Source organism: Lysinibacillus sp. NPDC096212 (assembly GCF_044763105.1).
GTDB lineage: Bacteria > Bacillota > Bacilli > Bacillales_A > Planococcaceae > Lysinibacillus.
In genome coordinates this window covers 1-57,671 of record NZ_JBIWFQ010000032.1, presented here as the reverse complement: position 1 = coordinate 57,671, position 57,671 = coordinate 1, and the positions used below count along the sequence as shown (strand labels likewise).

Genomic DNA, 57,671 nt, shown 5'->3' with positions numbered 1-57,671 from the left:
CAATTGTATAGTGATTTATTCAATATGAATAATGATGATTTTATTAAAAATAAATCCTTGAATTATTTTAAAGAAGCATTACCTATATTTCATAAAGAAGCATTAAAAGAATTAGTTGAAGTTACTAATAAAGCAATTTTAAAGATAAATAACGAATGTTAATATGTTAGAAGTTATTGAATTATCCAATCAAGATGGAGTTGTTATTGAGATATAAAGGTTTTGAGTGTAGATTAGAGTAAATTTAGACGGGCAGCTAAATAAGAATTTTTATCGACATCAACTCACACAAGGTGGATTCACTTTTTATATTCAAAATAGTGCTTTATAAAAAACGATAGTTTATTTTACGTATTTTGTATAATGAACTATCGTCTTCTATAATGATAAATTGTTGTATTTATTATGGAATATTTCTTGTTGGGTTAAGAATATATATTACTTTGTTATTTTTGATTATTTAAGATAGAGTTTTTCAAAGATATGACTAGTCTGCTCTGAATCACGCTCTCGCATTTCTTTTAACACGTGGGCATAAGTAGAAGTAGTAATATCGATATTAGCGTGTCCTAAGCGTTCGGAGACATACAGAACAGAAACGCCCTTATAAAGCAATATACTTGAATGTGTGTGCCTTAGACCGTGTACAGTGATTAGAGGACTAATATTTAATCGTTTTAAAATAGAACGTAACGTGTCATTTAAACGATCATTTGTTACAACGGATATATCCGAAGAAGGGTCATAGAAGACAAGCTTATTTACATTTTCTAAATCATTCTCGACAAGCTTTAAGTGTTGCTTTAAAGTACGCATCGTTAATTTGTCAACGCTAATGACACGCTCTGATTGTTCAGTTTTCAAAGGACCAAAGCCGCCGCCTTCTTTATATTTCCATTGGCGATGTACTTTAATTTGATTATTTTTAAAGTCCAAATCTTCAATACATAACCCCACAAGTTCACCATATCGAACCCCTGTAGTTAAAGCCAAAATTAACATAGGGTTTTCTATACAACAACACAGCAAGCATCTGCTGCAAGTCCCAATTGTAAATTACCAGATGATAGATTTTATAATACATCATACATAAGTATGCCGATGAGTCAAAGGCATATTTTTGCTGATACTAGTAAAGTAGAAATTATTTCAGGTGCTAATATAGTTTCCTTAACTGGTAACTCGCTTAAGCCATTGAAGCGTGGAACAGCTGTCGTTCATAAACATTACACAAATGGTATGTATATATCTTTTGAAGTTGTTGTTTATTAACTGTGACACAACACTGTAATCTGTTTTTGCTACAGAAAATGCAAACAATCTTCTTTATAGAGCTACATAAGTTCTAAAAAAATCGTATTTTGAACAAAATGCCCAGGTACTCAATTAATTTTGAGTCCTGGGTTTTTGTGTTTCCGTTAAAATGTCTTAAATCGATCGTTTATAAGCATTTATTGTCGAAGTATATTGGAATAATTTAGGGTTTACTAGACCCTCTCGCAAATCAATCATCCCTAATTGTCCCATTCTATTCAATAAAGGAACTAACCAACTACCACTTGGGGCACCTTGTAACACTTTAATTTGATCAGATGATAACTTTGAAACTTTACTAGCATCAATAGGTTCTTTTGCATTTTCTATTGTTTCTTGAAAAGCTTTCAAATCAGTTTTATACATATTCTCGCCAACTTGTTCAGTAAAACCTTTATATCCGTAAGCTCCTTGAAGGATAGTTAACCTTATACTCAAATCTTCCATAGAAACCATTTTAAAAATACACCTCTCTTCCATGGATTCTTGAATTATAAATGTGGAATATTTATAGTTCTTTCAATGGTGTTCCAAGGGTAATTTTGTGAAGTAGAATTAAACTTATATAATGCAGAAGTTCCACTTGAGATTTTTAAGTCTGAATTAAAAGTTACTGTATGATAAAACGCATCTATAATTCTGTCATTATTTGTATCTATATTAGCTACATTAATTTTATAATCACGATTTTGATAAGTAATACGCTCATCATCTAACCATTGATTGTCATTTCCATAACCAACTTCCATAACTGCTACAGAAACAGTGCCTGAAACTGCATGAGAAGTTTGCTGCAAGCCAATATTCTCAGTACGTTCATTGATTGTTCCAACTTGAGATACTACTTTGTCAATATAAAGAGCTGTTAATGGTGCTGCTGGACCTCTTAGAACTGGACTATTTTTTAATTCTTCTTTAACTTTAGCAGCCTCATCTGAAGTTACCTGTGTAATAGTCCAATCAGGGTGTTCTGTTTTTAGCTTTTCAATTAATGGATCTGCTTCAATCGTATCTTTTTCTATTTCTGAAGCTTCAGCTGTATTTAGTCCCAACAACCCACTTGTTAAAATTCCAACAGCTAGTAAATATTTTTTCATATGTACATCTCCTTTTTGATTTTTTTGTGTTACAAGGATATTATCGGTTCAAATGTAAATATGTTAATAAATTTCCTTAATTTGTATTAATTAATAAATTTAACATTTCACTGTTCTATTAAATGGTAGTATTTAAGTTGGAAAACATGAAACTATATTTGATGAAACACAGGTTGTAGAATTACTTTTAAATCATGTGAAATATAAATCAAATGATTTCTATATCGAAAGAAAAAAGCCACTCATTTGAGTGACTAATTTTTCAAAGCTGGATGCTCAAAGTAATTATTAACTACATTCGGAACATTATCAGTTAAGAAATTATCCCATTTAATTTTATTTAAAGTAGTTTTGTCGATGTCGAATGACATTACTAATACATCTTTTTCATTTCCGTAAGTATCAACAAGTGGGTAATACCAATGCACGATAATTTTTTCGAAATTATTCATTTTACTAAGTGGCTCAAGAATTTTTTTCGAATCCATCCACATGCCTTTTTTAGTCATATTTACTGAAAAGTTTTCGTTGGCATTTAATTCAATAATAAATCCTTTGCCGTTATCTTCATTAGTAACAGCATAGCTCTTGACAGTATCCTTCTTTTGATTATTCTTTTTACCAAGTTTATCTGTTATGATTTTTTTTGCTTTATCGGCAAGATCGTCATTGTTATTAGCATTTTTCTTTTCTTCTTTTGATTTAGCTTTATCTTCTTTTTTAGCTTGTTCAGCCTCTTTCTCTTTCTCTTTCGCTGATTCTTCCTGAGCACTATCAGTATCTTCAGCTTTATCTACGCCACAAGCAGAAAGTAATAATACAGACATGGCTCCTATGTAGAATAATTTTTTCATTTGTAATTCTTCCCTCTATATTACCATTCTAGGTAATTTTGAGTAAAAAGTACATATAAAAAACAGACAACCTTATTTAGTTATCTGTTTTAAATCTTCGTACCGTCTTCCATTACAAAATGCGCCTCAAACTTCATATCCAACAATTCAGCGATCTTTCGTAGTTCTTCTTCATTAAAATTATTTCGTTTTAACTTCTTCGATAAGTTGGGTTGAGATACTTCAAGCTTTTCAGCAAGTTGCGTCAATGTCATGCCTCTTTTAATAAGTGCAATACGAATTTTTTCACCCATTTCATTCATTGCTTTCCCTCCTATCAGTTATACTCATGCCTCTATTATATATGAATCAATCCATATTTGAAATAAATATATCCAAAAAGTTATGAAAAATACTCGCTATTATAACCTTTTGGATATATATTTAATTCAATAAGGAAAAAATATAACTAATTAATTATGAAAGGGATGGGCGTCCGTGAACAATTATTTCAAACTCGAGCAAGAACGTTCTAACTATTTATTAGAGCAAACACTCGTATTATCTACCGTAAAAGGTTACTTGAAAGGAACTATCAAGTACGGCGAATCCAGTGAAGTTGTCGAGTTTGCAACTAAACTATTGGGTATCGTAAACGAAGGATTAGCAGCTGTAGAAGAAAAGTTTAAATAATTGGTACAAGGACCAAGAGAGTGAGGTGAAAACGGTGGCATTTGAATATCTAGCACAATACACAACATTCGACACAATAGCAGATATGGATAAGAGTGTGGAGGACCACATGACTGTACATTACTATGACCTAACAGAATCAGAACGAGCTATCGTTTTCAAGTTAGCTTCTCATTCATTAGAGTATCCAGGAGTTTGTCACTTAAAAGCGAATACCATCGCTGCATCAATGGAGATCAACACAAAGACAGTTTACCGAGCTATTTCAAAATTTATTAGGATTGTGTTTTAATATAGTGTTTTTTTGTTATTTATAGTATTATTTTAAGTATTTGGTTGGAGAAGAATGGTGGTTTTATCCTACTTAAATTGTAACTTGGTAGAAAAAAGAAGTGAATTTTACGCAGAACATGCTGCAACTATAAAAATTGAAACGATAAACGGATATATAAGTGACTTTACAAAGTTTTTATTTTTGGTAATTGGAGTAGTTATCGTAATAGGTAAATTGAAGTTTTTTTTAAAACGATTAAGTTGGGAGTATTTTAAAAGTTTGAAAAAAACCTAGTAATGGGTTACTTACAAAGCTATAAAAAAGGGAGTTGGATAAATACTACATATCATACAAAAAAACATAAAGTATTTAAGAAAGGGCTCAGCCCTAAATTTAAATGAATGTACTATATTATTACAAAACGAAGAGTTTCTAAATCAAAATAAAGAAATGATATATAATTTAAAATCAACTAGAAGAGAAATGGAATCTATAAAAGACGAGATTAGAAGATTATAACTAATATTCTCGAGGGAAATGAGCATTATTTCAGAAGATTTAGGGTGGATTTTTGATCATGGAGTTTACCCAATAGGAGTTTCTTTCAGCGCAAACTAGATAGTTCTCCTTCTATTTAACTGAAATATTCACCTTATTAAAAGTGGCCCTTTACCGTAATTCTTTAATAGAATGTTGTTTTATCGTGTTAAATAGGAGAGATAAAATGATGAACATTAATAAATATTGGATTTTTGCTGGTAGTGTTATATTTGTGATTACTTGTATAGGAATTGCATTTGTATTTTCCAGTGATTCAAAAGAAAATATAAAAGAAGAAGCACCAACTAAGGAGAAAACCACAATAGAAAAAGAAGCAATTGTGGAACCAACTGTAGAAGAAATAAAAACTTTACTAGCTGTGATTACAAAATCTATTTTTGAAATATCTGGGGAAATGGATGCAAAGTATGATGTCGCTAGGATTGGTATGAACGAAGAAATTTATAAGGAGATGACCCCAACTCTACGTCAATATGTTACAAAACAGTTTGTTGAAGGTAAATTAAAAACGACTATATACGGACTATGTTACGGATGTGAAAATACATTCCTACCGGGCGCACCACTATATACTAAAATTGAAGTAAAAACAAAAGGGATCAATCATATACAGGTAATAGCAGATATTGATGATGTTATATCCGACTTCGTACGAGAAGACATTAGCGAATTAATGTACGAAGATGGTGCATGGAAGTTACATGATTATATACGTGGAAATAAGATAGTAGAAAAATCAGTAGAAGAAAAGACAGTCCCAGAAGAAGTACAAGCTATTGAAACCACTAATCCATACAAGCAAAAATTAATTAATGTTGAGAACCTAGTAGCAACATATACAAAGGGTAATTCAGGAGTCACATCGGATATTTTAGAAGAGTTAAATCAAAAATATATTGCGTGGGATAATTTGTTAAATGAGCTTTATGGGGATATTAAAATGAGCATCCCGACTGAAGAATTTAATGAACTCCGCTTGGTTCAACGGAAATGGATTAAAGAGAGAGATTTAGCAGTAGAAGAGGCAGGTCTAGAAAATGAAGGTGGGGCGATGGAAAGTATAGATAAAGCAAGTAAGCTTGTAGAATACACGAGAGCTCGTTCCTATGAGTTTGTGAAGCTTTATTTGTCAAAAAATGAAGAGCGAACATCTACCAAGCAAGCACCAATAGTTACAACCAACTTTGATAAGTACGTAGGAGAATGGAAGAGTAATAGTAATGTTGTAGAAAATGGTGGTATGTCTTTAAATTTTAGTATAAAAGATAATCAGTATATTGTTAATGTTTTTGAATACACTCAGAAAAGCCGTCAAATTGATGACTATTCCGTAACTGTATCATTGAACAATCAGGGATATGCAGAATTTTCATTTCATGACGGTTATGCAGATGCCCCTGGTAGCGGAACGATACAATTAAAAGATAATAAAATTATGCTAACGCGTACTGTTAACGGTGATGGTCTTACATCGTTTGATGGAACACGAGAATATACCTTAACGCGCTAATTAAATTTCATATTATCAAATTAAATAATCTACTCTATAAAAAAATAGTGAAAAGATTTGTTCTCTTATTTTAGTGCGCCAGCATGGAGTAATCTAAAGGCTTTCCCATAAATTATGGGGAAGCTCTTTTATAGATTGTTTAGAAAACTCGAGTGAAAACATTATAAAGCATCCAGAGTGGAACCTAAAGCAATCTCGAGGAAAGGATTGCTGCCATGAACGTAGCTGTACAACATTTAGAAGATTTGACTGTGGGAACCTCTCAAATACATTGGGCATAAGCTGATAATATATGTCGAATTGAAAGGGTGCTTGCTCATGTTTCCTTATCCTCAACTTCCCTATCCCGATTATAGGTCTATGCCCAACAGTTTTTATTACCCACCTTATTCTGATGGATGGTCTCCTTGGAGCAATAGTGCCATTGAATTTGATGAAAGACACCATTTACCCTCACAGCAACGGCTTACTTTCGTGCTTGTGCATGGTGCTTGGGCTGATGCTCACTTCTGGGATGGAGTAGCTGCAGAGTTGCGCAGTCGAGGGCATGACGTCTATACACCTGAATACGCAGGTCATGGCGAAGATCCGAATAAAAATGTCACGCATGCGATGATCACGCAGTCCGTCGTTGATTTTATAACAAAATGGAATCTACGTAACTTTGTTCTCGTCGGGCACAGTTTCGGAGGATCAGTCATTCAAAAGGTTGCGGAACAGGTTCCGGATCGCATAAAGCGACTTGTCTTCTGGGACGCGTTCGTACTGAAAGACGGAGAATCAGTTGCTGACGAATTCTCGCCCCAAATGATACAAGGTTTTGAACAGCTCAGAGCCAGTTCGAAGGACGATACGATTTTTATGCCGTTTTCCCTGTTTCGGGATTCGTTCGTTAATACGGCCACTTTAGAGGAAGCTAAACGGATGTATGAAAGCGTTACGCCAGAACCGGCTAAGCCGCTTTTTGAGAAACTGGATCTTAAAACGTTCTACTCGCTACCTACGCCCAAAAGCTATGTCTATTTCTACCAAGACAACGCATTACCACGAGGAGAGAATTACGGCTGGCATCCGAATATGTCCAGTCGGCTCGGGCAGTTCCGCCTGATTGTAGGCGACGGTGACCACTTTACGGACACGCGTACAAGGCCGGCAATGGTGGCGCAGAAGTTTTATGAAGCAGGTCGCGACTGACTACTGTATGCAGGATTAAGTTAATGATTAGCTTTAATAAATCATAAGAAGACCTCTTCGTGAGGATCAAAAAGAGCCAAGTTAGAATCAACTGAAAAGTGCTTTAAATCCTTTGTTTCAAGGATTTGAGGCACTTTTTTTCATCTTGTTCATTCTTAATGTGATTAGATCAACTTCCGAAAAAATGTATTTTATAGCACTTAACCTCTATTGGGTTAATAAATTTTGAAGTTCTCACTACCATCCGTGATGTTTTTTTGTAAATTAGAATAATTTATATAAAAAAGGGAAAGAAATATGTGTAAAAATGTTGGAGTTGATCGTTATGGAATTTGATAAAGAGTTAGAAATTTACTGCTACAGCTGTCGTAAAAAAACTGTATTTACACGTAAAGATATGCATAAAAAAAGTGGAGTAGATAGTCACTGTAGTGAGTGTTCAGGTATTTGGTTTGAATGGCAAAATCGAGCTGTAGAGAGAGAAATGGAAAAGTGGATTGAATATAACCAAAGGCTCATAAATTAACTGAATGTCTATTTTTAACATCCACTAGTTAAAAGAATTTATTACATTAATGATTGAGCTGTTTCATAAATTTAATCCCTTTAGTTTCAAAATTGGTTGAATTAAGCATTATTGAAAAGTTACCTGGAACAAAACTAGCAAGTTAACCACTTCTGGAGCAACAGGATTGATTGAGTATAAATGCGCTTATTAGTATGTACAAAAATGCTCGTTTAACCATGTACATTTTTGATTCCCACCTGCAGCCATACTAAGTTCTGTTATTGCGTTATCGGTATGGCAGGGAGATAAAATGAGTTACTTTTATTTTTCCTACAACGAATGGAAACAGGAAGGGAATGAGGCGCTTTACCTTTTTTAAGAATACGTTTGACAAGGATAGAAAATGGAAAGACAAGCGGCTCATCGAACGTCTCCGGGAAGCTTTGCTCTGCGCGTCAGCGGCAAAGCCCCAGCTGGAACTTTTAGTATAATTAATAGTATCTTCTAATTTAACTCTTGAGCTCGTTTTCCCATAAATGCTTCGGCGAGCGGATAAAATGAAGTTACGTCATCAGAATATAATTCAATACCTTGAAGGAGTTCTTCAGTAGCTAGATTAATTTCTCTATCAGCTGACATTACTTGCTCTTTTGTAGGAAGCGGTGAATATTTCTGTTTTGATTCAACCGAAGTGATGAAACTTGTGCAAATTCCGTACGCTAATAATTCTCTTAAACGATTTGCATTAAGATGCTCATAATGCTCTGCGGATAACATCATCTGATGCAAATGATGAATAGTATGTTGATAATCCTTAATGTCTTTAAGAATATTGGCAATAGACAGGTGTGACTCTATTTGATTTGGATCGATAGCAATAGATTTTTCAAAAGCTGCTATTGCAAGTTCAGGTCTCGCACCAGTAATGTATAAATTACCTAGTTTATTCCATAATAAAGCGTTGCTTGGTGAAGAGGAAATTAAATGTAAGAGATGTTCTTCTCCATCTGTAGCATATTTTGGTGAAGTGCCATCAAAAAGTTGCATTTCACCAAATTGAACAGAGTTATTTTCGTTATCGGGTGCCAATAGAGCTGCAATGCTAAACATATATAGCTCTGACGACTCTTCCCACTGTCCAGCAGTATTGCAATGCTTACAACGGAAATACCCAGTGTACTGTTGTTCTGGTTTCTGTATATTTTGGTTATTTGTAGGAACTTTGATGAACATGGTTCCAATATTATATTTGCCTGATTTGTTACAGCTTTTGCAAGTCATCATGATTTCATTTTTTTCATGCTGAGTCATTACTTTTTTAAAATTATCGACGACTGACTTTACATATGTCCCGCCTAAATACTTGAACGTAGGGGATGATGGGATTTCAGTGATTTCTTGATTTGTTAATGCTTGAATTAATATTGGGTTAATTTGTTTTCCAGCCATGTAATTACTCCTTTTATTAAAAGACCTATAACCTTTTTATTATAACTCAACTTTCGTAGTAAAAAAATCCTTATTAACACTTCATATTATTAGCTATTTTGATATTCAAAAATCTATTTGACTTTTTGACATAACAATAAAACATTCATGAGTTTTCGGACTCCCAACCCAATGATGAAAAGTTTTTTTACAGAAAAAGGGGATACAATCTAATCAACAAGTTATTATTCATTAGGTGAGCATCTCAAATGTTGAATAGATTTAAAGCTCATTATTTTATCAACCCAAAACAAAATATCTAAGAAACGAAAGAAGCGAAAACCTATAAAAAGAGTTATAATATAATAGGAAGAAACTCAAAAAAGAGAGATGGATTTTAACATGAATGAACAACTAGAAGATTGGATTACACGTTTTCAAAAGGAGAAAGATATAGAGGCCCTCGCAAACTTAAAAGACTATTGCTACTATATGATTGAACCTTTAATTGAGGAATTTACGGAGAAATACGGTGAAGATGCTGGGGAATTATTACGGTTAAAATGGGATAAGCGTTTTTATTTTATTTTTACAAAGTATCAATTAAATGTTGGGCTGCCTTTGGATTCTTTTGTTACAAATACGTACCGTTTTTATTTTATGCAGGTTTTAAAAAAGGCTGGTTATTGAATTACATATAGGGGAGTGTTTCAAATTTGAACATGGCTCCATTAAAAAATCCTTGTCTCGTGTTAAACGAGACAAGGATTTTTGTGTTTTATCATGCTCTTAGGCGAGAGATTAACTGCCTGCAAAAGCCTGATGGGTAAGTAGGGGGATGAAGAAACCCGCCCACTGATGAAAGTTTCACTTTATTGATACATCATATCTTCTGCAAGGTGGGTAAATACCTCACCGATAATGGAGTCTTCGTCATAAACGGAAGAACCTGTATTTTCCTCAGGTTGCGCAAATGGAATTTGAGCGATGATACTTGTCTGAAGCTCATCTGCTAATTTTTCTGCGCCACCTTGACCGAATAGATAGTTCTTTTCACCATTTGAATTTTCAAAGTAAGCCATGTTTTCAACAACACCAAGAATCGTGTGGTTCGTATGTTGAGCCATCAGACCCGCACGAGAAGCAACATGAGAAGCTGCAAGGTGTGGTGTTGTTACAATAATTTCTTGTGCTTGTGGAATCATTGCTGCCATATCAATGGCTACATCTCCTGTACCAGGTGGTAAATCTATAAGGAGATAATCTAATTCATCCCAATGTGTATTAACAAGGAAATTACGAATCCATTTGTTGAGCATTGGGCCACGCCACATGACAGGTTGGTTTTCGTTTGTGAAAAAGCCCATCGACATGATTTTTACACCATGACTTATTACTGGAATAGCTGTTTGGTCTATCATTGTTGGCTTTTGTTGAATCTTCATCATGGCAGGAATACTGAATCCATATATGTCGGCATCTAAAATACCTACACGTTTTCCAAGACGGGCAAGAGCTACTGCTAAGTTAATCGTCACGGTAGATTTACCGACGCCACCTTTACCACTAGTAACTGCTATAAATTTGACACCAGAATCGGGTAGAAGCATTTTAGGCATACCTTTATCCGTAACTTTTTCTGATTTTAAAGAAGCTGTTAAACTACGACGTTCGTCATCTGTCATAGAACCAAATGTAATGGAGACATTTGATGCGCCGATTGCTTTCAACGCTTCTTCAACATCTTGTTGGATTTTGGCTTTCAGAGGACATCCTTGAATAGTCAAGATAATATCAAGTGAGATATCCGTACCGTTGACTTGAATATTGCGTACCATATTCAAGTCAACGATGCTTTTATGAAGCTCTGGGTCATCGATTTTTTGCAAAGTTTTTAAAATGTGTTCGTTCGTTAGCATATTAGAAACCACCTTCCTATTTTAGGCCTTTGCCAAGCCCTTTTAAGAAGTGAACGCCAAAGTTTACAGCACGATTGACATCAGGATCGTTTAACATTTTGAATAACTTAAAGGCGCTAACTTTTTCATCCGTTTCAACGGCTTTGTTCGCTTCATCTAAGCCGGTATTTAAGCCTTCAATAAGCTTTGTTGTTGTTTCTGGATTCAATTCGGTTAATGCTCCTGCAACACCCATTAAGTTGTTGATGATATTCGTCACAGGCTTACGCGTTAATTGACCAAGAGCGATATGTGCAACATCCTCTTTTGCTTCAAGTAGTTTCGTAGCTGCCTCTAGCGCTCCAATATCATTTAATTCTGCCATGATCGTAAAGACCTGATTCACCATTTCTTCATTCTCAGAAAGAAGTTGCTTTAAATTCTCTAACTTTTCTTCTTTTAGTTGCTCTTCTGTTACTTGCGTTTTTTGAATTGTCGTAATTGGTGCAGCCATGAAATCACTCCCTTTCGTTAGTTGTTAAGTGAACGTAACCAGGACGATTCCATTTACGTTGTACCTCAACACCATTTTGTGGATGACGTTTTTTATAACGCGGGTTTGTTCTAGGAAGTGGAGATTTTCCTTTTTGTTTCAATACTTCTACGCGTACTTTTGTTTGTTTGTACGCCGGTGTCGATGTATTGATGTCTCCAGCTGGCCCCGTTAAGAAATTAATCGCTGAATCTTTGCTAACAGAGTTCATAGGTAAGAAAAGTTCATTTCCTTGTACACGATCTGTTACTAGGGCATTTAATTTTAATGCGCCCTGAGGAGACACTAAACGAAGAAGAGCTCCATCTTCAATGCCGCGTTCTTTTGCTAGTTCTGGTGATACTTCAACAAAAATTTCAGGTACTTTGGATTGAATACCTTTTGATTTATTTGTCATATTACCTTCATGGAAGTGTTCAAGCATACGACCGTTGTTAATATGGCAATCATATTGCGCTTCATATTCAACCGGTCTGATCCAATCATTTAAAGCAAAGCGAGCTTTTTTGTCAGGGAAGTTAAAGCCATCCTCATATAGTAAAGGTGTGTCTTTACCATCATTGCTACCCCAACAGAAGCTACCCCAATTTTCTAATACATCATAGTTCGCTTGCGAGAAGAATGGAGCAAGACTAGCCATTTCAGCAAAGATTTCACTTGGGTGACTGTAATTCCAGTCAGCACCTAGGCGACGTGCTACTAATTGAAGGATTTCCCAATCGGCTTTTGATTCACCAAGTGTTGGTAATACTTGATATAGTCGTTGTACACGACGCTCTGTATTCGTGAAAGTACCTTCTTTTTCAAGAGAAGGTGCTGCTGGTAAAATAACATCCGCATATTGTGCTGTACGTGAAAGGAAGCAATCTTGTACAACAAAGAAGTCTAATTGTGAAAGTACTTTATCTACATGGTTAGCATCGCAATCTACAAGTGCCATATCTTCCCCAACTAAATACATTGCTTTCATTTTACCTTCCATGATCGCATCTAACATTGCCATATTCGTACGACCTGGTTCAGGTTTGATTTTCACACCATATGCTTCTTCAAATTTCTTACGTGCTTCGTCGTCTATTACTTTTTGATTACCTGGTAATAGATTTGGTAGTGTACCCATATCACAAGCACCTTGAACATTGTTGTGACCACGAAGAGGGTAGGCACCTGCACCTGGACGACGATAGTTACCAGTAGCTAGAAGTAGGTTAGAAATTGCAGCTGATGTATATGAGCCACCTGTATTTTGTGTAACACCCATACCCCAAAGTACACATGTACCGTCAGCATCACGAATCATTTCAGCAACATTTATCAAAGTTTCTTTTGAAATGCCCGTTTCTTTTTCTGCATATTCTAGTGTGTATGTTTCAAGTACATCTTTAAAATCATCAAAGAAGTGCACGTTCTCTTTAATGAAGGCTTCATCATGCCAACCTTGATCGATCATGTATTTTGTAACAGCCATTAACCATACTTGGTCTGTACCTTGCTTTGGACGCATGAAAATATCAGAACGCTCAGCCATTTCATGTTTACGAATGTCGGAAACAATTAATTTTTGACCGTGTAACTTATGGGCACGTTTTACACGAGTAGCTAAAACAGGGTGACCTTCTGCAGGGTTTGCCCCAACAATAATAACAAGGCCAGCTTTTGCGATATCTTTGATCGTTCCAGCGTCGCCACCTATACCAACTGTGCGTAGTAGGCCATCTGTAGCTGGAGATTGACAATAGCGTGAGCAGTTATCAACATCGTTTGTTTCGAATAATTGACGTGCCATTTTTTGAATTAAGTAGTTTTCTTCGTTTGTAATTTTTGAAGAAGAAATAAAGCCGACAGAACCAGAACCGTGTTCTTTTTGAATGCCACCTAGTTTAGTAGCAATTAAGTCAAGAGCTTCATCCCATGAAGATTCAACAAATGCATCATTTTTACGAATTAATGGTTTTGTAATTCGTTCTTCAGAGTTGATGAAGTCCCAGCCGAATTTTCCTTTTACACAAGTAGAAATAGCATTTACAGGACCTTCAGAAGGTTGTACTTTTAAAATTTTGCGATCTTTTGTCCAAACTTCAAACGAACAACCTACACCACAGAAAGTACAAACTGTTTTTGTTTTCTTCGTACGTTTACTACGCATAGCAGCCTCGACTTCAGAAACAGCAAAGATACCGCTATAGCCAGGCTCGACTTCCTTAATTAAACTAATCATCGGATCTAATGTTTCTTGTTTAAGCCCAGTCATAAAGCCAGCTTCACCAAGCATTGATTTTTCCATTAATGCGTTACATGGACAAACGGTAACACATTGCCCACAGCCTACACATGAAGAATCGTTAATGGCAACGCCTTCATCCCAAACTACTTTTGGTCTTTCAGCTTCCCAGTCAAGAGATAATGTTTCATTAACTTGTAGGTTTTGGCAAACCTCTACACATTGTCCACATGCGATACATTGGTTTGGATCATATCGATAAAACGGGTGCGACATGTCTACTTCGTGTGGTTCGACTTTTGGTTGATACGGATATTTTTGATGTTCGATTTCCATTAATTCTGCTGTGTTGTGTAATGTACAATTTCCGTTGTTATTATCACAAACAGTACAGTACAGTAAATGATTTTCTAGTAGACGATCCATCGCCTCTGTTTGTGCAGCTTTCGCTTTATCAGAAGTAAGTTGGATATCCATGCCGTTTACTGCTTTTGTTGAACAAGAGCGAACTAATTGTCCATTCACTTCGACGATACATGTATCACAAGTTTCGATAGGATCAACAGATGGTACATGACAAATTTGTGGATGGGCGATGCCATTTTGATTAATGGTATCAAGTATTGTAGCTCCCTCAGCTACATCATACGGTTGGCCATTAATTTTAATTGTAGTCAAAGTATTTTCCTCCTTTTGCTCTTTGAGACTTATTTGACAACAGGTTAATACTTAGGATAAATCGGGAATAGAGTTACGAGTTTTATTTTGATTGTCTTGTTACTTTTAAAAAATTGTCTTGTTATAATGTCATTTCCCAATTTGTCCAATTTCTACACCAACATAGATGAAGAAACATTAATTATTAGTTGTCGATGTTGATATTGCTCAAAAATAAAAAAATCCACCATGAAAAGGCATGTACTAACATGCTATTTATTCATGGTGGATAAAATTCTTAACAGGCCTTGCTAAAAATTCAATCAACTTTTATTTTTTATTCAATATAACTATAGAATATAAATATTAAAACCACCATGCCTATAGTTCAAACTTAGTTGTATGAAACCATGACATAGGAATCAAAATACTTTCATTCCATATGTAATACCCATTATTATAGCCTTTTCAGTCAAAATGGACAATAATTATAATAAAATTTATTAACTGATAATAATTATCATTGGATATTTTCTCTTTAATTTTTATTTAAGTTGCTATATTATTAACAAACTGTATGGGTAACCCCCATGAACATAGGAAAAAAAGATTAATTACGTTGGGAGAATCGTTAAAATGTCAAAAAAAGTGCATGAGTTCAACGACATTATTCGAAAACTACGCAAAGATATATTTGGAAAAGGACCAGAGCGTATTCATACTGTTTTCGTAGAGAACATGGCTGTCTCAACTTTATATGGTAATATCACACCGACAGAAAAATTTATTGCGAGTACGCCTGAAGGGTTAAAAATGGTTCATGCTGCACGTACAAGAATGATTCAAGATTTGTATACTAAATCACCTCCAGAAGGCATGGAAGAATTGATGGGTACTAAGTTACTCCATTTATTTTCAGATATCAAAATTGAAGAAGATTTTGCTATTTCTGTCTTTGTTTTTGAAGATAATATTAGTGAATAGAGGGGATGCCATATGGAACGCGCAGTAACTAGAGAAATAATACGTGTTGAAGGTAATCAAATCAAAGAAATAGAAGATACCGTTGTCACAGAATATGCAGTCACAGTAAAGATTAATGAGCAAGAATTCGTGACGATGGTTTGCACACCAGAGTATGTAGAAGATATGGTTATTGGATACTTGGCTTCTGAACGAATTATTCGCGATTACGAAGATATTGAAGCGATTTGGCACCAAGAAAAAGAAGGTTTTGTGCATGTTAAAACAAAGCGTGTGAATCCTTACTTTCAACAAATTCAAAATAAACGTTACATTACTTCTTGTTGTGGCATGAGCCGCCAAGGTTTTGTTTTTGCTAATGATGCATTAGTAGCTAAAAAAATGGAAGGCATTCATGTGCGTATTACAACAGATGATTGTTTTCGTTTAATGCGCGATATGCAAGATTTGGCCGAAACATTCAAGCAAACTGGTGGTGTTCATAATGCAGCGTTATGTGATGCGAATGGTGTTTTATTAAGTAGAATGGATATTGGACGCCATAATGCCTTAGATAAAATCTATGGTTATTGCCTAAAAAACAAAATTAGCATTCAGGACAAAATTATCGTATTTAGCGGAAGGATTTCATCTGAAATTTTACTTAAAGTATCGAAAATTGGCTGTGAAATTGTGCTGTCCAAATCGGCTCCAACAGAATTAGCATTGCAATTGGCAGAGCAACTTGGTATTACGACGGTAGGCTTTATTCGTCAAAATGCACTTAATATTTATACACACAAAGAACGTATTCACTTACCTAGAAATTGATCAAAATGAAAGGAAGAGATTAAAATTACTAGTCTACAAGACCAACTATACAGACCATTAAGAGATTTAAGGATATCCGTGACAGATCGTTGTAATTTTCGTTGTCAATATTGCATGCCTGCAGAAGTATTTGGTCCAGATTATGCTTTTTTACCGTCCGATAAAATATTGAGTTTTGAAGAAATCGAGCGATTAGTAAAGATTTTCGTTTCATTAGGTGTGAAAAAAGTACGCATTACTGGTGGTGAGCCTTTACTACGTCGTGATCTGCCGACATTAATTGAACGTATACATCGCATAGATGGCGTAGAAGATATTGCCTTAACGACCAATGGCACATTGTTGAAAAAATATGCCAATGAATTGGCGAGAGCAGGTTTATCACGAGTAGCTGTTAGCCTAGATTCTCTAAATGAAGAACGTTTTTTCGAGATGAATGGCCATCGAGGAAAAGTGAAAACGGTATTAGAAGGTATAGAAAAAGCGGCAGAAGCGGGTTTACAAGTGAAGATCAATATGGTCGTTCAAAAAGGAAAAAATGAGCAAGATATCATTTCAATGGCAGAGTATTTTAAAGAGAAACAGCATATTCTGCGCTTTATTGAATATATGGATGTCGGTAATTCGAATGGTTGGCGACTGGATGAGGTTGTGTCGAAGAAAGAAATCACTGACCAGGTCAACCAATTTTCCCCTTTGCATCTTGTTGACCCTAATTATAAAGGGGAAGTGGCTACGCGTTATCAATATGAGGATGCTCAGGGTGAAATTGGCGTGATATCATCTGTAACAGATTCTTTCTGCTCCACTTGTTCGCGTGCTCGTATTTCGGCAGAAGGCACATTATATACGTGTTTATTTGCAACAGAGGGAACGAATCTCCGAGATTTGTTAAGGTCTGGGGAAGATGATGAAACCATCACCCAATGCATTTCGAATGTTTGGGAAAATAGAGAAGATCGCTATTCCGATGAACGAAATGAACAGACAATGGAAAAAAGGAAAAACTCAAAAATTGAAATGTCACATATCGGTGGGTAGACGAAATAGAGTGGTATTAGTTGCTGGTGACTTTTGTTAAAAGACAGAAAAAAATCGGCAAAATAATGCCGGATTTTTTCTGTTTATTTATGCACAAAGTCGCCACTTTTTCCGCCTGTTTTTTGAACAAGGTATGTTTCTTTAATGACCATAGATTTGTCGACGGCTTTACACATATCATAAAAAGTCAGTGCAGCAATGGATACAGCGGTTAGTGCTTCCATTTCGACGCCTGTTTTACCATTACATTTTACAGTAGCTTGAATGTGTAGTTCGTAACCATCCTCTGCTTTTGTATATTCAAATTGAAGATCTGTTCCTTGTAACATAATCGGATGGCACATTGGGATAATATCAGCCGTTTTTTTAGCGCCCATAATCCCAGCAATTTGTGCCACTTGCGTAGGGTCGCCTTTTTTAATGCCTCCCTGTTGGATAGCTTGATAGACTTCATCGGATAACGTGATTGTACTACGAGCGATCGCTGTACGGTTTGTGATTGTTTTATCTGAAATGTCGACCATTTTGGGGCGACCTTCTTCATTCCAGTGTGTAAAATTACTCATTATTATTAGACTTCCTTTCAAATGTTTGTAGCCAATCTTGTTGAGAATTGATATTGATAAATGTTGAGCTTTCTTCTTCAAATGGGACATAACATACTTGAAGTTGCTCTAACAAGACTTTCATACTTCGCTTGTTTTGTTGGACTAATTGCTGTGCTATTGGCAAAGCACTGCGTCGATATAAAGCAGCAAGAGGTTGTAATCTTGAAGCTTGTTTAGGAACAATCGCATCATAACGATCATCGATAAATGTGAGCATAGTTTGGACAAATTCTGCATTAATAAAAGGCATATCACTTGCTATTACGAAAAACCACTCTACTTCCGGAAAATTTGTCATTATATTATGCAAGGCAAACAGAGGTCCTTGATGAGGCTGTTCTTCAATGATCCAATGGACATTTTCTTCTACAAACGTTGATTGCAAGCTAGCATTTGTAGCAATAATTAAAGGCTGTAGTTGATTTTTTTGTAAGGCTATGAGACTGTGCTTATATAAAGGTAGACCAGCAAAAAATTCGAACATTTTCGGTTGACCATACCGTGAAGATTGGCCGCCAGCTAAGACAACACCAGCCGTTTTCATATGCGATTCAACTCACCGACAAAATGTTGCACAGTAGGAAGAATCAGTTTTGTCATGGCAAGTGTCACGGCATTAGTGGAACCTGGTAGTACATAAATAGCTGTTTTATCGCGACTACCCGCTGTTGCACGACTAAACATGGCTTTTGGGCCTATTTCTTCATAGCTGAGTGTTCGGAATAATTCACCAAATCCCATCATTTCTTTTTCGAAAAGAGGGAGAATCGTGTCATAAGTTTGGTCTCTCGGTGTAAATCCTGTTCCTCCTGTTACGATAATGGTATTAATGGTTTGATCATCGCACCATTTTTGTACATGGTTTGAGATTTCAAGAGGTTCATCTTTTGACATTTGGTAGTCTATTAATTCAAATGAAGCTTCTTGAAGTAATGATTGAATACGCTGACCACCACGATCATCCGCCTTCGTGCGTGTGTCGCTTACTGTTAAAATGGCAGCTCGTATAGGAAGTTCACTATGTGTGGGATGCAAGGTAAAAGACCTCCTTTTAAAGAGTTGATTTTTGTTTTTGCTGAAAAACATTGCTTTTATTATAAAGCTATATATTAAAAGGTCAAACTAAAATTCATAGAAAGAAAGGCAAAAATGTTTATGCATAATAGATATTCTAGACAACAATTATTCAGCCCAATCGGAGAAAACGGGCAGCTACTACTAAAAGAAAAGCATGTCCTGATGATAGGAGTTGGTGCTTTAGGCAGTGCTAGCGCAGAGGCTCTTGTAAGGGCAGGCGTCGGAAAATTGACGATTATTGATCGTGATTATGTAGAGTGGAGTAATTTACAAAGACAACAACTATATACCGAACGAGATGCGCAAGAAAAAGTTCCTAAAGTAATCGCTGCAAAAAAACGACTACAAAGCATTAACGCAGAGGTAGAAATTAACGAATATATTTTTGATGCGTGTACAGAGCAAATAATCCCACTGCTTGCAGATGTAGATATTATGCTGGATGCAACGGACAACTTCGATATTCGCTTTATGATGAACGATCTTGCACAAAAATATCAAATCCCTTGGGTTTATGGTTCTTGTGTTGGTAGTTATGGCGCTACTTATACGATTGTGCCAGGTAAAACACCTTGCTTACATTGTTTGCTAGCAGCGATGCCTAATACAGGGATGACATGCGATACAGTAGGAATTATAAGTCCGACTGTTCAAATCGTCGCAGCTTATCAAGTAGCTGAGGTATTAAAGTTTTTAGTAGGCGATGAAGAAGCATTACGAAAAAGTTATTTAACTTTTGATGTTTGGCAAAACCAACACTATGAAATAAACGTAGAAAAAATTCGCAATCATGACTGTCCATCCTGTGGCAAAAATCCGACCTATCCGTATTTATCATATGAAAATCAAACAAAGTTAAATGTACTATGTGGTCGCGATGCTATTCAAATACGTCCAGCAAAACCGATTCACTATAATTTTGATCAGCTCGCTATCAAACTTAGTCCCTATGGTGATATTCAGCAAAATCCCTATTTATTATCTTGCCAAGCAGAAGATTATCGTCTAGTGATTTTCCAAGATGGACGAGTTGTCATTCACGGTGTACAAGATATACAAAAAGCTAAAACCATTTATTATCGTTTATTCGGATAAAGGAGTGTTCTAAAATGTTAGAAAAAAGAAAACCAATTGCTGTTGGAGAAGCTGTTCAACGTGTCATGGAGTTTGCATTCCAAGAAAAAATAGAGGTCGTTTCACTACAGCAAGCACATGGACGTTTTTTAGCAGAAGATGTAGCTGCAGACCAAGATGTACCAGCCTTTAATCGTTCACCTTATGATGGCTATGCTATTCGCTCGGTTGATAGTCAAGAGGCAAGTTCGGACAATCCAGTAACCTTTAAAGTAGTAGGGGAAATTGGCGCGGGCTATGTATATGAGAGAGAAGTAGGTAATCAAGAAGCGGTGCGCATTATGACAGGAGCTCCTATCCCTAACGGATGTGATGCAGTCGTTATGCTAGAATTAACGCACACATTTGAAGAAGACAATCAATCTTATATGTCGATTAAACGCTCTTATGAAACAGGAACAAATATTTCCTATAAGGGAGAGGACGTTCAAAAAGGCGCAATTCTTATGGAAAAAGGACAATACATCAATCCAGGTGTTGTCGCATTACTTGCTACTTTTGGTTATGATCAAGTACCTGTTTTTCGAAAACCAATCGTTGGCGTAATTGCAACAGGAAGTGAATTACTAGAACCGAGTGATGCTTTGCAGCCAGGGAAAATTCGTAATAGCAATGCATATATGATAATGGCTCAAATTGAACGTGCTGGGGCAACCGTCAAATATTTTGGTAAGTTTAGCGATGATCTAAATTTATGTATACAAGCTGTTGAAAAAGCTCTTCAGGAAGTAGACATTTTGATTACAACAGGAGGAGTATCAGTAGGTGATTATGATTACTTACCTGCTATTTATGAAGCCATTGACGCACAAGTACTTTTTAATAAAGTAGCAATGCGACCAGGCAGTGTAACAACTGTTGCGGCTCGAAATGGTCAATTATTATTTGGACTTTCAGGTAATCCATCAGCTTGTTATGTTGGTTTTGAATTATTTACACGACCTATTATTCGTTCAGCTTTTGGTAATAAGCAACCACATTTACGTAGAGAGCAGGCTGTTTTAAATGCGGACTTTAAAAAACCGAATCCGTTTACCCGTTTTGTGCGTGCGAATGCGTCTTACGAAAACGGTCATTTAGTTGCAGTTCCTTCAGGGTTCGATAAATCTAGTGCCGTTTCTTCCTTAGCAGAAGCCAATTCTTTTATTGTATTACCAGGTGGATCACGTGGATACGAAAAAGGAATGCAAGTTGTTGTTTTATTATTAGAAGATTTGCAGGGAAGTGAGTGGCCATGGGGCAACATCGAAAAATCTTACAAATCGTAGGCTATCAAAATAGTGGGAAGACAACGTTAATGGAACAACTCATTACTCAAGCCACTACAGAAGGCTTTCGTGTAGGAACAATCAAGCATCATGGACATGGTGGTATCCCTATGATAGAAAGTTCAAAAGATAGTGTTCGTCATGAGAAGGCTGGCGCAAGTGTGACAGCAGTTGAGGGAGAAGGTACTTTGCGCATGAGCATTCACCAAAGTAACTTTCAGCTTGCTGATATACTAGCTATTTATGAAACATTTAATATGGATCTTATTTTCATTGAAGGCTATAAAAATGAAGACTATCCGAAGGTTGTTCTTTTGCGACAGGAGGAAGATGAATCCTTGCTAGAAAAGGTAGGCAATATCGTCTGTGTTCTTTATTGGCCGACATATCCACTTAGGAAACCGTTAGATTACCCAACTTATTCAATTCAAGAAAAAGCGCAATATATGGAAGTTCTTATGCAGGAAATGAGGAGAAAATCATGACTACATCGTTGTTTGAAATCATGGATAAACCAATTGATGTTGAAGAAGTTAGACAAAAAGTAACAGATCGAAATGCTGGTGCAATCACTGTTTTCATCGGAACAGTACGTGAAATGACGAAAGGCAAGAAAACACTACATTTGGAATATCAGGCCTATCCATCTATGGCTATTAAAATGTTCGAACAAATATCTAAAGAAATACAAGAGCGATGGCCAGAAGCGAAAGTAGCCATTACACATCGTGTTGGTCATTTGGGAATTTCGGATATTGCCGTTGTCATTGCGGTTTCATCACCACATCGTAAAATAGCCTATGAAGCCAATGAATTTGCGATTGACCGTATTAAACAAATTGTGCCTATTTGGAAAAAAGAGTATTGGGAAGATGGCACTGAATGGATTGGTGATCAATTAGAAAATGTCCCTTATCCAAAAGGAAATCCATCAATCAGTGAGGAGGAATCTTGTGATTAACATATTACTATTTGCTCACTTACAAGAAATAATCGGTGAGTCAAAATTATGTGTAGACCTGTCAGACCGAACAATTGGACAAATTAAAGAATGGATGGAAATACAATATCCACAAGTTAATTTACAACATGTTATGACGGCAGTAAATGAGGAATTTGCAACAGATGTAACAGTTGTAATAGAAGGGGATACAATCGCCTTTATTCCACCCATTAGTGGAGGATAAAAAGAAAAGATGTAGTTGGTACAGTTTACTTTGCACCGACTACATCTTTTACTATATTTACCCTGTAAAAGTAGGGGGAAGACCGTTTCACCTTATGCCTTAATGAGATGAACGCTCAGAAGCATAAGAAAGGAAATACCTATCATACAAATCACCCATGACCAAGCGAGCGACATGTTACCTGAACCAATCGCCATATAAATAGCAAGTGGCGTAGTTTGCGTTTTGCCTGGAAGGTTACCGGCAAACATTAAGGTTGCACCAAATTCACCTAAAGCTCGTGTGAAACTTAAAATTCCACCTGAGACAATTGATTTTAATGCAAGAGGGATAGAAATAAAGAAAAAGACTTGCCATTCGTTAGCACCATCAACACGTGCAGCGTTCTCAATGTCCACATCAACAGATTCAAAGCCAGTTTTAGCTGATTGATACATTAAAGGAAATGCAACAACAGTAGAGGCAATGACTGCGGCCCACCAAGTGAACATAACGGGTTGGTTAAAAAGCCATGTAATCAAGTTACCTAGTACACTGTTTTTGCCAAAAATAATAATGAGAAGAAATCCTATTACAGTAGGAGGTAATACTAATGGTAAAAGTAACACTGTTTCTAGAAATAATTTTCCTTTGAAATTGCGTTTTGCCATCCATTTACCAAAAAGAATACCTGCTACTATCACAATTATTCCTGACACAAGCGCTATCTCAATAGAAAGCTTAAGAGGTGACCAGAAATCAGTACTCATCTATTAATGAGTTCCTTGAAAGCCGTATTTTTTAAATACTTTCATCGCTTGATCACTTTGTAAATAGTGATAAAAATCTTCCGCTTCTTTCGCATGCTTACTATCTTTGATAACACCTACAGGATAAATAATAGGCGTATGTGTATCTTCTTTGGCTGTAGCAACGACATTGACTTTTTCTGACACAAGGGCATCTGTTTTATAAACCAAACCTGCATCAACATTTTCAGTTTCTGTATAAGTAAGAACTTGTCGTACGTCTTTTGTATAGACTACTTTCGATTCTACATTTTCCCAAAGGTTCATGTTTCTCAGTGTTTCTATACCGTACTTGCCAGCAGGGACCGTTTCAGGTGTACCAATGGCAATCTTATCAACTTTCGATAAGTCTTCAAATGATTGAATCTGTTTTTCATTTTTCTTAGGAACGATTAATACTAATTCGTTCGCTAAAAGATCCGTTCCTTGTTTTTTGTCGATTAAACCTTTTTGTACTAACTCATCAAACTTATCTTCTGCTGCTGAAAAGAAAAGATCAACAGGAGCACCTTCTACAATTTGTTGTTGTAAAGCACCAGAGCCACCAAAGTTAAATGTGATTTTAATATTATCGTGTTCATTTTGATAGGCTTTTTGAAGTTCTTCTAATGAATCTTGTAAACTAGCTGCTGCGGAAATTGTTAATTCAACAGACTCGTTTGTTTTGTTGTTGCTCCCTTGGCTACCACAACCTGCTAAAATACCAATCAGTAGTACCAATGAAGCTATTAAACTATAATACTTTTTCACTTTGATTATACTCCTTTTATAACTCGTTATAACAAGACATAACTAATTATAATTAGTTATGTCTAAAAAAGAAATACCAAATCGCTAGAAACTTTCAAGATGTAAAAAATATGGTTCATCACCAAAAGTTGTAGATGAGTTTTGTTAAACGTATACTATGTAAATAAGTTGATTGGAGTGGAGGCTGGGCGACTCCTTGGGGATTAGCAATAGAGGAACGAAGGCTAAAACCATCACGTCCTGTGATAACGCCTTCGTGACCAACATCGTGTTGGCCCAAGCGGCTCATCGGACGCCCCCAGGAAGCTTTGCTCTGTGCGACAGCAACAAAGCGCCCAGTCGGAACGGAAATCAACCACACGTTATGGTGATGGTCTAAAAATATTATAATTACGTTACTATAGAATCAATAGAAGCAGAAGGGGAGATTTTTTACATGTCACATGAACATTCCTATACGATTGAAGAGGTGGCTCAATTATTAAAGGTATCAAAATTAACGATCTACGATTTAGTGAAAAAGGGTGATTTACCCATTTTTCGTGTAGGTCGACAAATGCGTGTGGATAAAACCGATTTACAATTATATATACAAAAGAACAAGACAGGAGCAACTCCTGCTGCATCTACTGCCTCGACTTCTCCTTCGACAAAAAATAAAAAGATTATTATTAGCGGCCAAGATTTAGCCTTAGACTTATTAGGGAAATATATAGAGAAAAAACAATCTAATAAAGTGTTGCGCTCGCATGAAGGTAGCTTTAATGGTGTTATGGCGTTGTATAACGGAGATTGTGATATTGCGAGTTTACATTTGTACGATGGTGATACAGAGGAATATAATACACCTTATTTGAAAAAGATTTTTGTAAGTCACTCTTATATTCTTCTCAATCTAATTTCACGCCGTGCAGGTTTTTATGTTCAAAAAGGAAACCCATTGCAAATTCAATCAATGGATGATTTTAAGACTAAATCACTAAAATTGATGAATCGTGAAAAAGGCTCAGGTGCTCGTACTTTCCTAGATGAACAGTTACGTATTCATCACATATCTCCATCCTCAATTGAAGGGTATAACGAAGAAGAAATGAGCCATATAGATGTAGCTTCTGCTGTCGCAAAAGGGCATGCAGACATTGGAATAGGTATTGAAAAAATATCAAAACTCATAGAGGTTGACTTTATACCACTTATTAGAGAACGTTATGATATTGTCCTATTAAAAACACCCGAAAACCAACTGCTAGTTGAATCGGTAAAAGAGATTTTAAATTCACCAGATTTCCAATCAGAAGTAGTCGCACTAGGAGATTATGACGTCACTCAAATGGGACAAGTTATATATGAAACACTTTAAACTTCTTTTAGCACTATAAATAAGGGTGGCATTTCAGAAGATACGATAAATGCAACGTGAAGTGGTTGATTGGAGTGAAGTCTGAGCGACTCCTTGGGGATTAGCAATAGAGGTACGAAGGCTAAAACCATCACGTCCTGTGATAAACCTTCGTGACCAACCTCGTGCTGTTACTGAACGCTACGCTTTCTCACAGACAGAACACGTTGCTGCCGCTACGCTTTCGCACAAAAAACATCCGCCGCTAAAGGATTACATTGATCTAAAAAGGATTAAATATACCTCATAGTTGAACTTATTTTTGTAACAAAGCGGGCAAATAAGAAACTAAATTTTAGAAAATCTTCTTTTACACTAGACAAATGTGATTTTTTCTTATATATTAAGTATAATAAAATCGTTTTCAAGAGAACAATAAATTCACATATTACAAAGAGTAATCGTGTTTTGTTTGATGCTTTTTGTAATATGTGGATTTTTTCTTTTGAATTAAAATGATTTTACTTAAATATTATTAATGGAGGTCATGCAAAATGGCACAAGGTACAGTAAAATGGTTTAACTCAGAAAAAGGTTTTGGATTCATCGAAGTAGAAGGTGGAAATGACGTTTTCGCTCACTTCTCAGCTATCCAAGGTGACGGTTTCAAAACACTTGAAGAAGGTCAAAAAGTTGAGTTCTCAGTAGAAGAAGGCCAACGTGGACCTCAAGCTACAAACATCGTAAAACTTTAATTTTAATGATGTAACCATAGAAAAGGCATCCTTTCATTAGGATGCCTTTTTTTTATGCGAAAAAAGAAGTGTTGTAAAGAAAAAACGGATTGGTTAATAAGTGTAAAATTAGAACTTAATACAATTTAAATCGTATACAGAGTAAGAAGCATAAACTTTGAAGAGTAGGGGGATTTATATGAGTAGGAAAAATTTGATAATTATGATAATAGCATTTATTGTGGAAGTTTTAATTACGTATTTTATTGCTTCATTTTTCTCCGTAAGATTTATCGAGGTAATGTTTTTCACTGGTATAGTTTTTGCTGGGGGTACTTTTTACTTTTCAAGTAGTGGGGGAGCTATGTCTAGATTATTTGCATCTCAAGTTAGTGGGCAAACAGGCATAATTCAGAAAAGAGAACAGTTCACTTATCAAATAGGTCCGATATTTATTACTTCACTAATATTCTTTTTAATTGGGTTAGTATTCTTTCTCCTACTTGTTTGGGGAATAATTCCACCTAATCAAGCTTAAATAATGGGAAATCAACAAATTCTATTTACCCCAAATACCTATATAAAATTGCTGTAGACAAAGTTACATATAACTTTGTCTACAGACTCGAACATAAAAATCAATCGCTGAGCATTGCTTTTAATGTTCGTTTTTGCCATCCTAGCTTGAAGTATGCGTATTGTAATACAAAATGCACACAGAAGGTAGTAGGGTAAGCGATCCAAACGCCATTTAGTTCGAATGACGTGTAGTGCGATAAAATAAACGCCAATGGTACCTCGACTACCCAAATTGCGATGACTAGGAAAATTGTAGGCCACAAGACAACACCTGTAGCTCGCATTGTAGCTGAAACGGTTTGTGTATGGCCAAAAATTAAATAACTCCAAAACGCGATATATAAATAATCCTTGGCGATAAGTACCGTATCCTGTTTATCAATAAAGAAAGATAAAATAGGCTCCGCAAATAAATACATTATTAAAATAATCGCGCCACCTAAAATATAGTTAACGAGCACACCAAATTGACGAATTTTTTTAATCATATCCGTAGAGTTTGCCCCTAAAGCCTGCGCCACAAATACAGATGTCGCAATAGCAATACTCATCGCGGGCACCTGTGCATAGCTAGCGACCTGATTGACAACACCGTAAGCGGCAGTAGCATCGGAGCCGTAAACATTAACGAAGCCTATTACAGCAATTTCTGCTACAGAGATCGCAACCATACTAATGCTTGCTGGAATGGCTAATTTTAATAATGAAGCTAAAATATCCTTCTTTAATTTAAAATGCTGTAAAATCGATTTGTCTAAGCGTAAAATATGCTTTGTTTTATGCAAGTAGGCAAATAACAATATCATCGTCACCAAATTCGATAAAACAGAAGCATAAGCAGCACCGTTTAAGCCAAACTTAGGCAGACCAAGCCAGCCGAAAACTAATGGTGGTAGGAATGCGATATTTAAAATAACACTTATGACTAAAAATAAAAAGGGTGTTTTAGAATCACCTACACCACGCATAAAAGTTGTGTACACCATATACCAGAACATAATCGGTAGTGTGAAAAATAAGATTTGAGCATAGCTAATACTCATATCTAAAATATTTGCAGGTGTTTGCATAAAGCGTAAAATCCACTCAATGAAAAAGCCACCAAAAATCGCGACGACAATCGATAAAATCGTTGTAAAGGCTAAAGTTACCCCTACAACCTCCTTCATCTTCTCATGATTGCCAGCCCCATAAGTTTGCCCTACTAAAATCGAGCTACCTGAGCCAATCCCAATAGCAAATGCCATTAAAAAGAAGAAGAATGGAAAGAATGCTGAAATTGCCGCTAGCGCATCAACACCTAAATTGCGCCCAACGATAAACATGCCAAAGACTTGCCCTAGTGACTGCAGCACATTCGCTAGCATAATCGGGATTAAAAAGTTAAAAAAAGCTTTTTGCAGTTTCTTATCATCATGTAAAATTTGTTGGTTCATTTTTATCCCCTCTTGGGTTTTAATAACCCATTTCCTTTAAAATATGTGATAGCGTGCGCAGGCGTTCGCCAATTAGTTCACCATCCGCACTTAAAGCTTGACTAAAGAGCTTAATATCTTCTTTAATTTGTTCATTTTCTGTACATACTTCTACTGTCATTGCATCCCCTTGTAAGCCAACACGTTTAATAACAGGATTTTCTTCATCATATAAATGATCGTAGCGATAAGCTTCCTTAAAATGAAGCTGAGATTCACATACTAATATAGCGAGGTCAAGCACGCGATGAAGTGGTAATTCCTCCGATTGACGTGACCATTTACCACCTGTATGACGCCACACTTTAGCAGAAATATCAACCTTGCCTCTGTCATTCCATTGAGCTAAACCAAGTGAGAGCCCCTGTGCATCTGTATGATAAGCAGTGCGCCCATCTATATTGGCGTAATTTTCAGCAACAATAACAGGTTTATGCTTTAAATGTGTAGGTATTTTCAACAATTACATCTCCCTTTGTTAATTTAATTTTTAGTAATTTAGTAAATTACTGCATTAGTAAATATAACATTGGACAAATTCGGAGGTCAATCTTTATGTGGAAAATTTTTCATCTAATGGATTTCGTGATTAAACCAGTTATAAAGGGAACATCAAGATAATCTTCGCAATATTAATATGAGAATTACTACTGATTTGTTCGAAAGAATTTTTTGCAGGGGATAGCTATTACGATTTATAGAGAGTAGACCGAATTAATTAAATTGGTTAAAATGGTAATTGATTTACATAATGGGCAATTAATTAAGTATTATACTTTGAATATCGAAAAAACGAATGAAAGAGGACACTAAAATGAGGATCCAATCTACAAATAATAATTACATACATACGATTAGAAAAAGTGAGATTAATAGACTATCTCCAGATTTATTTTTAGATAAAAATAAGCTGGCAAAAGCAAAATATGAAATTAAAAGAGAAGGTGGTTATATTCGTCATTATGTAACTAAATTAGATGGGGAAAGAGTAATGATTAAAGAAACTAAATTACCAAAGGGGCATGATACAGATCAAAGCACAGGGGAGATGCCCGATGTGCTGAAAGATAACCTATTAAACCAATTCACAAAAACTTTAGATCATCAAACATCAGATGAATTATTAAAAACTGGATTAGCAGGTCAGAAAGCCAAAGAAAATTTAATATTAGCTTATCAAAATTCAATCTAGGTACATTAAAAAAAACGATATTTAAAAGGGGCAATTTAGGTGATTATTTATGCAAATTAAAAAGCGTTTAGGTTTATATTTCTCAGCTTTGATAGTCGTATTACTTGTAGGGATTGTTTTCAAAAATGTATTCATAAAAGAAGCAACAGTCAATCCGATAGCAGAAAATGAAGATGGGACAAAACAGCTTGTTTTTGATGCAAAGTTAACACGATTAGACGAATCATCAACAACATTTAAAGAATACAATGGAAAGGTCCTAATCGTTAACTTCTGGGCATCTTGGTGTGGACCATGCCAAGAAGAAGCTTCTGAATTAAGGGATTTTTATAAAAATAAACCTGAAAATGTTGAGCTGTTAGCGATCAATGCAACTTCTAAAGATAGTATTGAAAATGCCATGAAATTTCAAGAGTCATACAATTTGAATTTTCCTATATTTCTTGATTTAGATGGTACACTTCAAAAATCATTTGAAATATTTGCTTATCCAACAACTTTTATATTTGATTCTAAAGGTAAATTAATGTCCACGATAAAAGGATCGATTAATCAAAAAGAATTAAATAAATATATTGAAAACCTCTACTAATCTATAAACATTTCCTTTACGATGAGAGCACTTTTCTGTTGTCGTCACTTTTAAGAAAAGAGAGGGGATTATTATGTATCAGAGTTTAAATGATTTTTTTAAGTCTTGGGAGTTCGAGGCAAATTGTACACAGAGGTTATTGAATAATCTAACTGATGAATCACTTAAACAGGAAATAACGTCTGAAAATTGGACTTTAGGACGTATTGCTTGGCATACTGTTGCTGCAATTCGCATCATTAATTCAAATTCAAATTTAGCATTTGAAGGTCCAACCAAAGATTATCCTGTTCCTACTTCAGCACAATTTATTGCAGATAGCTATTCTCAAGTCAATAATGCGTTTGTGCAAGCTGTAAAAACCAATTGGACTGATCAAACCCTTCACGAGCACATCAATTTTTTCGGTCAAGAAATGCGAATTGGTACACTGTTAATGTTTTTGATTCAACATCAGAATCACCATCGTGGACAAATGACGGTTCTTATGCGACAGGCGGGATTAACTGTCCCAGGCATTTATGGTCCAGCTAAAGAAGAATGGACAAATTTCGGTATGGAAGCTCCAGAAATGTAGAACTAATTAAGGTGAAAATAGCAGTACTATCAGATATTCATGGAAATAAAGATGCATTAAAAGCAGTGTTAGAGGATATTAAATTGATAGTATAAAAGAGTAAAAGGACTTGTTGATAAATCGTAAAAACAAGTCCTTTATTTTATCATGTTAAATACTGTCGTGAGCTTTGTCTTTCATTGTTATTACCTTTAGTAAATTCTTCTTCTGGATAAATAAAATAACAGAGGCTTGAACTGTCATTGCTAAGACGAGCAGAATGAAGTGTGAATTGTTGCTGAAACTTATTGAAAGAAAATAAAATATTGGCGCAGACGATAAGTACGAAATGTATTGGTTTTTAGTTGCTAAATAAATTATGGTTGAAATACAGGTCGTTACCAAAAAGAGTTCGAGTAAAATCTCGATTGAAGCACTATCAATATAATTCAGTAATTCGTTTATATAGGACATATTAAAAAGACCCTCCTATTATATAAAATAATTTGTAATCATTATAATTACCTATGAAGCGACAGCGGCAATTGATATAAGTTGATTGGAGTGGAGACGGGGCTACTCTTTGGGGATTAGCGATAGAGGAACGAAGGCTAAGAGCATCACGTCCTGCGATAACGCCTTCGTGACCAACATCCTGTTGGCCCGAGACCCTGCAGCGAAGCGGATGTTTTCTGTACGAAAATCACCCAGTCGGAAAGAAAATCAACCACACGCTATGGTGAGGAGCAAAAAAAGAGACTTCCCTGGTAAACTTGGAAAGTCTCTTAAAATTTAATTATAGTTCTTCTTGGAAATAAATTTTGTAGAATTTTCGATTTGTAGATTCATCGTAGCCCACTTCAATTAGTTCATCCACTTGCTCGATATCCTGTACATTCACCTGGATTTCAATATTGGAATCGAGTTTAATTTTACGTTTATATTTTTTTTCAGCCTTTTCAAGCGCACTCTCAGAAATTACGGTTTCATATGGTTTTACTGAATTAATAATAATATCTTTTTGTGTTGGTTCAGCATTATCAAATACTCTTTCAATATAATTATTTACTTGAAATTCATCTTCATTTCTAAAGTAATCAAGTGTTTTATTTAAAAGCCCCAGTTTCTCAGTATTTGTAAAGCTCTCTTCTTTTAAAATATATTTTTTGCATTCTGTTAACGCTAAATCCGTTTTGTAATAATGTTCATCAGCTGCTTTAATCTTTAAAAATCGTTCTTGCCAGTAGACAATATCTTCTTTCCTTTTCGTTTTCATAAAGACAGCAGGTGTCTCATCTGTTCCCATATCTACGATAATGGCCATGTTATTAATTTTCTTTACATTAATTCCATCAATGCCATTGACGACCATTTTGTTGTGGTCGTTTTTTACATCTAAAAACATTTCCTTTTCATCAATTTTAACGATGGCGATTATTTTTTTAGCTTCTGTAGCTAGAAAACAATTGTCAAATAATCCAATAAACAATTCGCCACTTTTAATGTTAGGATGTTGAGATACACTATGTAAGTGTTTAGCAATGTTGATTGATTGTTCTAAGAAACTAGTCTCCTGATCAAATATAGCCCTCACATATGTGTAAACCTCGTTTAACGCAATGTCTGTTTCATGAAAAAATTCGAATTGTTGCTCTAAATCGATTTTGCTAAACGCTAGCTGTGTAAAAGCTGCCTCTAGCATGACCTCTGGTTGTGATAATGATTCCTCACCTAACACGAGTGTATCGTCAATAAAATGTAATATATATTGTGATAACTTACTTTCACTTACTTCAAGCATGTTTTCCACCTTCTAAAATTTCATTGTAGATAATATACCATATCATAACCCTCGCTACATTTTCATGTATTTTATTTTTACGAATAATAAAATAAAAAAGAACAGTGAATACATGCATTAAAGAGATTTATTGCCACATTTGCTATAAGGGAGACTATCGGTTCTCTATTAATGGTGAAACTCCTTTGAAATTGTAAATTCATTACCTTAAATTGACATCGGTAGTAGCTGAAGTATATTGGAGTTAAACGGAAATACCATGAAGAAATCAACGAAGAGAAGAGGTCTTGATATGCTCTATAACATTAAACCTATAGCTGTAGTGAGCAATAGTCGAAAAATGATTGAAGATGACAATTGGGGTGACGTCATTTCTATTATTGAGTTAACGAAAGATATGCATGAATCGTCTTTAAAGGGGATTGATGATTTTTCCCATTTAGAAATAATTTTTTATTTTGACAAAGTTGCAGATGAAAAGATCCAATATGAAGCGAGACATCCAAGAAATAATAAGGACTATCCGGAAGTCGGTATTTTTGCACAGAGAGGTAAAAATAGACCGAATAAAATAGGTGTAACGGGTGTAGAATTACTAGAATTAAAGGGTAGGACATTAATCGTTAAAGGCTTAGATGCTATTGATGGAACACCAATCATTGATATAAAACCTGTAATGAAAGAATTTCTACCAAAAGGTGAAATAAAACAGCCACGTTGGGCAAATGATTTAATGAAAAATTATTGGGACTAGTATATGTACATGAAAGACTGGGCAATCTTTTTAATTTTAACTTCTTTCAGCTGAATTCTCCCACCTCTATAGGGGGAGATGAATGAGGTTTCAAACACTTTTCAATGGGTGTCCAAACATCCGCTGAAATAGAGGAGAGGAAACCAGGATAAGAACGTCACATCCTGTGAAAACGCCTGAGTGACCAACATCGAGTTTGCCTAAAGCCTCTAGCGGATGTCACGGAATCGGGGAGGGGTTCTTAAAGGATGTTAGCCTAAAATCATCGCATCCATGCGATAAAGGCTAACTGACCTGCGTCGGGGCCGCTGACGCGCAAAAAACATCTGCAGGCCTAAGTACAAAGCCGATTCTGGATGCAATTATGCCTAGGCATAATTGATATACTATAAAAGTCCGCTTGAGGTGGTACTAAAAGTAAAAGGAATCTGCGTACATTAAAGTATGCAGATCCCTTTTTATATTGATTATTGTGCAATAGTTTGTGCCTTATCGATAATTTCTTGTGGGATGTCGATTGTTTTTAAGTGATTGAAATCAGTGTACGTCACAACTGATTTAGTTTTCATTGATAGTTCTTGATCTTCAACTTTCATTTTTAAATCGAAATTCATATCCAATTTAGTTGTATCGAAAGTCTTTTTATCGATTTGTAGAATGTAGTGTATTTTATCGATTGTTAATTTATCAAGTGGATTTTCTTCAAGACCCATATCTTTCATTGATTTGTTAATTTCAGAATCGATAAGTTCTTTAAATTTATCGCCCTTAGCGTCTAAAGTTAAGACATATGCATCATCTGTTTGTTCGAATTTGAAATCTTTGATAAAGTTTTTAAGCTGTTCTAATTGTGCCTTAGCATCCGCAGATGATGCAGTTTGTTCCATCATTGAATCAAATTGCTCATCCGGCAATTTGTACCAAGAATTTGTATCTTCATTCTTCATGAAAAAGCCTTGGTCTTTCTTCATGTACATATCAATTGGCATTTCCGTATTTTCTTGGCCTTCATCAGCCATATCTGGCATTGTCATTGAACCTGATAAGTGCATAGCAATTGGATCGATAACTACATCCATATCCATTTTTGAATCGATGGTAAACTCCATAGATTGTTCACCTGATCCAACTTTGGATTCTTGAGTCATCTCCATTTTTGCACTTGAGCTTTTAATGTCAGCTTGGCGCTCTACTGCTTTTTCATACACTTGCTCTAAAGTGAGTTTACTTTTATTAGTTGTGTCTTTCGTTGGGGTAGCGCTACTGTTACAAGCTGCTAGTGTCAGTGCTAGTGCTCCAACACTTAAAACTTTAAAAAATTTGTTCATTACTTTCATCTCCTATTCTTGGTAAAAACATCAACTACTAGTATACATTAGTATAAAAGTAAAAGTTTCATTATTTAAAAAAACAGTACCAATTCGATTTCAAAATAATACTAAATACCCAATGTATGTCAAAATTTATAAGCCTTCTTACTCGTGGGGAGTCGCAAGGAAATTGGTTCATGAATATTAATCGATGATCAATAAATCTGTTGTTAGTTATTGTAAAATATCGCAATGGTGTGGCTCATCACCATAACGTGGGGTTGATTTCCGTTCCGACTGGGGCATCCGATGAGCCGCTTCGCTTCACTGCAGGGGTCTCGGGCCAACAGGATGTTGGTCACGAAGGCGTTATCACAGGACGTGATGCTCTTAGCCTTCGTTCTTCTATCGCTAATCCCCAAGGAGTCGCCCAGTCTCCACTCCAATCAACTAATATCAATTTTGACTTGGCGTAATTGTAGCTGTCGCTTTGCTTTCGCTACATAAAACATTTGTAGATGTCGCTTCGCTTTCGCACAGATAAATTGCCACAGGACGTGGCGTTCTTAGACTGAGTTCCTCTTTTTCAGTAGGTGTTTGGACACCCACTGAAAAGGAACCACATCCGCATTCGTCTCCCCACCTTCAGAGGTAGGATTCTTCTACTGAATGAAGATAAATGGCATTAACAAATGTCATCCATAAGTTTTGGTAATGAGCCAATGGTGTTAAGACAAGGACTATCACTAGTAGATTATTTTTTTGTAGCGTATTCTAATGAATTTGCATTGTAGCTTGGGGGTATTACAGTTAGTAGCTATTTATAGGAGGCTCGAAAAGCGTACTGTTGATTGTCTATATAAATTTTAAAAAGATCAGTTATTGCTATGTTTGTACATAAGAAGAGTAGGGGGAGTGTTGTACGATTTCGATTTCGGGTTGAGTCTACTTTCGATATTGAAATAAATATATTTACAAAAAGAAAAAGCCGAGAAAATGATTTCATTTTCTCGGCTCTGTTTATCAATTATAGCCCCAGATCATTGCGAATAATGTACCTAGGATTGTAACAACACCTACGAATACTGAATATAAAATCGTTGTATATAACGTTTTCTTATCTTCAGATTCACCGATGTGCATGAATAATACTAATTGTACAGTTGCTTGTGCAAGAGCAGTCACTAGTAAAACACCAAATGCCATGTTAAATGACATATCAAATTTTACGACAGATAAAGCTACAACTGTTAGTAATAGTGAGAAGCCGAAGCCCATCACATGTTGTTTTGGGAATAATTCCTTCATCAGCTAATCAGTCCTTTCAAGTAGACGAAGCTGAAGATGAAAATCCAAACAACGTCTAGGAAGTGCCAGTACAGTGAGAAGATAAACGCTTTGTTAGCCGTTTGTGGGTTTAAACCACGGCTAGCTACTTGGATTAAAATTGCAACGCCCCAGAAGAAACCGAATGTTACGTGGGCACCGTGCGTACCAAGTAAAGTCATTAATGCCGATAAGAATGCACTTGTTGTAATTGTTGCACCTTCATCAACATATGTGATAAATTCATCAATCTCAATGCCTAAGAAGCCAAGACCTAATAGAAGTGTGATGATGAAAAATGCCATCATCGCTTTTTTATTGCCAATACGCATTGCATGAACACCAAGACCAATTGTGAAACTACTTGTTAATAATAAGAATGTTTCCCATAATACTGGTGTTAATTCGAAAATCTCAGCGCCATTTGGGCCACTACCAGTACGTGTTTGAAGTGTGAAATACACTGTAAATAGTGTGGCGAATAATACGATTTCGGCGCCAAGGAAAATCCAGAAACCGAAAATTTTCAGGCGATTTTCTTCTGTACTATATTCTAATGGAAGTGAAGAATCGATTTTCATATTATTTATCACCTCTCAAGCTTTTCTCAGTTGCCATAACTTCTTCAACTGAAATGTATCGACCATGATCTTTTTCAAATGAACGGTGAATCATAAAGCCGAATACACCAATCATACTAATGATGGCAGGAATCCATAGATTAAATACAGCGAAGAATGCTGCAAGGAAGAAGAATCCACTCATCCAGAATGGTGTGCCAGTGTTGTTAGGCATGTGAATTTTTTCAATTTTACCTGCTGTAATATCGCGACCTTCTTTTTTCGCGAACCAGAATTCATCTAAACGTGTAACAGTTGGAACTACTGCAAAGTTATATTCTGGTACTGGAGAATGAGTAGCCCATTCTAATGTACGGCCATCCCAAACATCTGCTTTTTCATTACGAGGCATATGTTTCCAGCTGTAATAAATGTTATATACGATTAACGCAAAGCCGACAGCAAGACCAAGACCACCGATGAACGATAGCATGTTCAATGGACCGTAGCCAGTAGACTCAGAGTAAGTGTACATACGACGAGCGTAACCATCTAAACCTAAAATGAATAGAGGGAAGAATGTTACGTTAAAGCAAATTGCGATAAACCAGAAAGCAGTTTTACCTAGTTTTTCATTTAAACGGAAACCGAACATTTTTGGCCACCAGTAGTGGTAACCTGCAAGTACACCAAATACTGTACCTGGAATTAATACATAGTGGAAGTGGGCAACTAAGAACATCGTATTATGATATTGATAGTCAGCACTTGCCATTGCAAGCATTACCCCTGTAACCCCACCAATTGTGAAGATAGGAATAAAGCCAAGAGCATAAAGCATAGGAGTTGTAAATTGAATTTTACCGTGTCTCATTGTGAGCAACCAGTTAAATATTTTAACCCCTGTCGGAACAGCGATTGCCATTGTTGTAATAGAGAATACGCTGTTTACCATTACACCGTGACCCATTGTATAGAAGTGGTGGGCCCATACTAAGAATGATAGTAACGAAATAACGACCATACTCATAACCATTGATTTATAGCCGTATAAGTTTTTACGTGCAAATGTCGCAATGATTTCAGAGAAAATACCGAAAGCAGGTAGGATAACGATATAAACCTCAGGATGTCCCCAAACCCAGAATAGGTTGGCCCAAAGCATATCCATACCGCCATTTTGCATTGCAAAGAATTGTGTACCGAATTGACGGTCTAACATCATTAATGCAAGTGCTACAGTTAATACTGGGAATGCAAATACGATAATAACGTTTGTAATTAAAATTGACCAAGTGAACATGGGCATTTTCATTAATGTCATACCAGGTGCACGCATTTTAATGATTGTTGCGATGAAGTTAACACCAGTCATTAACGTACCAATCCCTGATAATTGTAAAGCTAAAGAATAGTAGTTGTTCCCAACAGTTGGACTAAATTCTGTCCCAGATAGTGGGAAGTAAGCTGTCCAACCAGCATCAGGTGAACCACCGATGATAAATGATAGGTTTAATAAACCACAACCAGCTGCAAATAACCAGAAGCTGACTGCATTTAGACGTGGGAAGGCAACGTCACGTGCACCAATTTGCAGTGGGATAACAATGTTCATTAAACCAATTACGAATGGCATAGCCATGAATAAAATCATTAATAAACCGTGTGTTGTGAAAATCTCATTATAGTGTTGTGCATCAAGAAGTCCGTTATCAGGAACTGCCGTTTGTGCACGCATTAACAATGCATCGATACCGCCGCGGAATAGCATCAAAAGTGCTGTAGCGATATACATAATACCGATTTTTTTATGGTCAACAGTTGATAGCCAGTTTTTGTAGAAATAGCCCCATTTTTTGAAATACGTAAGGCCTGCTACAATTACCACTGCTCCAACTACGATACTAATAGCTGCCGCTAAAATCATCGGTTCTTGCATAGGATGGAATACTTCTTCCATACTCATTGGATGCGCTCCTTTCGGGTTTAAAAATTAATGTGAATGTGTTGCTTCAGAATTTTCTTGTGAATCAGAATGATCCCCATGGTCCATATCACTATGATCCATGTCTCCCATTTTCATGTGTTCACTGTGTTCCATTGGAGCTGGACTAAATTCTAAGTGTGTAGATGAATAGCTTGAACGACCAACGTGTTCTGCTTTTAATAGTTCATCAAATTTTTCTTTTGTTAATGGTTTTTCGTTTGCTTTTACATCAGAAGCCCATTTGTCGAAGTCTTCTTGTGTCATAGATTGCGCTTCAAATTCCATTTCAGCAAATCCGCGACCGCTAAAGTTAGAGTTACGGCCCATGAATGAACCAACCTCATCTGCGGCAAGGTGAATAGTTGTTAACATGTCACTCATCGCATATTTTTGACCAGCTAATTGCGGAATCCAGAAACTTGTGATTGGTCCGAATGAGTAAAGTTTGAACTCAATTGGACGATCAGTTGGAATATTTACATAGTTTACAGTTTCAATACCTTGCTCTGGATAGCTAAAATGCCATTTCCAGTTAGAAGATGATGCGTAAATAACAAGTGGCTCTTTATTGTCATAACCTTCTGGTGTTGCCTCTACTGTACTTGTTGTTCTTACAGTAACAATTGCTAAGAATGCCACTATGATAATAGGGATAACTGTCCATGTAATTTCAAGTAGATGACTACCCTCTTCGTGAGGAGGCTCATAATCGGCAGGTGTTTTTGAAGCACGGTATTTTGTTAACATAAATGCTAAAAGCACGTACACGACTAGTAATATAAAGGCCATTGTGATAATGGATAAAATAATTGTGTCTGATAATGTTTTGGCATTCGGCCCTTTTGGATCAAAGATTGTTAGGGGTTCACAGCCAGAAAGAACTGCAAGCGCACCAAATGCAATAAACATTAAACTTAACTTTTTCTTCATGTTTGACTCCTTTCTATAAAACGGCTATTCATAAATTTCATTTGTTTTATATAGATTCGAAATTATAAATAGTGGGTAATACGGTCACCTCTTTTAATTGTTGTACCAATCAAATTATCAGAAATACTTACAATGACATGGTTCATTATGAAACATTGAATCTAGTATTTGACTGGTCTAGTGCAAGCGTTCGCAAAGTTACTAATCTGTGTAATCGATTTTTAAACAATGTGTCATAATCGATCGACACAAATGTCATTGTTTGCATATAGGATTATACGCCCTGTTTTAAAGAAAAAAATTATTTTTTTATATTTTTAATAGTAAACTGGGGATGAATATGAACATTTTTTGAACAAAAATCGTTATTTCAATATTAGTATTTTTGCATTTAATTAAATAAACACTGTTGAAACGTTGAAAACACTGAGTTTCTAGTGTTTAACCATGTAAATAGTTTTTTTTGTGAAAATATCAGTTCACATTTTAGACTTCATTTTGTAATAAAGTCGCCGTTACGTTAAGGTTTTGAATGCTTTTTTGTTGCGTTTTTTAAAAAGATGAGTACATGAAAAGAGGGATTATGGATATATCAGGATAAACTTTAAATGTAAGGGATGAATGGAAAGGGGTATAATATTAATTATGTTAATATAATTATAGACTTCCATATAGTGTATTTTGAATGTTTTATCCAAAAAGTAAAAATAGCAAACTAAGGATATCCTTGGTTTGCTATTTTTGGTTATGAAGACGAAAATAAATGTTCTAAGTAGAAAGAAAGTGATTTATCTTTATTCAGCACAATTACGCCGAGGTGAATGAAGATAAATTTTAAGCTCCAAGCTTTAGCCATTTTGCTACTTGTCCATAGATAGTATTTTGAAGTTTTGGGGCTAGGTTATTCATCTTTAAGGCGAAGTACAATGTTTTCATTAAATTTAATGTGCATGTACGTCCGCTAAAAAAGGCTTCGTTATAGCCCTGCGTCACTAAATGCATTTCAAATTTATCAAATACCTGTTCGACAAATTCTATTAAAGCTTCCTCGGAATAGTTACGAGCTAGTAACGCTTCAATTATATTAATTAAGCGTTCTTCCTCATCGTTGACAAAGACAGTATCTTTCCATGTAACAAGTTTCAATGCATGCAAGATGAAAGGCGCATGCTGTAAATCGAATTTAGGGTGTTTGATCGTCATTGCTGCTAAATCTGCGCCATGTGCAATGCTATGCGCCCAGCCTTTATCATGAACATGACCTCGTGTATCTTTTTCCAATAATAAATAGCGGCCAATCTTTTGAAAGAAAATTTGTAGACGATCATCATTTAAAACCAGTAGTTCAGCATCTTTTGCAAGAATACTTGCTGCAAGTAAAGCAGAAAACGAACGTGTAAAGACACTATCAGTCAATTCTTCGCCTAACTTTAAATATAAAAAATCGTCGCCTATAACAGTATCAAATAAATATTGTAACTGTTCGGTGCTCAGTAAATTATCGCTAAGTATTTCAATAAAAGTACGATATATTAATTTGTCTCGTAATTCTGCATCTGGTGAACCAATGTGCGTTAACATTTCTTGTAACAACCAATCACCTTTCTGCAACATAAATTCTTGTTGTGCTGAGTGTGTCATAGTGGAAAATGATTGTAACGTATTTTTGATATCCATATGTAATTCCCCCGAAGTTAAGTTAATTCTCTATAAGAGCATTTTGTTAAATGTATTCCTTTATAATCACTAGTCTTTGTAGTTACTTATATAACAATGCGCAGATATAGTAAAAATGCTTTTAGAGCTATGCATTTTTATTATAGCGTTTCAACGATAAATTTGTTGATTTGTGAAGTTGTCTAGGAGTATATTCACAATGGGAATTCCAGAATCAAGAGAAAGTTGTTATGATAGACAAGCAACAAAAAGGGAAAGATTTATTAAAGAGCGTTTTTCGCCTTGGCGTAATTGTTGCTGTAGCTTCCCACTCTTGTTTAATATCTTTTTTTACTATTAATTAGAGTGACATGAAGGTATTTGCTATGTGAATTGGTTGATTGGAGTGGAGACTGAGCGACTCCTTGGGGATCAGCAATAGAGGAACGAAGGCTAAAACCATCACGTCCTGTGATAACGCCTTCGTGACCAACATCCTGCTGCTGCCGCTACGTTAGCACTACGCTTTCGCGCAAAAAAACATCTGTTGCCCCAAGCGGCTCAACGGACGCCCCCAGGAAAGCGCTCAGTCGGAACGAAAATCACCCCCCTTGCTTTGCCGAAGAGTCATATTTTTTAAGGACATCTTGCATTGACGCGATAGTTTCCAATAATAAAAGACATACCTATTAAAGTATGTCTCATCCCAGTTATGATATAACGGCCGACTTTATACCGAGCGGCCATTCAGTAAAGGTGTTTAGATTAGTTTTTAATTCTACGAGAATATTTGCATTTTTAATGGCATCAATTAGCCATTCACTATAATGAAGATTCGGTTGAGAGTGCAGTAAGATTCGTTTCATATCTTTTTTGTCGATACTTAGAAGTTTATAGTTGCATTCAATGTGTACATTTTGGGGAATAATATAAATTGACTCATGTGGGTGTCCAAGTGAAATGGAGCCAGGGATGTGACCTTGGATACCTATAATATGTGTAATCGCTTCTTGTGTGTATACATCAATCTTAGTTCTTGTGAGTATTTCAAATTCAATCGGATAATCCTTCAGATGGGGACCGTCCGCTGTAGATAACGAAACAACTTTAATTGATAGTGCCTCATACATAGGAGAGATGCTACTACCAAATTCACTAACTGTATCTATTAATTGCATGTATTCCACTCCTTGTGAAGAACTTTAAATTACAAAGTAGGATGCCTGTAATAACAATAAATAAAATATAGTATTAATTATAATACAATTTATTACAAAATATGAAATGCATAAGTGAAGATTTTTGTTGCAAATAAGCAGTGGATTGATTTATTGGTATATAAGTGTTGTCATTTACCTAAAGAGTTGAAAGTGACATTTATTAAAACGTAGATCAACTAATGAGATTGATTGGAGTGAAGGTGGGCGTCCTAGATATGGATAAACCTTCGTGACCAAATAAAAGTAGCTTACTGGTAAAGCGTTCAGCGAATACGGAAATCAACTCCATGTTATGATGGTCATTCAATAAGAACTAACTAATGAGTAAAATAGAGCTAAAGAGGTGAGAAAAATGACAAAGCGAAAACGGCATGTTATCAAACATGACAATATTGTTGTTTTTCCTGGTGCTGTTCAGACATTAATACGTGAAGGACATATGTATGCGGAAAATTATCAATATGAAGAGGCTGTGGCAAGCTTTGAAAAAGCATTTTCATATGAAGCTGGAGACGAAATTGCATTAAGTACCTACGCGTATGCTTTATATGAATTAAAAGAATACGATAAAGTTAAAAATGTTTGTGAGCAATTATTTGCTATGGGGACGACATTGTATGTAGAAATAATGGAACTGTATGTTACAGTATGTATGCAGTTAAAGGAATACCATCAAGTAGAGTCGTTAATTACGACATTAATTGAAGAAAACGTACTTCCAGAAGATCAGCTTGAGAAATTTGAACGCTTAAGAAGCTTGAATCAAGAAGTTGCTAAGAATCTTCAAAAAAAAGAGGATGCTAAACGATTGTTAGAAGAGCAAGAATATGAACTTTCGAAATTTAGTGCATTAACGCCGAACGAACAATCAATTCGGCTGCATCGCTTAATGGATACGAATGTACGACAATTAAAGACAGCATTGAAAGCTATTATTGAATATCCAACAATCCATCCATTTGTTCAGAGCTTAGCATTAATCCTTTTAGTGGAACAAGAAGTGTCAATAGACATTACTGTTTCAAAATTTAATGGAACAAAGATTATTAACCCTAACAATTTAGTCTTACCAAATCAGTTGCCTCAGTATAGGGAAGTAAAAAATATAATCGAAAATAAATTAGAGCAAGACCCATCGACGTTAGAAATGGTACAATATTTAATGGCGAAGCATGCCATTGTGACGTATCCGTTTGAATGGCACCCGTATGAAGCCGATGATATTGCTTATAGTTATATAGACTTTGTACAATCTATGCTCGGAAAAGTACAGGAAATGGACTATGAAATCATTGACTTTTTACAAATGTTAGAAAAGTTAACGGAACTACATGAAGTATGAAATAAGTTGAAACTATACGCATCTATGTTATACTAAAATGGTTGTCAAAATCGTAGTTACGAATGAATTGTCTAACAATAAACTTGATTATTTATTTGGAGGTATTTATACATGTCAGCAAAATGGGAAAAACAAGAAGGTAATATCGGTACTCTTACAATCGAAGTACCTGCTGCAGAAGTAGACGCAGCAATGGACCAAGCGTTCAAAAAAGTTGTAAAACAAATTAACGTACCAGGTTTCCGTAAAGGAAAAATGCCTCGTAATATGTTTGAACAACGCTTTGGTATCGAATCTTTATACCAAGATGCATTAGAAATCATCGTTCCTGAATCTTATTCGAAAGCGATCGATGAAGCTGGTATTATGCCAGTTGATTACCCAGAAATTTCTGGTACAGAAAACTTCACACATGGTAAAGATTTCACATTTACTGCTCAAGTAACAGTGAAACCAGAGCCAAAACTTGGTGAGTACAAAGGTTTAGAAGTTACGAAACTTCCAGTAGAAGTTACTGATGAAGAAGTAGAAACACAAATTCAAGACCAATTAGCTCGTAAAGCAGAGCTTGAAATTAAAGAAGACGAAGCTATCGTAGAAGGCGATACAGCTACTATCGACTTTGAAGGTTTCGTAGGTGAAGAAGCATTTGAAGGTGGTAAAGGTGAAGACTACCCACTAGAAATCGGTTCAGGCTCATTCATCCCAGGCTTTGAAGAGCAACTTGTAGGTATTAAAAATGGTGAATCTAAAGACGTAGTTGTTACTTTCCCAGAAGAATACCATGCAGCTGAATTAGCTGGTAAAGAAGCTACTTTCAAAGTAACTGTAAAAGAAGTTAAAACAAAAGTTCTTCCAGAATTAAACGACGAATTCGCTAAAGAATTAGACCCAGAAGTTGAGGGTGTTGAAGCTTTACGCGCTAAAATCAAAGAGCAAACTGCTGAACAAAAACAAGCAGAATCAGATGCAGCACTTCGTGATGAATTAGTAGAAAAAGCTGCTGAGAGTGCAGAATTTGAAGTACCTGCTGGTATGATTAACTCTGAAACTGATCGTATGTTACAAGAATTTGGTCAACGTTTACAAACGCAAGGTATGAACTTAGACCTTTACTATCAATTCTCAGGTCAATCAGAAGAAGATTTACGTGGACAAATGAAAGAAGAAGCACAAAGCCGCGTACGTGTATCTTTAACACTTGAAGCAATTGCTGAAGCTGAAAAAATTGAAGCAACTGAAGCTGATATCGCAGCTGAATTAGAAAAAATGGCTGCTCAATTTAACATGACTAAAGAGCAAATTACTGGAGCTTTAGGTGGCACAGCAGTTCTTGAAAACGACATTAAAATTCAAAAAACAGTTGAATTTTTAGTAGAAAACGCTAAAATTACTGAATAGGATTTTTTGTAACTGGATAGAAAAATGAAAACAAGGTACGGCATTAAACCGTGCCTTGTTTTATCACATATTTTTTATTTAGGTTTAGCTAGATTCCCCTTTAGAATTAGTTCAATTAATTATATTATTAATATTACGACTATTTTCACCGCAAAAAGCATCCTCCAAAAGGAAATACTTTTTTGAAAAGGGGATAGGCAAAAGGCCTTATACTTCTCTAATACATAGTATTGTTTGACTTTTCACACGATGCTAAAATTTGACTTTATTCAGTTGAGATCATATTGATGTCTCAATCCTTCCGAATGAGGAATAACGAAATACATCCTCTTCTGAATGAAGTTAAGCCTCTGGCGAATGTAATAGATTTTAACTTCTTTCAGCCATTATTTTCTGTAGCGACAGCTACAAATGTTTTCTGCGCGAAAGCAAAGCGACAGCAGCAATTATGCCGAGGCATAATTAATAGAAATGTAAGTTACTCATTTGAGTATTTTTAACTTGTATTACCGGTATATAGTGAGGGTCACAAGCCAAATATCAGTCTAGTGTCAGAAATCTTGACGAAAAGAAAGGTCTTTCGTCGCTAGAGGTTTCTGAAGAATCAGTCAGTAACAACACATGGAATTCAACGGTATAATTAGCGGAATTCAAGTTCATCACCAAAAGTTGTGGATGAGATTTGTTAAAACGTATGCCACTTCATTTATATAAGTTGATTGGAGTGAAGGCTGGACGCCCCCAGAAAGCTTTGCTCTGTGCGAAAGCGAAGCGACAGCGGCAAATGTTTTCTGTAGCGAAAGCAAAGCGTCAGCTACAAAGCGCCCAGCCGGACGGAAATCAACCACACGCTATGGTGATGAGCTGGAATTCATCAAGTTAATGAATGGGCATTATTGGCGATAAATGTTAATGTTTTTCGTGCAATGAATGTCGAAATCTTTTTAAAATCTTGAAACATAAACGCCGTGGTGTAAATAGATGCAGACAATTTATTTGATAAAGATTCAATAATCTTGTAAGATTGTTGCTTGAATAGGGGTGAAACATATTGTTCAAATTTAATGATGAAAAAGGCAATTTAAAATGCTCATTCTGTGGAAAGCCACAAGAACAGGTACGTAAACTAGTTGCAGGTCCTGGTGTTTATATTTGTGATGAATGTATCGAACTTTGTTCAGAAATCGTTGTAGAGGAACTGGGTGTTGAAGAAGAAATTGAATTCCAAGATATTCCAAAACCGAAAGAAATCTTAACGATTTTAGATGAGTATGTAATAGGACAAGATCGTGCTAAAAAAGCTTTAGCAGTTGCGGTTTACAATCACTACAAGCGCATTAATACAAATAGTAAGATTGATGATGTAGAATTAGCGAAATCGAACATTGTGTTAATCGGCCCAACTGGTAGCGGTAAAACTTTATTGGCCCAAACATTGGCACGTATATTAAACGTTCCTTTTGCTATTGCAGATGCTACTTCTCTAACAGAAGCTGGCTATGTTGGTGAGGACGTTGAAAATATTTTATTAAAATTAATTCAATCCGCAGATTACGATATCGAGCGTGCTGAAAAAGGAATCATCTATATTGATGAAATCGATAAAGTTGCACGTAAATCCGAAAATCCATCCATTACACGTGATGTTTCTGGTGAAGGTGTACAACAAGCCCTTCTAAAAATTTTAGAAGGTACAGTTGCAAGTGTCCCACCACAAGGTGGTCGTAAGCATCCACACCAAGAGTTTTTACAAATCGATACTACAAACATCTTATTTATTGTGGGTGGAGCATTTGATGGAATAGAATCCATTATTAAACGTCGTCAAGGTGAAAAAGTAATTGGCTTCGGTTCAGATCCAAACAAAATTGATATGGATGAAGGCTCAATTATGGCAAAGTTGATTCCAGAGGATTTATTAAAATTTGGTCTAATTCCAGAATTCATCGGTCGATTACCAGTACTTGCAAGTCTAGAACAATTAAACGAGGCTGCGCTTGTACAAATTTTAACGGAGCCTAAAAATGCACTAGCTAAGCAATATCAAAAAATGCTTGAACTAGATGGTGTTGAGCTTGAGTTTGATGAAGGTGCTCTTTCTGAAATTGCAAAAGAAGCAATAGAACGGAAAACGGGTGCACGTGGTCTTCGTTCAATTATTGAGTCAACAATGCTTGATGTAATGTACGAACTACCTTCACGCGAAGACGTGAAAAAATGTATCATTACGGCAAAAACAATTACGGATAAAGAAAAACCGAAATTGCTTCTTGAAGATGGCACTGAACTCGATGAAGGTAGCGACACAAAAACTTCAGCATAACGAACAGATACTAATGTCTATTGTTATGAGATAAAGAGTAATTTAGCTGACTTCGATTGTGCAATATTCGCACATATCGACAGTCAGCTTTTTATTCATTCATACATAAAGCCAACTGTAATTAGATGAAATTTTTGGCTCAATTGATTAACTAGTGTGAATCAGCTTTTTAGACACATACTAGTAGCGTGGGAGTGAATAAGAAAATTTTGACGGAGGTGAATACCCGCATGGTGACAATACAAAAAACAACAAGTGTACCATTATTGCCTTTACGTGGACTTTTAGTATACCCGTCGATGGTGTTACATATTGATGTGGGTAGAAATCGTTCTGTAGCGGCGCTAGAACAAGCGATGCTAGAGGACCAATTGATATTATTGGTAACACAAAAAGAAGTGCATGATGAACAGCCTGATGAGCAAGATTTATATACAGTTGGTACGATGGCATATGTCAAACAGATGTTAAAATTACCAAATGGAACACTGCGTATTTTAGTGGAAGGTGTAGCGCGTGCAACATGGTCTAACTATCGGGCGCTAGAAAAATATACGATTGTTGACATCGATGTTAAGGAGGAAACAATCGGTAAGGATGTTGAAACACAGGCTTTAATGCGTACGTTGTTAACGTATTTCGAAAGATACGCGAAAGGCTCCAATAAAATTACATCTGAAACCATCAGTACTGTGGCAGACATTGAAGAGCCAGGTCGTTTAGCAGACATCATTGCATCGCATTTACCATTTAAGATTGCAGATAAACAAGAAGTATTAGAGATGCTCAATGTAAAGAAGCGATTAGATCATTTAATTATTCGTTTACATGACGAGCAAGAAGTACTTGATCTTGAAAAGAAAATTAATACAAAAGTTAAGCAATCCATGGAGCGTACGCAAAAGGAGTATTATTTACGTGAACAAATGAAAGCTATTCAAACAGAGCTAGGAGATCGTGAAGGAAAAACTGGTGAAGTAGCTGAATTACGTAAACGTATCGACGAAACAGGGATGCCTGAATCAACGAAAGAAGTAGTGCTTAAAGAGTTGGATCGCTATGAGAAGCTACCAGCAGCTAGTGCAGAGAGTGGCGTCATCCGAAACTATATTGATTGGATTGTTTCATTACCATGGACAAATTCGACTGAAGATCGCATGAATATCGAACATGCAGAGGACATTTTAAATCGTGACCATGACGGTTTAGAAAAAGTAAAAGAACGTATATTAGAATATTTAGCTGTACGTCAGTTGAAAAAATCGTTACGTGGACCAATATTATGTTTAGCTGGCCCTCCAGGTGTAGGTAAAACATCATTAGCTCGATCTGTTGCAGAAAGCTTGGATCGCAAATTTATCCGAATTTCATTAGGTGGGGTACGAGACGAATCGGAAATTCGTGGTCATCGTCGTACGTATGTTGGGGCAATGCCAGGTCGTATTATCCAAGGGATGAAAAAGGCAGGAACAATTAATCCTGTGTTCCTTCTAGATGAAATTGATAAAATGTCTAATGACTTTAGGGGAGATCCTGCAGCAGCAATGCTTGAAGTTTTAGATCCGGCTCAAAATAATACATTTAGTGATCATTACATCGAAGAACCTTATGATTTATCAAATGTATTATTTATAGCAACTGCGAATGATTTAAGTACAATTCCTGGGCCGTTACTAGATCGTATGGAAGTAATCTCAATTGCTGGTTATACAGAAATTGAAAAAGAGCAAATTACGAAAAATCACTTAATACCGAAACAGTTAAAAGAGCATGGCTTGAAAAAAACACAAGTTATTATTAAAGACGAAGCCGTAGTTGATATTATCCGTTATTATACTCGTGAAGCAGGTGTTCGCGGACTAGAGCGTCAAATCGCAACCCTATGTCGTAAAATCGCTAAGATCATCGTTTCTGGTGAGAAAAAACGAGTAACAGTGAACTCGAAAACGTTAGAGGAATTACTCGGTAAACATCGTTTCCGATATGGACAAGCAGAAGAGGAAAATCAAATCGGTGTAGCTACTGGGCTTGCTTATACAACTGTAGGTGGTGATACATTACAAATTGAGGTATCATTAACACCTGGTAAAGGAAAATTGCAGTTAACTGGTAAGCTTGGCGATGTCATGAAGGAATCTGCTCAAACAGCTTTATCGTATGTCCGTACAAAAATGGGAGATCTAAAAGTGGATGCAGAATATTTTGAAACACATGATATTCATATTCATGTTCCTGAAGGAGCTGTTCCGAAAGATGGACCTTCCGCAGGTATTACTATGGCAACCGCAATTGTTTCCGCAATTTTACATCGTCCAATACGCCGTGAAGTCGGCATGACAGGTGAAATTACATTACGTGGACGTGTACTGCCAATTGGTGGCTTAAAGGAAAAAACACTCAGTGCGCATCGAGCGGGCTTAACGACAATTATTTGTCCGAAAGATAATGAGCGAGATCTTGAGGATATTCCTGAAAGTGTACGCGAACAACTAACATTTAAACTAGTGTCATCGGCTGATGAAGTATTAGCCCATGCACTGGACGGAGGTTTTTAAGAAAATGAAAGTCCATAACGTAGAAATGGTCATAAGTGCTGTAAGACCAGACCAATATCCAGAAGATGGACTGCCAGAATTTGCACTAGCCGGTCGTTCAAATGTGGGGAAATCCTCATTTATTAATCGAATGATCGGTCGTAAGGCTTTAGCACGTATTTCTTCAAAGCCCGGAAAAACACAAACGCTTAATTTTTACAAAATTGAAGAACAATTATTTTTTGTAGATGTTCCGGGCTATGGTTATGCAAAGGTTTCAAAAACTGAGCGTGAAGCATGGGGAAAAATGATTGAGCGTTACATCACAGGGCGCAATGAATTAAAGGCAGTCGTACAAATTGTTGACTTACGTCATCCCCCTACAGCTGATGATCGCATGATGTATGATTTTTTAAAGCATTACAATATTCCTTGTATTGTTATTGCAACAAAAGCAGATAAAATTCCAAAAGGTAAATGGGATAAGCATAAAAAAATCGTGAAAGAAACGCTAGACATGGAAAAAAATGATCCCCTTATTGTCTTTTCTTCAGAAAAAGGAATTGGCTTTGAAGAAGCTTGGCGTACAATCGAAAATAAAATGTAATAAAAAAACATCTATTGAGTCTATTATTTAGGACAGTAGATGTTTTTTTATTAAAAATTTGGGGAATCGCTTGATGAATGGGACAACTGACCGATAAATTAAATAGGAGGTGGACTAAATGGATATCGCAGCTTTATCAATGGCAATGAATCAAGCAACTTTAATGCAAAATGTATCTCTAGCTGTAACGAAGCAGGCAATGGAGATGCAACAGCAAAATACAGAACAATTAGTTGAAATGTTAGATGCTCCACATCCGACAGCCGGACATACAATTGACGTTCAAGTATGATGAAGCAAAGGTAGCTTGAAAATGGAAGAGCTACCTCTATCTTTGTGTCTAATGGTAGATTTAAAAAGTAAGTAAAAGCACTAAAATGTAACTTTTTGAATAGGAAAAACTACCAATAGTACGATATACTATTTATAATAACAATTTTTTAGGAGGCGGGATTTGTTGAAGAAGATTCCATACATACTAATGATTGTGTTACTAGCGGTTCTCGGATTTTCATCAAATAAAACAGCTCATGCTGCCCAAATGGTGACTGGGACCTTTGTTGATGTAACATTTTCAGAATATGCAAATTCTAACGGAGTAATAGAAAAAAAGCTTAGTAAAATTACTTTGCAAAATGAAAGCGGTCATCAAGCTACATACAATATCAATGATAGTGCCCGCCTATATATTAATAATACAGTGACAACAATCGAAGGCTTTAAGATGGGAATGAAAGTAGAAGCGGAAATTTCCCTTCGCAGTGTTGTTGAGCTGCGAGGTACTTCTAATTCTACAAATGAAACAGAATCTCCAACAGTTGCGCAAAATACAAAAATACTTGCTGGAGTAGTGACAAGTATTGATCCAAATGGACTATTCATTATGCTGAAGCCAGATATTGGGGAGGAAACAACTTACTATATAAATAAAGATACAGAATATCAAAAAAACTCCTCAGCTGTCGATATTAGCGCTTTATATGTGGGGGATCGTGTGAAGCTTAGCCTTAAAAATCGAAACACATCCATTGTCACAAAAATAGACATTAGTGAGACGGGTACATTAGTTGAAAACCTGTATAAAGGTGAGATACAGACAGTTAATGCCAATACAAATAAATTAACTGTCAAAAACCAACATGCTTTTATAAATTGGCAATTTGGCTCTGACACAACAACAGCTTTATCAACGATGAATTTTTCATCGAAGGTTCCGATATATGTTGGAAATACAAAAATTGATAAAGGTCAGTTGAAAAATTACATTGGCAGTCAAGCATATTATGCAACAGTTAAACAATTTGGCAAAGAAGTGATTGAAAAGATTGTTGTATTGAAAAACAATGAGCGAACTTACTATGAGCCAATGCTTTCTGTAGATACTAAATATCAATTATTAAAACTTAAATCTGCCGGTACATTATACTTCCACGATGGAACGATTTTAATTAGAAATGGTCGTTTAATTGAACCTACTGGCTTATTAGCTTATGGTACAGCTTTTGTTATTTCGGACGGTGCTGCACGTGATCATTATGCCCAAGTTGTGGAAGTAACAAGTGATAGCTTTATGTCACCAAACTTATCAGGTCATGAGTTATATTATGGACGTTTATCACAAGCAGATGGCTATTTAATCGAAATTGATGATGCGATGAAGATCGAGTCAAATGTCTTCAAGAAAACAGAGCGTACTGTACTATCTGTTAGTAATTCAACAAAGGCTATAGTAGATGATGGTAACAAAATTTATAGTGTTATTCCTGATATTGAGCTTCATCTATATGAAGGAGAATATGGATACTTCTATGTGAAGGATGGTCATGTACAAGCCCTTCATATTCTAAATAAAGCGAAGCCTGTTGCACCATTAATGTTAACTGGTAAACTACAGTCAGTTAAATCGAAATACCCAGCTGTAATTAATGTGAAGAGCGTTAGTCAATGGCAAAATGGTCGCTGGTATGAAGCTGGTGAAATGATTGATATGAATATTGATCAAGCTACAATTATTAAAGCTGGTAAAGTTATTCAAGCATCTGATTTAAAACCTTCTGATCGTTTAGTAGTATTATCAGATCGTTTTGTCAAAGCTCATTTAATATTAGTTGATTAATCAATTTAGAAGTCTGTGAGTCTTCTGCGAGTATTTTTACGACAAATATATTCGCTTGTGGTGGGAAACTTTGTCGCCCTGCGTAGAAGACGAGCAGATGTTAACTTCTTTCAGCGCTACGGAAGTTCACACCTCTATAGATGGTGAGATGAATGCGGTTTTACGTCACTTTTCAGCGGTGTCCAAACATCTGCTGAAATAGACGCACGTCTTTCGGCAACGACTGAGTGACCAATATCGTGTTGGCCTAAAGCCTCCGGCGGATGTCACCGAATTATGCCGAGGTATAATTGATCCTTGAATTTTTCAGGTGTGTTGATAAAAGCAGATAATAATGGTTAATCAATTCACCTGATTATTTTGTAAAGTTGAAGAAAATTATTGACAGCAGCTCCAGATGCGGATATGTATGGAATGAAAGTGAGGGACAAAAAAAGAATGCGAAAACATTTATCTAAAATAATGTTAGTGGTTCTTGCTGTATTTGTTATTGGAGTTACTATCCCAGAAAATGCATTAGCTGTTTCATTAGAAACAACAGGTGCTGTAAAAAATGAATATACATATGAGGAAGCTGTTTTCATTACAGGAACACCTATTATATTTAAAGGTACTAGTAAAGACATTAAAATTACACAAAAAGAATCTAAAGGAAAGTTAACCGAAACATATAATCTAAAGCTAACAGCAAGTAATGGTGCTACATTAACACGAAATATGACCTACGAATCTGATGTTGTAGATTATGCTACGATTGGTCAAAAAACATCGAATGGTGTAGTGAAAAAGTATACTGAGAAAATTGTTGTTGGGAAAATAACATATACATTGGTAGATTACCAATTTTCACAAGGAACTGTAACGGACAATCGTGCAGCCTCTGATTATTACTCAGGTAATGTGATTTCAAGAAAAACATATGCCTATCAAACAGGGACTGGAAAAAATGCAGTCCAAAATACAGTAACGATTGATACTGATAGTCGTCATGCTGGCTATGAAAACTTCTGGGGAGCAACAGAAACACAAATTACAGAAGCTGTTTATAAATATAGCGACGGTAAGACTAGCCATGTGAAAAATCGCTTATCGACAAGCAAATCACGTGTACTAAACTATGAAGAAAACCTAGGAAGTTTAGGGAGCTTTGATGGTGGATATGCGGTAGTAAGTGAAAAAGATGTTATTTCAGAATATACGTATGATTTATCCTCTGGGCAAAAAGGTACTCTTGATTTAGATAAAGAATATATGCCGACAATTGAACGTTTAATCATTCCTAAGTTCCGTGATTTATCAAATCATTATGCAAAAGGAGCTATTGAAAAATTATACTCTTTAGGTATTTATTCTGATGCGAGTAACTTCTTCTCACCAAATACCCCGATGAAGCGTATTGACTTTACAACGGCGATTGGTAAGGCAGTTGACTTACGTGTTATGGAAGAACCGAAAACGAAAAAATCGACATCAGCTACTAGTGTTTTTAAAGATGTTAAACGTACGGTGAAAGATTATGCCTATATTGAGTCTGCGTATAAAAAAGGAATTATTAAAGGTGTAACGCCAGAGTACTTCAAACCTGATAATCAAATTACTCGAGCTCAAGCCGCTACGATTTTTGTACGTGCATTAGGGCTAGAAAATAAGGCGCCAGATCCAGGCTATGTGACAAAGTTTAAGGATGATGCGCAAATTCCAAACTATTCAAAAGACGGAATATACATTGCGAATGAGTTAGGCTTAATGACTGGTGACCCTACAACAGGTCGATTTAATCCAGATCAGCCATTAACGCGAGCACAAGCATCCGTAGTGTTAGAACGTTTCTTGAATTATTTAGAAAGCGATTTAAAACAAAACTATCGAGATGATATATTGTTCTTTAATTAATGAAAGGGCTGAAAAATAAATGACATATGCTAAAAAGGCATTTCTATCTCTGCTTTGTTTCGTACTAATTTTGATGACAGCTACTCCAGCTGTGACTCAAGCCGCTACGACAATTAATGATGTCCCAACCAATAACGGCAAATACAAAGCTATTTCGTGGGCAGTCGATAATGATCTACTCTCATTGAATAGCGCTAACAACTTTTTACCTAATGAGCAAATAACTGAACGAGAGCTTGTTGTAATGTTTGCGAAGCTCGATAAGAACTATGCATTAACATATAACGAAAGTGTCGCTTATAACTTCTATAGTGATTTTTATTTACCATTTAACGGTACTTACACGACAGCAAATCGTTCGAAAGCTGTTACACGTGGACAATTTGCGCGTATATATGCTGCCTTTAAAGGTTTAGATTTAGATGAGCCTCAAGCGGTTCAATATTTATACACAAATGATATTTCAACAGGAAGCACTGGTAAAAAGACATTTGCCGATTTCAATCCTTCTACAAAGCTAACTCGTGGAGATGTTGCTGAATTTTTATATCGCAGTGTACAAAACGGTAACTTTGCTGTACTAGGATTAAAACGTGCAGCAGCAGGTCGTGATAACGATAAAATCACATTACCGTCAGGCTTCATGGGCTCAAACAACGCAGAATTTGAAGAGCCAAAGGATAATTCTAATGATTTTACTGGACCAGAGTATGTGAATAATGCTCTTCAAAGTATTGATGTTGAAAAACCAGATTTAATTGCAAATGATCAAGATTCAACGCTAATTACTGTATCTTTAAAAGCTTGTAATGGCGATCCAATACCTGATGATAAATCTTATACATTCCGTGTAACTTCGTCATATGGTGCAAAAATCGTTGACACATCTGGTGAAGCTGTTCGAAATGTACAATCAGATGGCTCTACTGTCTCTGTGATTGTAATAGCACCAAAATTAACAAAATCTGTACGCGATACAATTACATTTGAACTTATTAACAACACAGATCCTGGTATGAAATGTCTTGTAGGTGAGAAATTGAATGCACATGTACGTTACTCACCTCAGCCAGAAATGCGCATTGATTATCAAGTGTATGATCCAGCAAATACGGATGATGAAAATGGCAATGTAACACCTCCATATGTACCGTATGAAAAGTTACCTGAGTTCTTTACTGAAAACATTATTGATGTTTACGATCCAGTCCCTTTAGATAAAGATGCAGATAAAAAGCTATTTAGTATTGGGCAACAAACAAATGTAACGGATGCTCTTGGCAATGTGCAAAATATGTATTTAAGATACGGTGGCTCGGATCCAAAATATCCAGCATTAGGCTATGAGCATGCCATTTTACAGTTTGAAAACTATGATATTTCCGTTTTCTTATTTGAGGAACTATTAAATCGACGTTTGAAGGACTCTGTGACAACACCTGCTAAAACAGAAATTATGTATATGATTTCAGATGATGGGCGTCCAATTTATCGTATTCAAGGAATTGATGATGCGATTGCCTCACAGGTAGAGAACATAAACCCAGTCGGTTCTATTATTCAACTTATGAACCATATGCCTGATGAAAAGAAATTAACGCTAGAGCATTATGATAGTGTCATGAAAATTTATGCTATTCTCACGAACTTGAGTAATTATGATCGAACAGTATTATTAAAATACCAAGGTGGTAAATTACTCGGTCAAGTAGAAGCTTATAAAAAACGAGTGGAAGCATTAAAGGAAAGTGCGGATGCGGCATCAAGACCATCGGGTAAAGATCGTTATACTAAGGTAATGGTTACATTAGTAAAACCTGGTGGAGAAATTATTACTGACTACCAAGGAACAGTAAAAATTAAATTTGATGGTGTTGAGAAAACAGCTTCATTTGTGACAAATACTTCGGATTATTTAAATAATACAGGTAGCCCAGGTACAGCTGTAGCGTACTTTGACTCGATTATTTATGGAAAATCAAAAGCTGAAGCAACATTAGTTAATAAAATAGATCCTCGTTATGCAACAATATTGAAGGATTTAAAAGATAAAACAATTACAAAGGAAATTTTCACAAATCCTTACTTTAGTAAAAATTCTTGTTCTTTAGCAACAGAAGTCGCTTACGTAGTTGATTACTCTGCTTCCATGAAAGCTTCTGACCAAACAAATTATCGTGGTAAGAAAATGATGGAAGTAATCAATCAAATTAAGGCTAAAAATAATATTGTTATTGAAACAAATACAAAAGCTACTGTTCTTGGGGAGGGCAGTACAGACAATGTCTTGAAAAAAGATCTATATAAAGCATCGAAAGAGAAGGGTGCTACAGATATCTTTGCAGGTATAGATCTCGCTCTGTCTAAATTCTCCAATGACTCGAAAACTTCAAAAGCTATAATTGTCGTATCAGACGGTAAAACAAGTAAATCTAAAATGACAAAAGTGCTGAACGAAGCGAAAAATAAAGGGGTTAAGGTTTACACTGTAAGTATGGGTAAAAAATCACAAGTCAATGATGCAATTTTAATGCAACTGGCTACTGAAACTGGCGGTACTTATTACCACGCAAATGATAACTTACAATTACATCAAGTTTTCCAAAAAATTATTGATTCAATTTTATGTAAAACTTCGTCGTCAAGTTGTGTGACTCCTGAAAATCTATTTGAAGAAGCGACAGTTACTCTACGCAAGGGCAATATTACAATGAATGCAAGAATTGATGGTAATTGTTCAAATGTTGCAAAGGTAAATGTACGATTCCCTTCTTTAAGTGGAGATGTGCAATTTGAATTGAATAAGCGTAGTGATAGTGTCTACATGCTAACAAAAACAGTTCAAACAATGCAGGACTTCAAAGTTAATAATGAGATTGAATTTGTAGCATATGATAAAGACGGTAAAATTATAGCTACAAAAACCGTGACAATCACAGATTAATAGATAAAAGTTATTTTAAGAGGCTGGGACATAACTAGCTTCAATTAGTGAGAAATCCGAATTTGAATGAATTCAAATTCGGATTTCTCTATTTTTTATGTTGTCTCCATAT

Annotated in this window: 58 protein-coding genes (1 of these 58 running past the window's edge); 33 read left to right on the top strand and 25 right to left on the bottom strand. The window is 35.8% G+C overall.

Annotated features, from left to right (window positions below):
- Positions 1-162: the 3' portion of a hypothetical protein gene (locus tag ACIQ7T_RS23650; protein ID WP_402874042.1), read on the top strand. It extends 1,302 nt beyond the left edge of the window; 162 of the gene's 1,464 nt are visible here — the last part of the coding sequence; its start codon lies off the left edge, out of view; its stop codon occupies positions 160-162.
- 294 nt (positions 163-456) lie between these two features.
- Here ACIQ7T_RS23650 and ACIQ7T_RS23645 read toward each other — a convergent pair whose 3' ends face one another.
- A complete protein-coding gene (locus ACIQ7T_RS23645; RefSeq protein WP_402874039.1) occupies positions 457-1,002 on the bottom strand; it encodes a site-specific integrase in 546 nt (181 codons plus the stop codon).
- Between the two features lie 99 nt (positions 1,003-1,101).
- On the opposite strand from ACIQ7T_RS23645, the gene ACIQ7T_RS23640 reads away from it, so the two are divergent.
- Complete coding sequence (locus ACIQ7T_RS23640) at positions 1,102-1,272, top strand: hypothetical protein (protein WP_402874036.1); 171 nt, start codon at positions 1,102-1,104, stop codon at positions 1,270-1,272.
- 156 nt (positions 1,273-1,428) lie between these two features.
- Here the strand turns inward: ACIQ7T_RS23640 and ACIQ7T_RS23635 are convergent, their stop codons facing one another.
- The 4 genes from ACIQ7T_RS23635 to ACIQ7T_RS23620 all read right to left on the bottom strand — a co-directional run bounded on the left by ACIQ7T_RS23635 (position 1,429) and on the right by ACIQ7T_RS23620 (position 3,567).
- On the bottom strand, positions 1,429-1,770 hold the full coding sequence (locus ACIQ7T_RS23635) for a hypothetical protein (RefSeq protein WP_053592712.1): 342 nt from the start codon (positions 1,768-1,770) through the stop codon (positions 1,429-1,431).
- Positions 1,771-1,805: 35 nt separating this feature from the next.
- A complete protein-coding gene (locus ACIQ7T_RS23630; RefSeq protein WP_370075521.1) occupies positions 1,806-2,411 on the bottom strand; it encodes a DUF4879 domain-containing protein in 606 nt (201 codons plus the stop codon).
- Between the two features lie 254 nt (positions 2,412-2,665).
- Positions 2,666-3,265 (bottom strand): hypothetical protein, encoded by a 600-nt coding sequence (locus ACIQ7T_RS23625; RefSeq protein ID WP_402874031.1) that lies wholly within the window; start codon positions 3,263-3,265, stop codon positions 2,666-2,668.
- Positions 3,266-3,354: 89 nt separating this feature from the next.
- Positions 3,355-3,567: a helix-turn-helix transcriptional regulator gene (locus tag ACIQ7T_RS23620; protein ID WP_024364944.1), complete on the bottom strand. Its 213-nt coding sequence runs from the start codon at positions 3,565-3,567 to the stop codon at positions 3,355-3,357.
- 175 nt (positions 3,568-3,742) lie between these two features.
- On the opposite strand from ACIQ7T_RS23620, the gene ACIQ7T_RS23615 reads away from it, so the two are divergent.
- From ACIQ7T_RS23615 to ACIQ7T_RS23595, 5 genes are all read left to right on the top strand, one after another.
- Positions 3,743-3,937, top strand: coding sequence for a hypothetical protein (locus tag ACIQ7T_RS23615; RefSeq protein ID WP_402874027.1), 195 nt, complete (start codon positions 3,743-3,745; stop codon positions 3,935-3,937).
- Between the two features lie 34 nt (positions 3,938-3,971).
- Positions 3,972-4,229, top strand: coding sequence for a helix-turn-helix domain-containing protein (locus tag ACIQ7T_RS23610; RefSeq protein ID WP_402874024.1), 258 nt, complete (start codon positions 3,972-3,974; stop codon positions 4,227-4,229).
- Between the two features lie 706 nt (positions 4,230-4,935).
- Complete coding sequence (locus tag ACIQ7T_RS23605) at positions 4,936-6,282, top strand: lysozyme inhibitor LprI family protein (RefSeq protein WP_402874021.1); 1,347 nt, start codon at positions 4,936-4,938, stop codon at positions 6,280-6,282.
- 318 nt (positions 6,283-6,600) lie between these two features.
- The gene (locus ACIQ7T_RS23600) at positions 6,601-7,476 is read left to right on the top strand and encodes an alpha/beta fold hydrolase (protein ID WP_402874018.1); all 876 of its coding nucleotides are present in this window, start codon (positions 6,601-6,603) and stop codon (positions 7,474-7,476) included.
- A 325-nt stretch (positions 7,477-7,801) separates the two neighbouring features.
- Positions 7,802-8,002 (top strand): hypothetical protein, encoded by a 201-nt coding sequence (locus tag ACIQ7T_RS23595; RefSeq protein WP_370075511.1) that lies wholly within the window; start codon positions 7,802-7,804, stop codon positions 8,000-8,002.
- A 486-nt stretch (positions 8,003-8,488) separates the two neighbouring features.
- Here the strand turns inward: ACIQ7T_RS23595 and ACIQ7T_RS23590 are convergent, their stop codons facing one another.
- A complete protein-coding gene (locus ACIQ7T_RS23590) occupies positions 8,489-9,433 on the bottom strand; it encodes a tetratricopeptide repeat protein (protein WP_370075509.1) in 945 nt (314 codons plus the stop codon).
- Positions 9,434-9,814: 381 nt separating this feature from the next.
- Here ACIQ7T_RS23590 and ACIQ7T_RS23585 point away from each other — a divergent pair, with 381 nt between their 5' ends.
- Positions 9,815-10,102, top strand: a complete 288-nt coding sequence (locus ACIQ7T_RS23585; RefSeq protein WP_370075507.1) for a hypothetical protein — start codon at positions 9,815-9,817, stop codon at positions 10,100-10,102.
- 182 nt (positions 10,103-10,284) lie between these two features.
- On the opposite strand, the gene ACIQ7T_RS23580 is transcribed toward ACIQ7T_RS23585, so the two are convergent.
- The 3 genes from ACIQ7T_RS23580 to fdhF are packed head-to-tail and all read right to left on the bottom strand — an operon-like array spanning position 10,285 to position 14,762.
- Positions 10,285-11,331: an Mrp/NBP35 family ATP-binding protein gene (locus ACIQ7T_RS23580; RefSeq protein WP_370075505.1), complete on the bottom strand. Its 1,047-nt coding sequence runs from the start codon at positions 11,329-11,331 to the stop codon at positions 10,285-10,287.
- Between the two features lie 16 nt (positions 11,332-11,347).
- On the bottom strand, positions 11,348-11,824 hold the full coding sequence (locus tag ACIQ7T_RS23575; RefSeq protein WP_402874013.1) for a helical membrane plugin domain-containing protein: 477 nt from the start codon (positions 11,822-11,824) through the stop codon (positions 11,348-11,350).
- 4 nt (positions 11,825-11,828) lie between these two features.
- Positions 11,829-14,762, bottom strand: coding sequence for a formate dehydrogenase subunit alpha (fdhF, locus tag ACIQ7T_RS23570; protein WP_402874010.1), 2,934 nt, complete (start codon positions 14,760-14,762; stop codon positions 11,829-11,831).
- Positions 14,763-15,377: 615 nt separating this feature from the next.
- Here fdhF and ACIQ7T_RS23565 point away from each other — a divergent pair.
- Genes ACIQ7T_RS23565 through moaA form a run of 3 tightly spaced genes read left to right on the top strand, consistent with a single transcriptional unit; the run spans position 15,378 to position 17,576 of the window.
- Positions 15,378-15,725, top strand: a complete 348-nt coding sequence (locus ACIQ7T_RS23565; protein WP_049667590.1) for a Na-translocating system protein MpsC family protein — start codon at positions 15,378-15,380, stop codon at positions 15,723-15,725.
- 12 nt (positions 15,726-15,737) lie between these two features.
- Positions 15,738-16,535, top strand: coding sequence for a formate dehydrogenase accessory sulfurtransferase FdhD (gene fdhD / locus ACIQ7T_RS23560; protein ID WP_370075500.1), 798 nt, complete (start codon positions 15,738-15,740; stop codon positions 16,533-16,535).
- A gap of 24 nt (positions 16,536-16,559) precedes the next feature.
- Positions 16,560-17,576 carry a GTP 3',8-cyclase MoaA gene (gene moaA, locus ACIQ7T_RS23555; RefSeq protein ID WP_402874088.1) on the top strand — a complete coding sequence of 339 codons (1,017 nt, stop codon included), beginning with the start codon at positions 16,560-16,562 and terminating at the stop codon, positions 17,574-17,576.
- Between the two features lie 83 nt (positions 17,577-17,659).
- On the opposite strand, the gene moaC is transcribed toward moaA, so the two are convergent.
- Genes moaC through ACIQ7T_RS23540 form a run of 3 tightly spaced genes read right to left on the bottom strand, consistent with a single transcriptional unit; the run spans position 17,660 to position 19,219 of the window.
- The gene (gene moaC, locus ACIQ7T_RS23550) at positions 17,660-18,142 is read right to left on the bottom strand and encodes a cyclic pyranopterin monophosphate synthase MoaC (protein ID WP_370075498.1); all 483 of its coding nucleotides are present in this window, start codon (positions 18,140-18,142) and stop codon (positions 17,660-17,662) included.
- A complete protein-coding gene (locus ACIQ7T_RS23545; protein ID WP_402874006.1) occupies positions 18,135-18,728 on the bottom strand; it encodes a molybdenum cofactor guanylyltransferase in 594 nt (197 codons plus the stop codon). Before ACIQ7T_RS23545 ends, moaC begins: the two co-directional genes overlap by 8 nt.
- Positions 18,725-19,219 (bottom strand): MogA/MoaB family molybdenum cofactor biosynthesis protein, encoded by a 495-nt coding sequence (locus ACIQ7T_RS23540; protein ID WP_402874004.1) that lies wholly within the window; start codon positions 19,217-19,219, stop codon positions 18,725-18,727. Before ACIQ7T_RS23540 ends, ACIQ7T_RS23545 begins: the two co-directional genes overlap by 4 nt.
- A gap of 120 nt (positions 19,220-19,339) precedes the next feature.
- On the opposite strand from ACIQ7T_RS23540, the gene ACIQ7T_RS23535 reads away from it, so the two are divergent.
- The 5 genes from ACIQ7T_RS23535 to moaD are packed head-to-tail and all read left to right on the top strand — an operon-like array spanning position 19,340 to position 22,850.
- A complete protein-coding gene (locus ACIQ7T_RS23535; RefSeq protein WP_402874085.1) occupies positions 19,340-20,356 on the top strand; it encodes a thiazole biosynthesis adenylyltransferase ThiF in 1,017 nt (338 codons plus the stop codon).
- Between the two features lie 14 nt (positions 20,357-20,370).
- A complete protein-coding gene (locus ACIQ7T_RS23530) occupies positions 20,371-21,663 on the top strand; it encodes a molybdopterin molybdotransferase MoeA (protein ID WP_402874001.1) in 1,293 nt (430 codons plus the stop codon).
- Entirely contained in the window at positions 21,630-22,148 is a 519-nt protein-coding gene (gene mobB, locus ACIQ7T_RS23525; RefSeq protein WP_402873998.1) for a molybdopterin-guanine dinucleotide biosynthesis protein B, read from the top strand. The genes ACIQ7T_RS23530 and mobB overlap by 34 nt, the downstream gene beginning before the upstream one ends.
- Positions 22,145-22,624 carry a molybdenum cofactor biosynthesis protein MoaE gene (locus tag ACIQ7T_RS23520; RefSeq protein ID WP_402873996.1) on the top strand — a complete coding sequence of 160 codons (480 nt, stop codon included), beginning with the start codon at positions 22,145-22,147 and terminating at the stop codon, positions 22,622-22,624. Before mobB ends, ACIQ7T_RS23520 begins: the two co-directional genes overlap by 4 nt.
- Entirely contained in the window at positions 22,617-22,850 is a 234-nt protein-coding gene (gene moaD, locus ACIQ7T_RS23515) for a molybdopterin converting factor subunit 1 (protein WP_402873993.1), read from the top strand. Before ACIQ7T_RS23520 ends, moaD begins: the two co-directional genes overlap by 8 nt.
- 92 nt (positions 22,851-22,942) lie before the next feature.
- On the opposite strand, the gene modB is transcribed toward moaD, so the two are convergent.
- The 3 genes from modB to ACIQ7T_RS23500 form a co-directional block, all read right to left on the bottom strand.
- Positions 22,943-23,599 carry a molybdate ABC transporter permease subunit gene (gene modB / locus ACIQ7T_RS23510; protein WP_402873990.1) on the bottom strand — a complete coding sequence of 219 codons (657 nt, stop codon included), beginning with the start codon at positions 23,597-23,599 and terminating at the stop codon, positions 22,943-22,945.
- A 3-nt stretch (positions 23,600-23,602) separates the two neighbouring features.
- Positions 23,603-24,388, bottom strand: coding sequence for a molybdate ABC transporter substrate-binding protein (gene modA / locus ACIQ7T_RS23505; RefSeq protein WP_370075481.1), 786 nt, complete (start codon positions 24,386-24,388; stop codon positions 23,603-23,605).
- Between the two features lie 118 nt (positions 24,389-24,506).
- Entirely contained in the window at positions 24,507-24,677 is a 171-nt protein-coding gene (locus ACIQ7T_RS23500; protein WP_402873987.1) for a hypothetical protein, read from the bottom strand.
- 147 nt (positions 24,678-24,824) lie between these two features.
- On the opposite strand from ACIQ7T_RS23500, the gene ACIQ7T_RS23495 reads away from it, so the two are divergent.
- The 3 genes from ACIQ7T_RS23495 to ACIQ7T_RS23485 all read left to right on the top strand — a co-directional run bounded on the left by ACIQ7T_RS23495 (position 24,825) and on the right by ACIQ7T_RS23485 (position 26,999).
- On the top strand, positions 24,825-25,748 hold the full coding sequence (locus ACIQ7T_RS23495) for a substrate-binding domain-containing protein (protein ID WP_370075479.1): 924 nt from the start codon (positions 24,825-24,827) through the stop codon (positions 25,746-25,748).
- Positions 25,749-26,281: 533 nt separating this feature from the next.
- Positions 26,282-26,482, top strand: a complete 201-nt coding sequence (locus ACIQ7T_RS23490) for a cold-shock protein (protein ID WP_049667605.1) — start codon at positions 26,282-26,284, stop codon at positions 26,480-26,482.
- A 178-nt stretch (positions 26,483-26,660) separates the two neighbouring features.
- Positions 26,661-26,999 carry a hypothetical protein gene (locus tag ACIQ7T_RS23485; RefSeq protein ID WP_402873983.1) on the top strand — a complete coding sequence of 113 codons (339 nt, stop codon included), beginning with the start codon at positions 26,661-26,663 and terminating at the stop codon, positions 26,997-26,999.
- A gap of 100 nt (positions 27,000-27,099) precedes the next feature.
- Here ACIQ7T_RS23485 and ACIQ7T_RS23480 read toward each other — a convergent pair whose 3' ends face one another.
- Positions 27,100-28,476 (bottom strand): MATE family efflux transporter, encoded by a 1,377-nt coding sequence (locus ACIQ7T_RS23480; protein ID WP_370075475.1) that lies wholly within the window; start codon positions 28,474-28,476, stop codon positions 27,100-27,102.
- A 19-nt stretch (positions 28,477-28,495) separates the two neighbouring features.
- The gene (locus tag ACIQ7T_RS23475) at positions 28,496-28,975 is read right to left on the bottom strand and encodes a DUF6530 family protein (RefSeq protein WP_370075473.1); all 480 of its coding nucleotides are present in this window, start codon (positions 28,973-28,975) and stop codon (positions 28,496-28,498) included.
- Between the two features lie 354 nt (positions 28,976-29,329).
- On the opposite strand from ACIQ7T_RS23475, the gene ACIQ7T_RS23470 reads away from it, so the two are divergent.
- The 3 genes from ACIQ7T_RS23470 to ACIQ7T_RS23460 all read left to right on the top strand — a co-directional run bounded on the left by ACIQ7T_RS23470 (position 29,330) and on the right by ACIQ7T_RS23460 (position 30,876).
- Entirely contained in the window at positions 29,330-29,707 is a 378-nt protein-coding gene (locus tag ACIQ7T_RS23470; RefSeq protein ID WP_370075472.1) for a hypothetical protein, read from the top strand.
- 49 nt (positions 29,708-29,756) lie between these two features.
- A complete protein-coding gene (locus tag ACIQ7T_RS23465) occupies positions 29,757-30,299 on the top strand; it encodes a TlpA family protein disulfide reductase (protein WP_402873979.1) in 543 nt (180 codons plus the stop codon).
- A gap of 73 nt (positions 30,300-30,372) precedes the next feature.
- Complete coding sequence (locus ACIQ7T_RS23460; protein ID WP_370075468.1) at positions 30,373-30,876, top strand: DinB family protein; 504 nt, start codon at positions 30,373-30,375, stop codon at positions 30,874-30,876.
- A 775-nt stretch (positions 30,877-31,651) separates the two neighbouring features.
- On the opposite strand, the gene ACIQ7T_RS23455 is transcribed toward ACIQ7T_RS23460, so the two are convergent.
- On the bottom strand, positions 31,652-32,656 hold the full coding sequence (locus ACIQ7T_RS23455) for a nucleoid-associated protein (protein ID WP_402873976.1): 1,005 nt from the start codon (positions 32,654-32,656) through the stop codon (positions 31,652-31,654).
- A 292-nt stretch (positions 32,657-32,948) separates the two neighbouring features.
- On the opposite strand from ACIQ7T_RS23455, the gene tsaA reads away from it, so the two are divergent.
- Positions 32,949-33,410: a tRNA (N6-threonylcarbamoyladenosine(37)-N6)-methyltransferase TrmO gene (gene tsaA, locus ACIQ7T_RS23450; protein ID WP_402874082.1), complete on the top strand. Its 462-nt coding sequence runs from the start codon at positions 32,949-32,951 to the stop codon at positions 33,408-33,410.
- Between the two features lie 467 nt (positions 33,411-33,877).
- Here the strand turns inward: tsaA and ACIQ7T_RS23445 are convergent, their stop codons facing one another.
- Positions 33,878-34,738, bottom strand: a complete 861-nt coding sequence (locus ACIQ7T_RS23445) for a DUF6612 family protein (protein WP_402873974.1) — start codon at positions 34,736-34,738, stop codon at positions 33,878-33,880.
- Positions 34,739-35,001: 263 nt separating this feature from the next.
- Here ACIQ7T_RS23445 and ACIQ7T_RS23440 point away from each other — a divergent pair, with 263 nt between their 5' ends.
- Complete coding sequence (locus tag ACIQ7T_RS23440; RefSeq protein ID WP_402873972.1) at positions 35,002-35,196, top strand: hypothetical protein; 195 nt, start codon at positions 35,002-35,004, stop codon at positions 35,194-35,196.
- Positions 35,197-35,743: 547 nt separating this feature from the next.
- Here the strand turns inward: ACIQ7T_RS23440 and qoxD are convergent.
- The 6 genes from qoxD to ACIQ7T_RS23410 form a co-directional block, all read right to left on the bottom strand.
- Positions 35,744-36,028, bottom strand: a complete 285-nt coding sequence (qoxD, locus tag ACIQ7T_RS23435) for a cytochrome aa3 quinol oxidase subunit IV (protein WP_370041694.1) — start codon at positions 36,026-36,028, stop codon at positions 35,744-35,746.
- Positions 36,028-36,627, bottom strand: coding sequence for a cytochrome aa3 quinol oxidase subunit III (gene qoxC / locus ACIQ7T_RS23430; protein ID WP_370075462.1), 600 nt, complete (start codon positions 36,625-36,627; stop codon positions 36,028-36,030). The genes qoxD and qoxC overlap by 1 nt, the downstream gene beginning before the upstream one ends.
- 1 nt (position 36,628) lies before the next feature.
- On the bottom strand, positions 36,629-38,572 hold the full coding sequence (gene qoxB / locus ACIQ7T_RS23425) for a cytochrome aa3 quinol oxidase subunit I (protein WP_370075460.1): 1,944 nt from the start codon (positions 38,570-38,572) through the stop codon (positions 36,629-36,631).
- A 27-nt stretch (positions 38,573-38,599) separates the two neighbouring features.
- Positions 38,600-39,523: a cytochrome aa3 quinol oxidase subunit II gene (gene qoxA, locus ACIQ7T_RS23420; protein ID WP_370075458.1), complete on the bottom strand. Its 924-nt coding sequence runs from the start codon at positions 39,521-39,523 to the stop codon at positions 38,600-38,602.
- An 834-nt stretch (positions 39,524-40,357) separates the two neighbouring features.
- Positions 40,358-41,200, bottom strand: coding sequence for a DUF2785 domain-containing protein (locus tag ACIQ7T_RS23415; RefSeq protein ID WP_402873967.1), 843 nt, complete (start codon positions 41,198-41,200; stop codon positions 40,358-40,360).
- Positions 41,201-41,889: 689 nt separating this feature from the next.
- Positions 41,890-42,357 (bottom strand): hypothetical protein, encoded by a 468-nt coding sequence (locus ACIQ7T_RS23410; RefSeq protein WP_402873964.1) that lies wholly within the window; start codon positions 42,355-42,357, stop codon positions 41,890-41,892.
- A gap of 394 nt (positions 42,358-42,751) precedes the next feature.
- Between ACIQ7T_RS23410 and ACIQ7T_RS23405 the strand changes: the two genes are divergently transcribed.
- The 9 genes from ACIQ7T_RS23405 to ACIQ7T_RS23365 all read left to right on the top strand — a co-directional run bounded on the left by ACIQ7T_RS23405 (position 42,752) and on the right by ACIQ7T_RS23365 (position 57,559).
- The gene (locus ACIQ7T_RS23405) at positions 42,752-43,741 is read left to right on the top strand and encodes a tetratricopeptide repeat protein (protein ID WP_370075453.1); all 990 of its coding nucleotides are present in this window, start codon (positions 42,752-42,754) and stop codon (positions 43,739-43,741) included.
- 111 nt (positions 43,742-43,852) lie between these two features.
- A complete protein-coding gene (gene tig, locus ACIQ7T_RS23400) occupies positions 43,853-45,142 on the top strand; it encodes a trigger factor (protein WP_370075452.1) in 1,290 nt (429 codons plus the stop codon).
- Positions 45,143-46,193: 1,051 nt separating this feature from the next.
- Positions 46,194-47,465 carry an ATP-dependent protease ATP-binding subunit ClpX gene (gene clpX / locus ACIQ7T_RS23395; RefSeq protein ID WP_323647644.1) on the top strand — a complete coding sequence of 424 codons (1,272 nt, stop codon included), beginning with the start codon at positions 46,194-46,196 and terminating at the stop codon, positions 47,463-47,465.
- Between the two features lie 230 nt (positions 47,466-47,695).
- Positions 47,696-50,020, top strand: coding sequence for an endopeptidase La (gene lon / locus ACIQ7T_RS23390; protein ID WP_402873960.1), 2,325 nt, complete (start codon positions 47,696-47,698; stop codon positions 50,018-50,020).
- A gap of 4 nt (positions 50,021-50,024) precedes the next feature.
- Entirely contained in the window at positions 50,025-50,606 is a 582-nt protein-coding gene (gene yihA, locus ACIQ7T_RS23385; RefSeq protein WP_132357011.1) for a ribosome biogenesis GTP-binding protein YihA/YsxC, read from the top strand.
- A 118-nt stretch (positions 50,607-50,724) separates the two neighbouring features.
- The gene (locus ACIQ7T_RS23380; RefSeq protein WP_012295488.1) at positions 50,725-50,898 is read left to right on the top strand and encodes a YjfB family protein; all 174 of its coding nucleotides are present in this window, start codon (positions 50,725-50,727) and stop codon (positions 50,896-50,898) included.
- A 165-nt stretch (positions 50,899-51,063) separates the two neighbouring features.
- Positions 51,064-52,722: a hypothetical protein gene (locus ACIQ7T_RS23375; protein WP_402873957.1), complete on the top strand. Its 1,659-nt coding sequence runs from the start codon at positions 51,064-51,066 to the stop codon at positions 52,720-52,722.
- A gap of 438 nt (positions 52,723-53,160) precedes the next feature.
- The gene (locus ACIQ7T_RS23370; protein WP_370075449.1) at positions 53,161-54,615 is read left to right on the top strand and encodes an S-layer homology domain-containing protein; all 1,455 of its coding nucleotides are present in this window, start codon (positions 53,161-53,163) and stop codon (positions 54,613-54,615) included.
- A gap of 19 nt (positions 54,616-54,634) precedes the next feature.
- Positions 54,635-57,559: a vWA domain-containing protein gene (locus tag ACIQ7T_RS23365; RefSeq protein ID WP_402873955.1), complete on the top strand. Its 2,925-nt coding sequence runs from the start codon at positions 54,635-54,637 to the stop codon at positions 57,557-57,559.
- The last annotated feature ends 112 nt before the right edge of the window (positions 57,560-57,671 follow it).

What these genes read in the sequence shown, in the direction of transcription:
- ACIQ7T_RS23645 (WP_402874039.1), bottom strand. Translation starts at nt 1,002, where the DNA reads ATGTTAATTTTGGCTTTAACTACAGGGGTTCGATATGGTGAACTTGTG.
- ACIQ7T_RS23640 (WP_402874036.1), top strand. Translation starts at nt 1,102, where the DNA reads ATGAGTCAAAGGCATATTTTTGCTGATACTAGTAAAGTAGAAATTATT.
- ACIQ7T_RS23635 (WP_053592712.1), bottom strand. Translation starts at nt 1,770, where the DNA reads ATGGTTTCTATGGAAGATTTGAGTATAAGGTTAACTATCCTTCAAGGA.
- ACIQ7T_RS23630 (WP_370075521.1), bottom strand. Translation starts at nt 2,411, where the DNA reads ATGAAAAAATATTTACTAGCTGTTGGAATTTTAACAAGTGGGTTGTTG.
- ACIQ7T_RS23625 (WP_402874031.1), bottom strand. Translation starts at nt 3,265, where the DNA reads ATGAAAAAATTATTCTACATAGGAGCCATGTCTGTATTATTACTTTCT.
- ACIQ7T_RS23620 (WP_024364944.1), bottom strand. Translation starts at nt 3,567, where the DNA reads ATGAATGAAATGGGTGAAAAAATTCGTATTGCACTTATTAAAAGAGGC.
- ACIQ7T_RS23605 (WP_402874021.1), top strand. Translation starts at nt 4,936, where the DNA reads ATGATGAACATTAATAAATATTGGATTTTTGCTGGTAGTGTTATATTT.
- ACIQ7T_RS23600 (WP_402874018.1), top strand. Translation starts at nt 6,601, where the DNA reads ATGTTTCCTTATCCTCAACTTCCCTATCCCGATTATAGGTCTATGCCC.
- ACIQ7T_RS23595 (WP_370075511.1), top strand. Translation starts at nt 7,802, where the DNA reads ATGGAATTTGATAAAGAGTTAGAAATTTACTGCTACAGCTGTCGTAAA.
- ACIQ7T_RS23590 (WP_370075509.1), bottom strand. Translation starts at nt 9,433, where the DNA reads ATGGCTGGAAAACAAATTAACCCAATATTAATTCAAGCATTAACAAAT.
- ACIQ7T_RS23585 (WP_370075507.1), top strand. Translation starts at nt 9,815, where the DNA reads ATGAATGAACAACTAGAAGATTGGATTACACGTTTTCAAAAGGAGAAA.
- ACIQ7T_RS23580 (WP_370075505.1), bottom strand. Translation starts at nt 11,331, where the DNA reads ATGCTAACGAACGAACACATTTTAAAAACTTTGCAAAAAATCGATGAC.
- ACIQ7T_RS23575 (WP_402874013.1), bottom strand. Translation starts at nt 11,824, where the DNA reads ATGGCTGCACCAATTACGACAATTCAAAAAACGCAAGTAACAGAAGAG.
- ACIQ7T_RS23565 (WP_049667590.1), top strand. Translation starts at nt 15,378, where the DNA reads ATGTCAAAAAAAGTGCATGAGTTCAACGACATTATTCGAAAACTACGC.
- fdhD (WP_370075500.1), top strand. Translation starts at nt 15,738, where the DNA reads ATGGAACGCGCAGTAACTAGAGAAATAATACGTGTTGAAGGTAATCAA.
- moaC (WP_370075498.1), bottom strand. Translation starts at nt 18,142, where the DNA reads ATGAGTAATTTTACACACTGGAATGAAGAAGGTCGCCCCAAAATGGTC.
- ACIQ7T_RS23545 (WP_402874006.1), bottom strand. Translation starts at nt 18,728, where the DNA reads ATGAAAACGGCTGGTGTTGTCTTAGCTGGCGGCCAATCTTCACGGTAT.
- ACIQ7T_RS23535 (WP_402874085.1), top strand. Translation starts at nt 19,340, where the DNA reads ATGCATAATAGATATTCTAGACAACAATTATTCAGCCCAATCGGAGAA.
- ACIQ7T_RS23530 (WP_402874001.1), top strand. Translation starts at nt 20,371, where the DNA reads ATGTTAGAAAAAAGAAAACCAATTGCTGTTGGAGAAGCTGTTCAACGT.
- mobB (WP_402873998.1), top strand. Translation starts at nt 21,630, where the DNA reads ATGGGGCAACATCGAAAAATCTTACAAATCGTAGGCTATCAAAATAGT.
- ACIQ7T_RS23520 (WP_402873996.1), top strand. Translation starts at nt 22,145, where the DNA reads ATGACTACATCGTTGTTTGAAATCATGGATAAACCAATTGATGTTGAA.
- modB (WP_402873990.1), bottom strand. Translation starts at nt 23,599, where the DNA reads ATGAGTACTGATTTCTGGTCACCTCTTAAGCTTTCTATTGAGATAGCG.
- ACIQ7T_RS23500 (WP_402873987.1), bottom strand. Translation starts at nt 24,677, where the DNA reads ATGAGCCGCTTGGGCCAACACGATGTTGGTCACGAAGGCGTTATCACA.
- ACIQ7T_RS23495 (WP_370075479.1), top strand. Translation starts at nt 24,825, where the DNA reads ATGTCACATGAACATTCCTATACGATTGAAGAGGTGGCTCAATTATTA.
- ACIQ7T_RS23490 (WP_049667605.1), top strand. Translation starts at nt 26,282, where the DNA reads ATGGCACAAGGTACAGTAAAATGGTTTAACTCAGAAAAAGGTTTTGGA.
- ACIQ7T_RS23485 (WP_402873983.1), top strand. Translation starts at nt 26,661, where the DNA reads ATGAGTAGGAAAAATTTGATAATTATGATAATAGCATTTATTGTGGAA.
- ACIQ7T_RS23480 (WP_370075475.1), bottom strand. Translation starts at nt 28,476, where the DNA reads ATGAACCAACAAATTTTACATGATGATAAGAAACTGCAAAAAGCTTTT.
- ACIQ7T_RS23470 (WP_370075472.1), top strand. Translation starts at nt 29,330, where the DNA reads ATGAGGATCCAATCTACAAATAATAATTACATACATACGATTAGAAAA.
- ACIQ7T_RS23465 (WP_402873979.1), top strand. Translation starts at nt 29,757, where the DNA reads ATGCAAATTAAAAAGCGTTTAGGTTTATATTTCTCAGCTTTGATAGTC.
- ACIQ7T_RS23460 (WP_370075468.1), top strand. Translation starts at nt 30,373, where the DNA reads ATGTATCAGAGTTTAAATGATTTTTTTAAGTCTTGGGAGTTCGAGGCA.
- ACIQ7T_RS23455 (WP_402873976.1), bottom strand. Translation starts at nt 32,656, where the DNA reads ATGCTTGAAGTAAGTGAAAGTAAGTTATCACAATATATATTACATTTT.
- tsaA (WP_402874082.1), top strand. Translation starts at nt 32,949, where the DNA reads ATGCTCTATAACATTAAACCTATAGCTGTAGTGAGCAATAGTCGAAAA.
- ACIQ7T_RS23445 (WP_402873974.1), bottom strand. Translation starts at nt 34,738, where the DNA reads ATGAACAAATTTTTTAAAGTTTTAAGTGTTGGAGCACTAGCACTGACA.
- qoxD (WP_370041694.1), bottom strand. Translation starts at nt 36,028, where the DNA reads ATGAAGGAATTATTCCCAAAACAACATGTGATGGGCTTCGGCTTCTCA.
- qoxC (WP_370075462.1), bottom strand. Translation starts at nt 36,627, where the DNA reads ATGAAAATCGATTCTTCACTTCCATTAGAATATAGTACAGAAGAAAAT.
- qoxB (WP_370075460.1), bottom strand. Translation starts at nt 38,572, where the DNA reads ATGAGTATGGAAGAAGTATTCCATCCTATGCAAGAACCGATGATTTTA.
- qoxA (WP_370075458.1), bottom strand. Translation starts at nt 39,523, where the DNA reads ATGAAGAAAAAGTTAAGTTTAATGTTTATTGCATTTGGTGCGCTTGCA.
- ACIQ7T_RS23415 (WP_402873967.1), bottom strand. Translation starts at nt 41,200, where the DNA reads ATGGATATCAAAAATACGTTACAATCATTTTCCACTATGACACACTCA.
- ACIQ7T_RS23410 (WP_402873964.1), bottom strand. Translation starts at nt 42,357, where the DNA reads ATGCAATTAATAGATACAGTTAGTGAATTTGGTAGTAGCATCTCTCCT.
- ACIQ7T_RS23405 (WP_370075453.1), top strand. Translation starts at nt 42,752, where the DNA reads ATGACAAAGCGAAAACGGCATGTTATCAAACATGACAATATTGTTGTT.
- tig (WP_370075452.1), top strand. Translation starts at nt 43,853, where the DNA reads ATGTCAGCAAAATGGGAAAAACAAGAAGGTAATATCGGTACTCTTACA.
- lon (WP_402873960.1), top strand. Translation starts at nt 47,696, where the DNA reads ATGGTGACAATACAAAAAACAACAAGTGTACCATTATTGCCTTTACGT.
- yihA (WP_132357011.1), top strand. Translation starts at nt 50,025, where the DNA reads ATGAAAGTCCATAACGTAGAAATGGTCATAAGTGCTGTAAGACCAGAC.
- ACIQ7T_RS23380 (WP_012295488.1), top strand. Translation starts at nt 50,725, where the DNA reads ATGGATATCGCAGCTTTATCAATGGCAATGAATCAAGCAACTTTAATG.
- ACIQ7T_RS23370 (WP_370075449.1), top strand. Translation starts at nt 53,161, where the DNA reads ATGCGAAAACATTTATCTAAAATAATGTTAGTGGTTCTTGCTGTATTT.
- ACIQ7T_RS23365 (WP_402873955.1), top strand. Translation starts at nt 54,635, where the DNA reads ATGACATATGCTAAAAAGGCATTTCTATCTCTGCTTTGTTTCGTACTA.